This window comes from uncultured Faecalicoccus sp., from assembly GCF_944325745.1.
Taxonomy (GTDB): domain Bacteria; phylum Bacillota_I; class Bacilli_A; order Erysipelotrichales; family Erysipelotrichaceae; genus Faecalicoccus.
Window position 1 is genome coordinate 1 of the sequence record NZ_CALVBG010000002.1, and the last position, 51,170, is coordinate 51,170.

Annotated in this window: 56 protein-coding genes, 7 tRNA genes and 1 pseudogene; 26 read left to right on the forward strand and 38 right to left on the reverse strand. The window is 41.8% G+C overall.

All coding sequences use genetic code 11. From position 1 onward, the window contains the following. From Q0J48_RS00460 to secA, 3 genes and pseudogenes are all read right to left on the reverse strand, one after another. Positions 1-179 (reverse strand): annotated as a pseudogene (locus tag Q0J48_RS00460) (transketolase); the annotation flags it as partial. A 91-nt stretch (positions 180-270) separates the two neighbouring features. Beyond that, positions 271-1,372 (reverse strand): peptide chain release factor 2 gene (gene prfB / locus Q0J48_RS00465; protein ID WP_296240616.1). Its coding sequence is split into 2 segments (ribosomal slippage): positions 271-1,299 and positions 1,301-1,372, totalling 1,101 coding nucleotides; the frame shifts between segments, so codons are not numbered across the junction. Beyond that, on the reverse strand, positions 1,372-3,765 hold the full coding sequence (secA, locus tag Q0J48_RS00470; RefSeq protein ID WP_296240618.1) for a preprotein translocase subunit SecA: 2,394 nt from the start codon (positions 3,763-3,765) through the stop codon (positions 1,372-1,374). The genes prfB and secA overlap by 1 nt, the downstream gene beginning before the upstream one ends. 232 nt (positions 3,766-3,997) lie before the next feature. On the opposite strand from secA, the gene Q0J48_RS00475 reads away from it, so the two are divergent. The 3 genes from Q0J48_RS00475 (at position 3,998) to Q0J48_RS00485 (ending at position 5,223) form a co-directional block, all read left to right on the forward strand. Beyond that, the gene (locus Q0J48_RS00475) at positions 3,998-4,495 is read left to right on the forward strand and encodes a hypothetical protein (protein ID WP_296240619.1); all 498 of its coding nucleotides are present in this window, start codon (positions 3,998-4,000) and stop codon (positions 4,493-4,495) included. A gap of 8 nt (positions 4,496-4,503) precedes the next feature. Next, positions 4,504-4,722 carry a helix-turn-helix transcriptional regulator gene (locus Q0J48_RS00480; protein ID WP_296240620.1) on the forward strand — a complete coding sequence of 73 codons (219 nt, stop codon included), beginning with the start codon at positions 4,504-4,506 and terminating at the stop codon, positions 4,720-4,722. A gap of 90 nt (positions 4,723-4,812) precedes the next feature. Next, complete coding sequence (locus Q0J48_RS00485) at positions 4,813-5,223, forward strand: helix-turn-helix transcriptional regulator (protein ID WP_296240621.1); 411 nt, start codon at positions 4,813-4,815, stop codon at positions 5,221-5,223. A gap of 18 nt (positions 5,224-5,241) precedes the next feature. Here Q0J48_RS00485 and crcB read toward each other — a convergent pair whose 3' ends face one another. Genes crcB through Q0J48_RS00510 form a run of 5 tightly spaced genes read right to left on the reverse strand, consistent with a single transcriptional unit; the run spans position 5,242 to position 8,877 of the window. Beyond that, on the reverse strand, positions 5,242-5,604 hold the full coding sequence (gene crcB, locus Q0J48_RS00490) for a fluoride efflux transporter CrcB (protein WP_296240622.1): 363 nt from the start codon (positions 5,602-5,604) through the stop codon (positions 5,242-5,244). Then, the gene (locus Q0J48_RS00495; RefSeq protein ID WP_296240623.1) at positions 5,601-6,437 is read right to left on the reverse strand and encodes a PfkB family carbohydrate kinase; all 837 of its coding nucleotides are present in this window, start codon (positions 6,435-6,437) and stop codon (positions 5,601-5,603) included. The genes crcB and Q0J48_RS00495 overlap by 4 nt, the downstream gene beginning before the upstream one ends. Beyond that, positions 6,434-6,910 carry an S-ribosylhomocysteine lyase gene (locus tag Q0J48_RS00500; protein WP_296240624.1) on the reverse strand — a complete coding sequence of 159 codons (477 nt, stop codon included), beginning with the start codon at positions 6,908-6,910 and terminating at the stop codon, positions 6,434-6,436. The genes Q0J48_RS00495 and Q0J48_RS00500 overlap by 4 nt, the downstream gene beginning before the upstream one ends. Further along, positions 6,892-7,896, reverse strand: coding sequence for an A/G-specific adenine glycosylase (gene mutY / locus Q0J48_RS00505; protein ID WP_296240625.1), 1,005 nt, complete (start codon positions 7,894-7,896; stop codon positions 6,892-6,894). The genes Q0J48_RS00500 and mutY overlap by 19 nt, the downstream gene beginning before the upstream one ends. A gap of 18 nt (positions 7,897-7,914) precedes the next feature. Beyond that, the gene (locus Q0J48_RS00510) at positions 7,915-8,877 is read right to left on the reverse strand and encodes a type I phosphomannose isomerase catalytic subunit (RefSeq protein WP_296240626.1); all 963 of its coding nucleotides are present in this window, start codon (positions 8,875-8,877) and stop codon (positions 7,915-7,917) included. A 66-nt stretch (positions 8,878-8,943) separates the two neighbouring features. Here Q0J48_RS00510 and Q0J48_RS00515 point away from each other — a divergent pair, with 66 nt between their 5' ends. After that, positions 8,944-9,735, forward strand: a complete 792-nt coding sequence (locus tag Q0J48_RS00515) for a nitrilase-related carbon-nitrogen hydrolase (protein ID WP_296240628.1) — start codon at positions 8,944-8,946, stop codon at positions 9,733-9,735. A gap of 17 nt (positions 9,736-9,752) precedes the next feature. After that, positions 9,753-10,724, forward strand: coding sequence for a P1 family peptidase (locus Q0J48_RS00520; protein ID WP_296240630.1), 972 nt, complete (start codon positions 9,753-9,755; stop codon positions 10,722-10,724). On the opposite strand, the gene Q0J48_RS00525 is transcribed toward Q0J48_RS00520, so the two are convergent. The 15 genes from Q0J48_RS00525 to murF form a co-directional block, all read right to left on the reverse strand. Continuing rightward, positions 10,721-11,545, reverse strand: a complete 825-nt coding sequence (locus Q0J48_RS00525) for a histidinol-phosphatase (protein WP_296240632.1) — start codon at positions 11,543-11,545, stop codon at positions 10,721-10,723. The genes Q0J48_RS00520 and Q0J48_RS00525 overlap by 4 nt on opposite strands. Next, positions 11,517-11,981, reverse strand: coding sequence for a low molecular weight protein-tyrosine-phosphatase (locus Q0J48_RS00530; protein ID WP_296240633.1), 465 nt, complete (start codon positions 11,979-11,981; stop codon positions 11,517-11,519). Before Q0J48_RS00530 ends, Q0J48_RS00525 begins: the two co-directional genes overlap by 29 nt. A 77-nt stretch (positions 11,982-12,058) precedes the next feature. Then, a complete protein-coding gene (locus Q0J48_RS00535) occupies positions 12,059-13,390 on the reverse strand; it encodes an MATE family efflux transporter (RefSeq protein WP_296240635.1) in 1,332 nt (443 codons plus the stop codon). A gap of 91 nt (positions 13,391-13,481) precedes the next feature. Beyond that, positions 13,482-14,174, reverse strand: a complete 693-nt coding sequence (locus tag Q0J48_RS00540) for a 5'-methylthioadenosine/adenosylhomocysteine nucleosidase (protein ID WP_296240636.1) — start codon at positions 14,172-14,174, stop codon at positions 13,482-13,484. Position 14,175: 1 nt separating this feature from the next. Beyond that, complete coding sequence (locus Q0J48_RS00545) at positions 14,176-14,877, reverse strand: class I SAM-dependent methyltransferase (RefSeq protein ID WP_296240638.1); 702 nt, start codon at positions 14,875-14,877, stop codon at positions 14,176-14,178. Beyond that, positions 14,867-15,205 carry a ribosome silencing factor gene (rsfS, locus tag Q0J48_RS00550; RefSeq protein ID WP_296240639.1) on the reverse strand — a complete coding sequence of 113 codons (339 nt, stop codon included), beginning with the start codon at positions 15,203-15,205 and terminating at the stop codon, positions 14,867-14,869. The genes Q0J48_RS00545 and rsfS overlap by 11 nt, the downstream gene beginning before the upstream one ends. Positions 15,206-15,209: 4 nt before the next feature. After that, complete coding sequence (gene nadD, locus Q0J48_RS00555; RefSeq protein ID WP_296240641.1) at positions 15,210-16,229, reverse strand: nicotinate (nicotinamide) nucleotide adenylyltransferase; 1,020 nt, start codon at positions 16,227-16,229, stop codon at positions 15,210-15,212. Then, positions 16,226-16,516, reverse strand: coding sequence for a YhbY family RNA-binding protein (locus tag Q0J48_RS00560; protein ID WP_296240643.1), 291 nt, complete (start codon positions 16,514-16,516; stop codon positions 16,226-16,228). The genes nadD and Q0J48_RS00560 overlap by 4 nt, the downstream gene beginning before the upstream one ends. Beyond that, complete coding sequence (locus tag Q0J48_RS00565) at positions 16,516-17,595, reverse strand: GTPase (RefSeq protein WP_296240645.1); 1,080 nt, start codon at positions 17,593-17,595, stop codon at positions 16,516-16,518. The genes Q0J48_RS00560 and Q0J48_RS00565 overlap by 1 nt, the downstream gene beginning before the upstream one ends. Next, entirely contained in the window at positions 17,588-18,109 is a 522-nt protein-coding gene (locus Q0J48_RS00570) for a YqeG family HAD IIIA-type phosphatase (RefSeq protein WP_296240647.1), read from the reverse strand. Before Q0J48_RS00570 ends, Q0J48_RS00565 begins: the two co-directional genes overlap by 8 nt. A 25-nt stretch (positions 18,110-18,134) precedes the next feature. Beyond that, the gene (locus Q0J48_RS00575; protein WP_296240649.1) at positions 18,135-19,700 is read right to left on the reverse strand and encodes an NAD(P)/FAD-dependent oxidoreductase; all 1,566 of its coding nucleotides are present in this window, start codon (positions 19,698-19,700) and stop codon (positions 18,135-18,137) included. Continuing rightward, entirely contained in the window at positions 19,697-20,710 is a 1,014-nt protein-coding gene (locus tag Q0J48_RS00580; RefSeq protein WP_296240651.1) for an acyltransferase, read from the reverse strand. The genes Q0J48_RS00575 and Q0J48_RS00580 overlap by 4 nt, the downstream gene beginning before the upstream one ends. A 4-nt stretch (positions 20,711-20,714) precedes the next feature. Continuing rightward, positions 20,715-21,866, reverse strand: a complete 1,152-nt coding sequence (gene alr / locus Q0J48_RS00585) for an alanine racemase (RefSeq protein ID WP_296240653.1) — start codon at positions 21,864-21,866, stop codon at positions 20,715-20,717. Continuing rightward, positions 21,860-22,915 (reverse strand): D-alanine--D-alanine ligase family protein, encoded by a 1,056-nt coding sequence (locus tag Q0J48_RS00590; protein ID WP_296240656.1) that lies wholly within the window; start codon positions 22,913-22,915, stop codon positions 21,860-21,862. Before Q0J48_RS00590 ends, alr begins: the two co-directional genes overlap by 7 nt. Next, positions 22,912-24,273: a UDP-N-acetylmuramoyl-tripeptide--D-alanyl-D-alanine ligase gene (gene murF, locus Q0J48_RS00595; RefSeq protein ID WP_296240659.1), complete on the reverse strand. Its 1,362-nt coding sequence runs from the start codon at positions 24,271-24,273 to the stop codon at positions 22,912-22,914. The genes Q0J48_RS00590 and murF overlap by 4 nt, the downstream gene beginning before the upstream one ends. A 393-nt stretch (positions 24,274-24,666) precedes the next feature. Here murF and Q0J48_RS00600 point away from each other — a divergent pair, with 393 nt between their 5' ends. Continuing rightward, positions 24,667-25,056 carry an HIT family protein gene (locus Q0J48_RS00600; protein WP_296240662.1) on the forward strand — a complete coding sequence of 130 codons (390 nt, stop codon included), beginning with the start codon at positions 24,667-24,669 and terminating at the stop codon, positions 25,054-25,056. Continuing rightward, entirely contained in the window at positions 25,057-25,659 is a 603-nt protein-coding gene (locus tag Q0J48_RS00605; RefSeq protein ID WP_296240665.1) for a hypothetical protein, read from the forward strand. Here Q0J48_RS00605 and Q0J48_RS00610 read toward each other — a convergent pair. The 8 genes from Q0J48_RS00610 to Q0J48_RS00645 form a co-directional block, all read right to left on the reverse strand. Further along, positions 25,654-26,196 carry a class I SAM-dependent methyltransferase gene (locus Q0J48_RS00610; protein WP_296240666.1) on the reverse strand — a complete coding sequence of 181 codons (543 nt, stop codon included), beginning with the start codon at positions 26,194-26,196 and terminating at the stop codon, positions 25,654-25,656. The genes Q0J48_RS00605 and Q0J48_RS00610 overlap by 6 nt on opposite strands. Continuing rightward, positions 26,193-26,717, reverse strand: coding sequence for a macro domain-containing protein (locus Q0J48_RS00615; RefSeq protein WP_296240667.1), 525 nt, complete (start codon positions 26,715-26,717; stop codon positions 26,193-26,195). The genes Q0J48_RS00610 and Q0J48_RS00615 overlap by 4 nt, the downstream gene beginning before the upstream one ends. After that, on the reverse strand, positions 26,714-27,655 hold the full coding sequence (locus Q0J48_RS00620; protein ID WP_296240668.1) for a DNA recombination protein RmuC: 942 nt from the start codon (positions 27,653-27,655) through the stop codon (positions 26,714-26,716). Before Q0J48_RS00620 ends, Q0J48_RS00615 begins: the two co-directional genes overlap by 4 nt. Next, entirely contained in the window at positions 27,652-28,965 is a 1,314-nt protein-coding gene (locus tag Q0J48_RS00625; RefSeq protein WP_296240669.1) for a tRNA nucleotidyltransferase, read from the reverse strand. The genes Q0J48_RS00620 and Q0J48_RS00625 overlap by 4 nt, the downstream gene beginning before the upstream one ends. 30 nt (positions 28,966-28,995) lie before the next feature. Next, positions 28,996-29,766 carry an enhanced serine sensitivity protein SseB C-terminal domain-containing protein gene (locus Q0J48_RS00630; protein WP_296240670.1) on the reverse strand — a complete coding sequence of 257 codons (771 nt, stop codon included), beginning with the start codon at positions 29,764-29,766 and terminating at the stop codon, positions 28,996-28,998. Between the two features lie 5 nt (positions 29,767-29,771). Beyond that, positions 29,772-31,097 (reverse strand): metallopeptidase TldD-related protein, encoded by a 1,326-nt coding sequence (locus tag Q0J48_RS00635; RefSeq protein WP_296240671.1) that lies wholly within the window; start codon positions 31,095-31,097, stop codon positions 29,772-29,774. Beyond that, entirely contained in the window at positions 31,090-32,478 is a 1,389-nt protein-coding gene (locus Q0J48_RS00640) for a TldD/PmbA family protein (RefSeq protein WP_296240672.1), read from the reverse strand. The genes Q0J48_RS00635 and Q0J48_RS00640 overlap by 8 nt, the downstream gene beginning before the upstream one ends. A 65-nt stretch (positions 32,479-32,543) precedes the next feature. Next, positions 32,544-33,227 (reverse strand): N-acetylmannosamine-6-phosphate 2-epimerase, encoded by a 684-nt coding sequence (locus tag Q0J48_RS00645; protein ID WP_296240673.1) that lies wholly within the window; start codon positions 33,225-33,227, stop codon positions 32,544-32,546. Positions 33,228-33,393: 166 nt separating this feature from the next. Here Q0J48_RS00645 and Q0J48_RS00650 point away from each other — a divergent pair. The 9 genes from Q0J48_RS00650 to Q0J48_RS00690 all read left to right on the forward strand — a co-directional run bounded on the left by Q0J48_RS00650 (position 33,394) and on the right by Q0J48_RS00690 (position 34,979). After that, positions 33,394-33,470: transfer RNA gene (locus Q0J48_RS00650), tRNA-Arg, on the forward strand. Between the two features lie 12 nt (positions 33,471-33,482). Further along, positions 33,483-33,559 (forward strand) — tRNA-Pro (locus Q0J48_RS00655). Positions 33,560-33,571: 12 nt separating this feature from the next. Beyond that, positions 33,572-33,648 (forward strand) — tRNA-Met (locus Q0J48_RS00660). A 9-nt stretch (positions 33,649-33,657) separates the two neighbouring features. Further along, positions 33,658-33,734: transfer RNA gene (locus Q0J48_RS00665), tRNA-Ile, on the forward strand. A gap of 15 nt (positions 33,735-33,749) precedes the next feature. After that, positions 33,750-33,840, forward strand: a tRNA-Ser gene (locus Q0J48_RS00670). 18 nt (positions 33,841-33,858) lie between these two features. Then, positions 33,859-33,935: transfer RNA gene (locus tag Q0J48_RS00675), tRNA-Met, on the forward strand. A 1-nt stretch (position 33,936) separates the two neighbouring features. Then, positions 33,937-34,012, forward strand: a tRNA-Phe gene (locus Q0J48_RS00680). 120 nt (positions 34,013-34,132) lie between these two features. Next, positions 34,133-34,609, forward strand: a complete 477-nt coding sequence (locus Q0J48_RS00685; RefSeq protein ID WP_296240674.1) for a helix-turn-helix transcriptional regulator — start codon at positions 34,133-34,135, stop codon at positions 34,607-34,609. Positions 34,610-34,622: 13 nt separating this feature from the next. After that, entirely contained in the window at positions 34,623-34,979 is a 357-nt protein-coding gene (locus Q0J48_RS00690) for a hypothetical protein (protein ID WP_183376460.1), read from the forward strand. 5 nt (positions 34,980-34,984) lie between these two features. Here Q0J48_RS00690 and Q0J48_RS00695 read toward each other — a convergent pair whose 3' ends face one another. Continuing rightward, complete coding sequence (locus tag Q0J48_RS00695) at positions 34,985-35,587, reverse strand: hypothetical protein (RefSeq protein ID WP_296240676.1); 603 nt, start codon at positions 35,585-35,587, stop codon at positions 34,985-34,987. 1,059 nt (positions 35,588-36,646) lie between these two features. Between Q0J48_RS00695 and Q0J48_RS00700 the strand changes: the two genes are divergently transcribed. From Q0J48_RS00700 to Q0J48_RS00730, 7 genes are all read left to right on the forward strand, one after another. Further along, entirely contained in the window at positions 36,647-37,180 is a 534-nt protein-coding gene (locus Q0J48_RS00700; protein WP_289570462.1) for an RNA polymerase sigma factor, read from the forward strand. Continuing rightward, complete coding sequence (locus tag Q0J48_RS00705) at positions 37,177-37,857, forward strand: hypothetical protein (RefSeq protein WP_296240681.1); 681 nt, start codon at positions 37,177-37,179, stop codon at positions 37,855-37,857. The genes Q0J48_RS00700 and Q0J48_RS00705 overlap by 4 nt, the downstream gene beginning before the upstream one ends. After that, entirely contained in the window at positions 37,854-38,738 is an 885-nt protein-coding gene (locus Q0J48_RS00710) for an ATP-binding cassette domain-containing protein (protein WP_289570460.1), read from the forward strand. The genes Q0J48_RS00705 and Q0J48_RS00710 overlap by 4 nt, the downstream gene beginning before the upstream one ends. Beyond that, entirely contained in the window at positions 38,725-39,960 is a 1,236-nt protein-coding gene (locus Q0J48_RS00715) for a hypothetical protein (RefSeq protein WP_296240682.1), read from the forward strand. Before Q0J48_RS00710 ends, Q0J48_RS00715 begins: the two co-directional genes overlap by 14 nt. 195 nt (positions 39,961-40,155) lie before the next feature. Continuing rightward, positions 40,156-41,151: a helix-turn-helix transcriptional regulator gene (locus Q0J48_RS00720; RefSeq protein WP_183376691.1), complete on the forward strand. Its 996-nt coding sequence runs from the start codon at positions 40,156-40,158 to the stop codon at positions 41,149-41,151. Between the two features lie 76 nt (positions 41,152-41,227). Continuing rightward, positions 41,228-41,815 (forward strand): helix-turn-helix transcriptional regulator, encoded by a 588-nt coding sequence (locus Q0J48_RS00725; RefSeq protein ID WP_204686329.1) that lies wholly within the window; start codon positions 41,228-41,230, stop codon positions 41,813-41,815. A 166-nt stretch (positions 41,816-41,981) separates the two neighbouring features. Further along, positions 41,982-42,347, forward strand: a complete 366-nt coding sequence (locus Q0J48_RS00730) for a hypothetical protein (protein WP_296240687.1) — start codon at positions 41,982-41,984, stop codon at positions 42,345-42,347. 29 nt (positions 42,348-42,376) lie between these two features. Here the strand turns inward: Q0J48_RS00730 and Q0J48_RS00735 are convergent, their stop codons facing one another. The 5 genes from Q0J48_RS00735 to Q0J48_RS00755 are packed head-to-tail and all read right to left on the reverse strand — an operon-like array spanning position 42,377 to position 46,951. Next, a complete protein-coding gene (locus Q0J48_RS00735; RefSeq protein ID WP_296240689.1) occupies positions 42,377-43,396 on the reverse strand; it encodes an ABC transporter ATP-binding protein in 1,020 nt (339 codons plus the stop codon). After that, positions 43,396-44,202 (reverse strand): ABC transporter permease, encoded by an 807-nt coding sequence (locus Q0J48_RS00740; RefSeq protein WP_296240690.1) that lies wholly within the window; start codon positions 44,200-44,202, stop codon positions 43,396-43,398. Before Q0J48_RS00740 ends, Q0J48_RS00735 begins: the two co-directional genes overlap by 1 nt. Then, positions 44,199-45,050 carry an ABC transporter permease subunit gene (locus Q0J48_RS00745; RefSeq protein ID WP_296240692.1) on the reverse strand — a complete coding sequence of 284 codons (852 nt, stop codon included), beginning with the start codon at positions 45,048-45,050 and terminating at the stop codon, positions 44,199-44,201. Before Q0J48_RS00745 ends, Q0J48_RS00740 begins: the two co-directional genes overlap by 4 nt. Continuing rightward, a complete protein-coding gene (locus Q0J48_RS00750; protein ID WP_296240693.1) occupies positions 45,043-45,861 on the reverse strand; it encodes an alkaline phosphatase family protein in 819 nt (272 codons plus the stop codon). The genes Q0J48_RS00745 and Q0J48_RS00750 overlap by 8 nt, the downstream gene beginning before the upstream one ends. Then, positions 45,851-46,951: an extracellular solute-binding protein gene (locus tag Q0J48_RS00755; protein WP_296240695.1), complete on the reverse strand. Its 1,101-nt coding sequence runs from the start codon at positions 46,949-46,951 to the stop codon at positions 45,851-45,853. The genes Q0J48_RS00750 and Q0J48_RS00755 overlap by 11 nt, the downstream gene beginning before the upstream one ends. A gap of 147 nt (positions 46,952-47,098) precedes the next feature. Between Q0J48_RS00755 and Q0J48_RS00760 the strand changes: the two genes are divergently transcribed. Further along, positions 47,099-47,608 carry a pyridoxamine 5'-phosphate oxidase family protein gene (locus Q0J48_RS00760; protein ID WP_296240697.1) on the forward strand — a complete coding sequence of 170 codons (510 nt, stop codon included), beginning with the start codon at positions 47,099-47,101 and terminating at the stop codon, positions 47,606-47,608. 173 nt (positions 47,609-47,781) lie between these two features. Here the strand turns inward: Q0J48_RS00760 and Q0J48_RS00765 are convergent, their stop codons facing one another. After that, a complete protein-coding gene (locus Q0J48_RS00765; RefSeq protein ID WP_296240699.1) occupies positions 47,782-48,345 on the reverse strand; it encodes a TetR/AcrR family transcriptional regulator in 564 nt (187 codons plus the stop codon). Positions 48,346-48,540: 195 nt separating this feature from the next. Between Q0J48_RS00765 and Q0J48_RS00770 the strand changes: the two genes are divergently transcribed. Next, entirely contained in the window at positions 48,541-50,436 is a 1,896-nt protein-coding gene (locus Q0J48_RS00770; RefSeq protein ID WP_296240700.1) for a cation-translocating P-type ATPase, read from the forward strand. Between the two features lie 194 nt (positions 50,437-50,630). Then, positions 50,631-51,044 carry an Hsp20/alpha crystallin family protein gene (locus tag Q0J48_RS00775; RefSeq protein WP_296240703.1) on the forward strand — a complete coding sequence of 138 codons (414 nt, stop codon included), beginning with the start codon at positions 50,631-50,633 and terminating at the stop codon, positions 51,042-51,044. Positions 51,045-51,170: the final 126 nt, after the last annotated feature.

A 51,170-nucleotide genomic window follows, 5' to 3' on the forward strand; every position in this document is an offset into this window, starting at 1 on the left:
AAACGGTCGCGGTCTTTACTGGATACATTGTCTTCGTTGATATCCATCTCCTGGAAATAGAGAGATGTCAGGATATCGGCTGCCGACAAGGATCCGCCCGGATGTCCGCTTTGTGCCGTATAGACCATCGTCAGGATATTTTTTCGTATGTTCAATGCATGTTGTTCTAATTCTGTCATAAACGACCTCCACGAATCTAAGTATACAAAAAAAGAAAGTTCATTCCAAGAATATGTGAACAAACTTTCTTAATTTAATTCTTTGTTTAAATTATTGAACTTGACTCTTTAAGTACGCAAATATGAATTCATCCAGATCCCCATCCAAAACCGCTTGGACTTGACTGGTCTCATAACCGGTTCGAACATCCTTGATCAAAGAATAAGGATGCAGAACATAACTGCGGATCTGGGATCCCCATTCATTGGCACTTTGTTCTCCCTTGATCTCGCGTAATTTCTTTTCTTTTTCTTCAATTTCCAGCTGATAAAGACGAGACTTCAAGATGCGCAGCGCTTCTTCACGGTTTTCATGCTGGCTTCGTCCATTTTGACAAGTCGCAACGATGCCGGTCGGTTTATGGACCATACGAACAGCACTGTCCGTCTTGTTGATGTGCTGGCCTCCGGCCCCGCTGGCACGCTTGGTCTCAACGATCAAATCCTCCGGTTTGATCTCGATCTCAATTTCATCGTTGAATTGCGGCATAACTTCCAAAGACGCAAAGCTGGTATGACGTCTGGCACCGGAGTCAAACGGTGAAATTCGCACAAGACGATGAACTCCTTTTTCCCCTTTTAAATATCCGTAAGCTTTATCGCCTTCCACTAAGAAGGTCACACTCTTGATTCCTGCTTCTTCTCCGGCAAGATAGTCTAATACTGTCACTTTCCAGCCTTTTTTCTCGGCATAGCGCGTATACATCCGATACAACATGCTGGCCCAGTCACAAGACTCTGTTCCACCGGCCCCGGGATGCAGCTCCAGGATCGCATTGTTTTGATCATACTCATGCGATAAAAGAACCTGGATCTCAAAAGCCGAAAATTGTTTTTCAACTTCCTGATATTCTTCCCCAGCCATCTCTAAAAGTTCCGGATCCATCTCTTCTTTTAAAACATCGGCGGTCTCATTCAGCGATTCCATCTGTTCTAAAAGCGATTGATAGTTATCTACGATTTCTTTTAAAGAGTTTCGGGTGCGGATGATCGCTTGGGCCTTGCGCTGATCATTCCAAAATCCTTCTTCTAAGGTCTGTTGATCGTACTCTTCGATCTGTTGTTCTTTTTGAGGTAAGTCAAAGTGACTCACCTAGAGAGCGAAGCTTCTCCAGGTGAGTACTGACTCCTTGTTTCAATTCATACAGTTCCATTACGCTTTTGTCTCCCTGCGGATCCTTACTTTACATAAGAAGAACGTGATCTCACGGTCGATACGGCGATTCATTTCTTCAAACATATCGAATCCTTCTTGTACATATTGTTGAAGCGGGTTGTTTTGCGCATAGCTTCGCAAATAAATACCACTTCTCAACTTATCCATACGGTCAATGTGGTTGATCCAGTTGCGGTCGATGTTGCGCAACACAACAGTTCTTTCAAAAGGCAAGAATTGTTTTTTGACAGGCTGGATCTCTTTTTCATATTCGCCCCAGATCTTATCGATCGCATAATTTTTGATCTCTTCATAAGATTTTCCTTCGATCTCACTGACTTTGATCTGTTTTTCTTCCTGCATTCCCATAACTTCAAAAGATTTGCAGACACCGGCCGGATCCACTTCGCCTTTTTTCGTATCCAACAAATTGGCTTGCAGCGTCTGTTCAATGGCTTTTTCAAAGATCGTACGTACCATTTCATGGACTTCTTCGCTTTCCAGGATGCGATTTCTTTGCGCATAGATGATCTCACGCTGACGGCGCAAAACATCATCATAATCCAACAGCTGTTTACGAGTATCAAAGTTGAATCCTTCTACACGTTTTTGTGCCATCGTGATCGAACGAGTGACCGCTTTGGACTGCACTTGCTCATCGCCTAATTTTTCAAACATCTTCTGCAGCTTATCGCCACCAAAACGAACCATCAAACTGTCTTCCAACGAAACATAGAAACGCGAGAATCCAGGATCTCCCTGACGTCCGCTACGTCCGCGCAGCTGATTATCGATACGGCGAGATTCATGGCGTTCCGAGCCCAGAACGGCCAATCCGCCCAGCTCACGAGTTTCATTGGTCAACTTGATATCGGTACCACGCCCCGCCATGTTTGTCGCAATCGTAACCGATTTTAAACGTCCTGCCTTGGCAATGATCTCCGCTTCACGAGCATGGTTCTTCGCATTCAACACTTCATGCGGGATGCCTTCTTTTTTAAGCATCTGACTAATCAATTCACTGGTTTCTACCGCAATCGTACCCACTAAGACCGGCTGTCCTTTTTCATACAGACGTTTAACTTCCTCCACTAAAGCACGATATTTTCGATCTTTATGTGCATAGATCTCATCATCTTCATCGACACGAATGACCGGCTTATTGGTAGGGATCACGACAACTTTCATATTGTATGTCGATAAGAATTCCTCTTCTTCCGTTTTGGCCGTACCGGTCATACCGGCCAGCTTTTCATACAGACGGAAGAAGTTCTGATATGTGATCGTTGCCAAAGTAGAAGTCTCTTCCTTGATCGGAACGCCTTCTTTGGCTTCGATTGCCTGATGCAGACCGTCACTATAGGCACGTCCTGGCATCAAACGTCCCGTAAACTGATCGACGATCACGATCTCTTGTTCTTCGCTGACAACATATTCTACTTCATTGGTAAAGATATAGTTCGCCTTCAACGCCTGATTGATATGATGCACCAGCTGGGTATGTTCAATATCGTATAGATTCTTGATCTTAAAATATTTTTCGGCTTTGTGAACGCCTTCTTCACTCAACATGACCTGACGAGTCTTTTCATCGATATCATAATCCCCCGAGATCAATGTTTTTTCATGGGTGAAACGATCCGTTTCATATTCAGGGGCCGTTAAGGTTTTGGCAAATTTGTCGGCCTGAATATACAGATTGGCGGTCTGTTTCTTGCCCCCGGAAATGATCAGCGGTGTACGGCTTTCATCGATCAACACCGAGTCAACCTCGTCGATAATCGCCATATGAAGGCCACGCATCACACGGTCTTCGACACGAGTGACCATATTATCACGCAAATAATCGAACCCTAATTCCGAGTTGGTCGTATAAGTGATATCGCATGCATAAGCTTCGCGTTTTTCATTCGGTCGCAGTTCCCGTTTATTGACACCGACACTCATGCCCAAGAAACGATAGATCTCACCCATCCAAGCGGCATCACGTCCGGCCAAGTATTCATTGACGGTGATCACATGGACCCCTTTGCCTTCCAAGGCATTCAGATAAACGGCCATCGTAGCAGTCAACGTTTTTCCTTCACCGGTCTTCATCTCTGCGATGTCGCCTTTGTGCATCGCCACGGCACCCATGACCTGTACGCGGTATGGCTTTTCATTGATCACACGATATGCGGCTTCGCGAGCTGTCGCAAAAGCTTCCGGCAACAGATCCTCTACTGTTTCGCCATTGGCCAGACGATTTCTATATTCTGTTGTTTTTTCTCTAAGTTCTTCATCCGATAAAGCTTCCATCTCTTTTTCATGAGAGAGCACTTGATCTGCGATCTTTTCCAATGTGCTGATCTCACGCTTTTCTTCGGAGAATAAATTCGAAAACAATCCCATAGGTATTCCTCCTGAATCTCATTTCTTACAAATTTAGACGCTATAGTATTGTATCATAGATTTCAATGGAAAACTAGAATTCCACCATTTCTTGATAAACTTTAGATATTTTATTTATTTCATTTATTATTTAATGTTTATCGATAATATTTTATTGATTTTTATAAAAAATGATGTTATAAAGTAAGCAGAAAGAGTTTTTGTAAGGTTCTTAAGAAGGAGTGATCAGAACATGAACAAGACCAACGACTTTATTTGTAATACAAAATTCCAGGAAGTAAAATCAAAAAATCTAAAAAGAACCATGTTGGCATGCCTCGTGATCACCGGAGCATTTGCGGTGCAAGCCGTTGTCAACATCACTCAATGGACCTTGTGGAATGTATGGACCGCGATCGGTTTTTCCAATTTTCTTTATCATCTGACGTGGAATATCGCCATCTTGGTCTTCTTTTTCACCATTCTATTTCTCTATTGGAGCCACGAAGCGTTTCATCAGATCCTTGCCAAAGGAATGAATATCATAGGGATCCTTTTTCTTGTCGTAGCTTTTATCGTACCGCGGATCAGTGATTCTGTTTCAGTCCCTAGCGGGATGTCATTTATCCGATATCATGATTTTATTCTGGCGGATGGCGTCTATATCATCTTAGGTGTGATCTGCCTGTTGCTTGGGGTATTGTTCTTAAACGGCTATCGTCTACAAAATGAAGTCGATGCGATCCTGTAGGTGAAGTTATGGCAATCATATTACGTTTAGATCGCATGATGGCCGATCGGAAGATCTCTCTTAATGAATTATCGGAAAAAGTCGGCATCTCCAATGTGAATCTATCCAATCTGAAAACCGGAAAAGTCAAGGCGATCCGCTTTTCCACCCTGAATGCGATATGCGAAGTGTTGGAATGTCAGCCTGGGGATATCTTGGAATACAAAAATGACGAAGAAATCGAGTAAACCAACAGACGAGCAAACTCAACTGACAGTCGGTTGAGTCCATCCTAACGATCGTGATAGGATGCATACAAGAAGAAAGAGGTAGTCATCATGAAAAAACAAACTTTTGGACAAATGATATCTTCCTTGCGTAAAGAAAAAGGAATGACCCAGCTTGAGCTGGCGGAAAAGATGGGTGTCACCGATAAGGCCGTATCCAAATGGGAACGAGATCTCTCTTTTCCCGATGTGAATTCGATCCCAAAACTTGCCGAGATCTTTGAGATATCCATTGATGAGCTCATGCAAACAAAGGACAGCACAAAGAAAAAAGATAGTACTGAGATATCTGAGATCCTTGATATCACTCTAAAAGGAATTGCCTTAGCGATGGGCATTGCCGTTGTCGTACTTTCATTTTTAAATCAAATCGAAATCAAGAACGCCATGAGTATGTTAGGAATCGGACTGGTATGCCTGGCTCTTTCTCAATTTCCCAACAAAAATAAAGATCAGGGATAAATAAACTCCCTGATCTTTTCATTTTATGAGAAGCTGCGGCACAAACACCGCAATCACGCCAAATACGATACTGCATCCCACATAGAGGATTGCCATTCCGGTTTGACCAGATTGGATCAGCTGACTCGATTCCAAAGAAAAGGTGGAAAAAGTCGTAAAACCGCCACAAACCCCAACCTTAAAAAACAAGATCCAGCGCGGATCGATGTTGGGATTTTTGGAGACAAGACAGGCAATACACCCGATCACAAAAGAGCCGATCACATTGATCCAAAGTGTATGGAGGGGAAACCCATGCGTTTCCAATGGGATCTTGCCCCCTAAATATCGCAGGATCGATCCTAGAAACCCGCCTAATCCTACCGCTATACAATCGATCATCGTATTCCTTCTTTCTTGACGATCTTTTCTTTCGCCTTTTGATTTGCTTTTTCCAACATGGTCTCCAGATCCATCCCTTGGGATAAGCTGTCTAAACAACTGCCCGCATGCGTATCGCCGGCTCCGGTCACGTTTTCCGATCGCACAGGCTGCACAGCGACGTGAACCAGTTTTTGATCATATGCATAGGATCCGCGAGAAGCATCAGTCACGATGACCGGCTGCCCTGTCTTTTGCCAAAGCATTTCCATCCCTTTTTTGAATTCCTGCCCCGTCCAAGCTTCGCATTCTTCTTTATTCATGTGCAAAACAGGATGTAAGGTCAACATTTCTTCTAAAACTGCCGGGATCTGATCCACGCGAGGTCCAGGAGAAAAGAAAACTTTTTGTTTTTTATTTTTCAGATAGTCGATCACGCAATGATTCTGTTTTTCTTCCAGATCGATCCCCGATACATAGACCCATTCGGTCTCGGGAAGATCTTCCAAGATCTCTGGCGAAAAATGATACTCAGCTCCATGATTGGCCATAAAAGTACGTTCCCCATTGGGTTCGATCAGACAAAAACAAACGCCATTTTCTTCCAAGACTTGAGGACAGTAAAAAGAAATATCTTCCTGTATAAGCGCTTGTTTGACAAAGTCTCCATAGATGCCCGTGCCGCAAGGGCAAGCCAAGATACTCTGTTCGCAAGCCTTGGCCACATGATAGCCGCAGCCTCCGATCTTGGTTTCGCGTTTCTTGACTTTGACATCCTGGCACGAAAGCGGCAAATGATCCACATAAAGGATCACATCACACGTACAGGATGCCAGGATCAGCTTTTCACTCATACGATCTTTCTTTCATAAGGATCATAGGAGATCCCTTTTGCCAAGATTTTCTTGGCCCATTCCTGCGCCCCAAACAAAGAATGGTCGCGATAATTTCCGCATTCTTTTTCTTTTGTTCCCGGAACTTGTTCCCAGGAGGTCTCTACGATTGCCTGCAAGCTCTCTTTTAAGGCTACAGCTATTTCTTGCGGGTCATGTTCTTTCCAACATAACAAGTGGAATCCGGTGCGGCACCCAAACGGAGAACAATCGATGTAGCCGGGGACCTGCGGGCGCAAGTATAGTGCTAAAAGATGTTCCAATGTATGCATGGCCCCCGTCGGGATTTCTTCTTGGTTCGGCTGACAAAGGCGCACGTCATAATTGGAAATGACATCTCCCTGTTCCCCGGTCTCAGTATCGATCAACCGCACGTAGGGCGCTTGTACTTTTGTGTGATCCAAAGTAAAACTCTCTATAATGATTTCTGGCATTTTTCTCTCTCCTCTATAATTTTTTCTGCTTGTTTTAAAAAAGGCTGAAAAGCACTGGGAATCGATATTTTCTCATGGATCTCGTCCAAAGAATAAAAGTCTTCGTTTCCCTCTTTGACAAAACAAACCATCCCCTTCATATGCCACTCGACATGGGAAAAGATGTGGGTATAGGGTTCCAATACTCTTTTTTCTTCTACCTGTTGAGGCATGTTCTCATCAAATCCAAACAAGCCCGCCAACAAGCCTTGAGAAGGCCGCTTTTTCAAGTGGATCTTATCTTGATAGATCCAAATATAAAACATCGGCTCTTCGATTCGCCGCGGTTTCTTTTTTGCCGACACCGGAAGCGCATGGGCATCACCGCAGAGTAAGGATTGGCAATCCTTTCGGATCGGACAGATATCGCATCTTGGATTTTTAGGAATACAGACCAAAGCTCCCAGCTCCATCAACGCCTGGTTGTAATCGCTGATGGGATCTGCCAAAGAGGCATCGACCAATTCCGTGATCTGCTTTTTGATTTTTGTCTGTGATACATCTTCCGTGATATGGTAAAGACGAGAAAAAACACGGATCACATTACCATCCACCGCACTGACTTTTTCATCAAAGGCGATCGAAGCGATTGCCCCGGCCGTATAGTCGCCAATGCCCGGCAGTTTAGATAGTTCCTTTTTGGTCTGCGGGAACTGTCCATGATAATTTTCGACACAGTAAGCCGCACATTTCTTCATATTTTTGACCCGATTATAATATCCCAAGCCTTGCCAGATCTTGACCAGGTCGTCTTCGTGGGCTTGTGCCAAACTGTTAAGATCCGGATATCGAGCCATAAAGCGCTCGTAATAAGGAAGCATCGCTTCAATCCGGGTTTGCTGCGCCATGATCTCAGAGACCCAAATCGAATACGCCTCTTTCTTTTGTCGAAAGACCAGCTTCCGGGCATTTTCCTGATACCAGCGCAATAGATCTTCTTGAAACATAAAACCAAAAAAGCAGGATCAAACCCTGCTATAGATCCACTGACAATCGCCAGTGACCTTGACTTCTCCACTACCCGCGGTAATAAAGATCGTATCGCCTTTTTGAAGTTCCAGTTTTGTATCCTGGTTTTCCACCACGGCACTGCCTTCCACCAACACCAGGGCTCCAAAACTTTCTTCATCCACTGGGATCGATGTGGATCCTTTTAATGTCGTTTCAAAGCTTGTAAAGTAATCGCATGTCCCGAGCATGACCGTAGAAGTGGTTTCATCGCTGACAGGTTCTCCCACCGGTTTGAAATCCGATTCGATCGGATCCAGATTGGAAACATCGATGGCCTTATCGATATGCAGTTCACGTGGTTTCCCGTCTTTTCCCACACGCCCAAAATCATACACACGATAGGTCGAATTGGAATTCTGCTGGATCTCACAAAGTGTCGTTCCTGCTCCGATCGCATGGATCGTACCTGCCTGGATAAAGAAGACATCGCCTTTGTGTACCGGTACTTCTTTGAGGACTTCTAAGATCGTATTATCTTCGATGCGCTGACGGAATTCTTCTTTCGTGATCGAACGATTGACCCCGAAATATAAAGTAGCTCCTGGTTCGCAATCCAAGATATACCACATTTCTGTTTTTCCGTATTCTTTTTCAACCCGCAATGCATATTCATTATCAGGATGCACCTGGATCGACAGCGGCTGCTTTGAATCGATGAATTTGATCAACATCGGGAAGAATTCAAACTCTTTTCCTTTTGTTCCCAAACAGTCCTTTCCTAAAGCATCAATGTATTCTGTCAAGGTTTTTCCGGCATACTCACCCGTTAAAACGATGCTGGGTCCATCCGGATGCGTAGAGACTTCCCAACTTTCGGCTACAATATCCAGATCGCTTTTCTTTCCGTATTTTTCCTTTAAATTTGTACCGCCCCAAATATAATCTTTATAAGCAGGGCCTAGTTTTACAATTGGCATGATTTCACTCCTGTTCTCATCGGCTTTATTATAAATCATTTTTCTAAATCGTGGTATGATAAAACTATGAAAATCGGCATGATCCAGGTCCGTGTCCGTGATGACCTCAGCGAAAATCTAGATCAGGTAAAAACCTTGGCCAAAAAGTGTATAGAAAACCATGCGGACATCCTGGTTTTCCCAGAAATATGGAATTGCCCGTATACGAATGAAAAGATCTGCCAGAGTGTTCCCTCTTATGATCCGTGTGCCCATTTGATGCGCTCAATCTCACAAACGGGACAATGTCTGGTCGTTGCCGGCACTTTGGCCCATAAGATCGATCAAAAGATCTATAACGAGTGTCTGATCTTTGATCATGGAGAACAGATTGGGGCTTATCAAAAAACACATCTGTTTGAGATCCATACCAATCATACGGATTATCAGGAAAAAGATGTGTTTACGCCCGGGAATTCTCTTTGTACATTTCCTACTTTATGGGGAACCATGGGTGTCTTGATCTGTTACGACATCCGCTTTCCAGAAATGACGCGGCGGTTGGCCCAGGCAGGGGCCCAGATCATCTTTTGCCCGGCCGCCTTTAATAAACAAGTCACGCAAGCCCACTGGACCCCGCTTTTTCAAACGCGGGCCATGGAAAACCAAGTGTTTATGGTCGGGGTCAATCCGGCCCAATATCAATTTGACAATTTTGAAAGTTTTGGTCACTCAATCATCACCGATCCCTTTGGAAAGATCGTTTATCAAATGGATGAAAAAGAACCTGTGGCCATCGTCGATATTGACTTAAACCGAATCCAGCAGATTCGAGACCGCATGCCGTTTTGGAAGATTCGCAGAACGGATCTGTATTAAACAAGGAGAAGAAACAAATGAAAGAGATCGCAATTCAGGAATTAGAAGATTTTAAGATCGGCCACGCTCAAGATCTGGAAAAAGGCACCGGCTGTACCGTGATCATCTGTGAACAAGGTGCCACCGCCGGCGTAGATGTCCGCGGTGGAGGTCCTGCCACCCGTGAAACCGACCTTTTGAATCCCAAAAATATGGTCCAGCAGATCCATGCCGTAACTTTGGCGGGTGGAAGTGCTTTTGGCTTAGAGGCCAGCTGCGGGGTCATGGACTATTTGAGTGAACATCAGATTGGTTTTGATATGAAAGGCATTACGATCCCCATCGTATCTGGCGCTTGTTTATTTGACTGCAGCGTTTCCGATCCTAAGGCATACCCTTCCAAAAAAATGGGGTACCAGGCTTGTGAAAATGCTCAAACCCATCAGCCCCAACAAGGATGTGTCGGCGCCGGCACAGGGGCAAGTGTAGGTAAATTTATCGGTTTTGACAAAGCCATGAAATCCGGCTTAGGAATCGCCGCTTATCAAGTTGGCGATCTAAAATTAGCGGCAATCGTGGCTGTCAATGCGTGCGGCGATGTCTACTTTGAAAATTCCAATCGACCCATCGCCGGAATCTATGACTATCAAAAACAATGCCGGATCTCGACAACGGACTGGATATTGGAAAACGAACCTATTGTAGAGTCTTGCGGCATGAATACGACGATCGGCTGCATCATCACAAATGCCAATCTTTCTAAAGCCCAAATCAATAAAGTGGCTTCCATGGCTCATAACGGATATGCACGAACGATTCGACCGGTCCACACCTCCAGTGACGGGGATACGATCTTTGCGATGGCTTCCGGAAAAGTAGAAGCAGAACCCGATATCGTCGGTGTTCTGGCTGCCAAAGCCATGGCAAAAGCCATCGAAAATGCCTGCGTCAAGGCTACCCCTCTCTACGGCCTTACAACGTATTCCGAAATCCAAGAAAAAAGCGTCTAGAGACCAAACTGGTCAATAGGCGCTTCTTTAAATCCTTCCGGTGTCAAAACCATCATCGAAGTAAAACCAATATCGCGAATCTGTTTCAGTGACTCCGCATAGTGGCAATCTAACATGTGGCAATCATGACAATCGCTGTTCAATATAATTTTTCCTCCCTTTTGGAAGAGATATTCCAGCAAGCTTTTGTGCGGATACGGATGTTTGCGATAGCCTCGCGAGATTGCCCCGGTATTGATCTCAAAGATCTTTCCGGCCTGAACCAAAACATCGATGCATGCTTGGGCATAGCTCAAATAAGCTGGATCCGTAAATGAAAGATAGTGTTCATCTTCATTGAATTTCATCAACAGATCCAAATGTCCTACAATATCCACTTCTTCAAATTGTGCTAGTTTTTGAAGATCTTCATAGTAATCCTTGGCATAGGAAAGAAAATCTCCACCGTACAAATCTGTGATCTCATCGGTCATCGCTTGTGAATAATCTACATTTTTAACTTGGTTTTTTACCTGGATAAAATGCTTGCTGCCAATCACAAAATCATAAGGATCTTTCGAAGGAATCCGCTGCGTCATATCTTCTTCGATACCGACATAGATCTGGATCTGATCTTTATACTTCTCTTTTGCCGCTAAGATCTCCTTTCGATAAGAAACCAGATCTTCTTCTTTCATCGCAACCTCATCGTATCGACAAGGTCCATGTCCGGAGAATCCTAAAATCGTAAATCCTTTCTGGATCGCCGTTTGCACCATTTGGTCGATCGTGTCTTTGCCGTCACAATAAACACTATGCGTGTGTAGATTCTGTTTGATCATTTGTGATCCTTTCTAACCATTCTTGACAACCTTGAACGATATCTTGGTAAGCTGTTTCAAAATCATCTGTATACCAGGGATCTGCCACATCCCGATCCGCCAACAAAGAATAGACTTTCTGTTGCGGATCCATCTTAAACAATCGTTTTAGATTCTGATGATTCCAGCGATCCATCCCGATGATATAATCCCATTTCCCATATTCGTCAAAACGAACCTGACGGGCCTGGCGGCAAGAAAAAGGAATTCCCTTTTCTTTCAATTTCCGTTGAGCAGGAGGATAGATATCCCGTCCAATCTCTTCGGTACTCGTTGCCGCCGAAGCAATCAAGAATTGATCTTGGATTCCTTTTTGGGCAATCAAGTCTTTAAAAATATATTCCGCCATCGGCGAACGGCAGATATTGCCGTGGCAGACAAACAATATTTTGATCATAGTTTATTCCTCTTTTTGTTCATTATATTTCTTTTTTGTGATTTTCAAAAGAAGGAGTCCGTTTTTTTACCAACACTTTACACTTTTTTCAAAGCATGCCGATAGAGCCAGAAAGAAAGGCCGGCGCTGATCACTTCCGTGATCCAGAAGGCATGCCAAACTCCGGTCGCTCCCAAAAGGCGGGACAAAACAAACGCAATCGGCAAGATCAAAACCACATACCGCAATAAAGAGATCATCAAAGAAGGTACCCCTTTGCCTAATCCTTCCAAAGAACCGCAGGAGATCACCGATAAAGATGAAATCACAAAACCAAGACTGATCAAGCGTAAGGCCAAACTGCCCACCTGGATCGTTTGCGGATTTGACGAAAACAATCCAATCAATTTTTCCGGGATTCCCCAGCACAGAATCGTTCCCAGCACCATGATGCCTACCGACAACAAAAAAGCGGTTCGATAAATGGCATGCACTCGCTGCATCTCTTGCGCCCCATAGTTATAACCAATGATCGGCCGCATGCCCTGAACGATCCCGTTCACCGGCAAATACAGAAAGGTCTGCAGTTTATAATACACGCCAAGCACCAAGATATAGACCGAAGAGAAAGCCGCTAAAATGATATTGAGACAAGAGATCAATAATGATGGAAGAGCAAGATTCAAAGTGGCAGGGATCCCCACGGCATACATTTTTTTGACCAGACTCCAGCCCATCCCCTTTTGAGGAATCCGGATATGAACGGGAAAGTTTCCAAACTTGTAACAGATCAGATAGATCAATACGCCGATCGTCTGTCCAATTCCCGTAGCCCAGGCCGCTCCCTCGATTCCCATTTGCGGAAATGGTCCCCAACCAAAAATCAAAATCGGATCCAAAACAATGTTGATGATGCATCCCGACAACATACAGATCATCGTAATCATCATCTTTCCCGAAGCTTGAAAGATCTTTTCCATCGCCATGGATACGGCAATAAATACCGAAAAGCCAAAAGCGATCCGTGCATAGCGAACGCCCAGATCGATCACCAAAGCCTGACTAGTGAAACAACTCAAAAACCAGGGAATGATCCCTATGCATACGATCATCAACAAGATCCCGTGCATCCCATTACAGATCAAGCTCCAGGAAGCAGCCGTATCGGCTTTCAGTTTGTTCTGGGCTCCCAAATGATACGCAATGACCGCATTGGCACCCACTGAAAAGCCAATCGTCACCGCATTGATCAGATTCTGAATAGGAAAGACAAGGGACAGAGCCGTCATCGCATCTTCACTGATCTGAGCCACATAGTAACTATCCACGATATTATAAAGAGCCGAGACCATCATGGAAATGACCATGGGCAGCGACATCGAAAGAACAAGCGGCAATACCGGTCTTGTCTTCATAAACGATTGATTCATAAGATTTCCCCTTTCAAGCCAAAAAAAGAGCTATATCCTTCTTGAATTTCAAGAAAATATAGCTGTTGCGCATCTTATTTTTTCACAGTGTTCAGCGATTGTCAATTACAGTTTTTTTCAGAAAACTTTCTACTAGATGACTGGACTGCTGACTCGCATGTTGAACGTATGTCGAAAATTCCATGGGATTGTCATGATGAACGGCTACATCGCTGAGGGAGCGGATGATCACAAAAGGAACTTGAAAGGCATCTGCCACCTGCGCCAAGGCCCCGGCCTCCATTTCTGAACAGATAGAGTCCGGAAAATTCTTCATCAGTTTTTGAAAATCTTCTTCTTTGGCCATAAACAGATCTTGTGAGGCAATCGCTCCTACATGATAGCGAATCTGGTTTTCTTGGGCGGCTTCGATTGCCTTTTGAATCAAATCCCGATGGGCATGATAACGCAAGCCCAATCCTTTTGGCCCATCCAGACTTGTCGTATCAAAATCCGCCTGGATCACATCGTCACTAATGACGATATCTAAGACTTCTTGCTCTTCTTTGAGCCCTCCGGCCGTTCCAATATTGATCAAAGCTTCCAGATCATGCGTCAAACAAAGAGCTGTGGTGACCATGGCAGCCCCGACCTTGCCAACTCCGCTCTTGCATAAGACCACTTCGACTCCGCCGCATGTCCCGTAGACAAAATCAAACAAGCCGATTTTCTTGGTGCTTTGGATCTGACATAATTTTTCGATGGCCTGGACTTCCACATCCATGGCGGCAATGATTCCTATCATCTTATTTCCTCCTGCATACAAAGAAGTATTTTTCTCCTTCCTGGATGCCTTCCTGATCAAAATCCGTCGTGATCTTTTCTATCGTAAAGTATGGTTTTAAAGTTTCGATCAGCCAGGCCGGATCATACACGCGCTGCATATGATGTTCCTGGATCACGGTTCCGTCTTCTTTATAAAAGGCAAAATCTTGATAGATCACATCTTCTTCACTGGTGATCGACCACTGATAATCCACATCGAGAATATGGCCGGTTTCATTGAATTCTTCTTGAAACTCCTGCAGCCGATCCAGCGAGTGGGTATCAAAAAAGAAGAATCCCTGGTCGGTTAAATGGTCATAGACTTCCCGAAAAAAATCTTTGACTTCTTGCGGATCCAATAAATAGTTAAAGCTGTCACAAAGACAAAGGATGGCTTCATAATGCCCCAATCCGTGTAGATTGCGCATATCCTGGCAAAGATATTGGATCGATGAATTCTTATCTTTTTCCCTGGCTTGTTGGATCATCGACTCACTTTGATCCAAAGCCGTCATTTGATATCCTTTTTGCGATAGAACTTGTGTGATCTCGGCACTGCCGCAAGCCAATTCTAAGACTGAACAAGGAGCCGATGAGGCCATGATCCAATCGACCCACGCCAAAGTTGCCTGATCATCTTTGACCAAAGCATCATAATAATAGGCCAATGTATCATAGATCATAGATTTCGACCGGAACATCCGCATACAGACGGTCCAATCGATACACCTCTCTTTCCTGCTGGACAAACAGATGAACGACAACATCTTGCAGATCGATCAAGATCCAACGGGAATCCGCATCGCCTTCGATCCGCATCGGCGTTTGGATACCGGCTTCCTTCAAACGATCTTTGATGTTTTGACAAATCGCATTGTTTTGCCTTGTATTTGCCGTAGATGCGACGATCATGTGATCCATGAAAGGCGTTAACGTGCGCGTATCATAATCGCGAATATCATATCCTTTTTTTTCGCTGATTGCCTTACAAACTATTTCACGAACTTCCAATTCTCTATTCCTTTCCTTCCAAATATTTTTGGTTTTCTTCTTTGACCATCCAGAACCCTTGTAGAAGGTCTTGTTTGACCAAATCGATCTGCTTCTGTACCGGATATCCTCGCAAAGGGTCCAACTTGTCCGCACAGAAAATGATCATCGCATAGGGGTCGGTACTGGTCCCTAATACATGATGATAGATCGCTTGTCGAATCTGGAAATCATGGATCCCAAAGATTCGATCCACGATCTCGCTGGCGACAAAACCATGCCAGACAGGACACGGATAGTGCATATTTTCCGGGCAAAGGATCTCCATCCATGGTTTCATTTCCGCTTCGGTCATATTCTTGGCAATATCATGAAAACAGCCAATCAAATAAGCACGATTGGGATCCAGATCATGAGCGCAGGCAAACTCTTCACAAAGCTTTGCCACGGAAAATGAATGAGCCACTCGTTTCGGTTTTAAGCGTTCCTCTAAAAAGCCCTTCAAATACAAACGATGTTGATAGATATAATCCAGCACTTGCGGCGCCAGATAATTCAGTTTTTTTCCTCTTCGGATCTCGCTGCTGGAAACAGGCATGGGCACCATATGGATCCGCCGGATCGGATACGCCGTGTTGCCAAGTTTCCCATCCCGGTCAAAGCACACAAACTGCGCCAGACAAACCAAGGTATCCGGCTCTTTCCAGCGGTCGAACTGTTCTAACTGGTCATTGCCGATCAGCCAAAAAAACTCATGGTCGGGATATCGTGCATGAAGTTCTTTTAAAGTATCGACCGTATAGCTTGTCCCTTCCCGCTCTAATTCGATCGTACAGACTTTATAATCCGGATAGGGTTCTAAAGCCATTTTCAACATGGCCAGACGATCTTGATCGTCGGTCAGCTGGCGATCTTTTAAAGGTGTTTTTTTTGTCGGCAGAAACCAAACTTGAGAAACCCCCAATTGTTCTTTGGCCTGATGAGCCATTTGAAGATGTCCCAAATGGACCGGGTCAAAAGAACCGCCTACGATTGCGACCTTCATTTCTTTAATCCCAACTTGTTTTCTTTACTGCGGCGATAGAGAAGGAAGGTTCGCCCTACAATATGGACGATCTCGCTATGAGTCTGCGAAGAACACTCAATGGCCGCTTCCCGAACATCGATCGGGCTTGTTTTCAACAGTGTGCATTTTACTAGTTCATGCGCTTCTAATGAATCGTCTAAGGAACGAATCAAATTATAACTCAGCCCTTCCTTGCCGATCTGAAATAAAGGGCGCAAAGATTGTCCCATCTTTCGTAACAATTTTTTATTTTGTGCCGTAAGCATTAGATCATCGCCTTTCTAAATGATACTTGGATCCCTTTATGGACCCGAACATAAACATCCTGGATCGCTCCGCTGATACAAAACCATCCCAGCCCATGGATCACGACATCCATCTTGTCTTCCGAGATCATCGGAGCATGGTAGGTATGCATCGTCAATAAAGAGGTGTCAACACAAGGCACCAGCATTTCATTGAGATGTTTTTGCCAAAGGGCGTCGGCAGTGGAAAGTTTCCCCCGATGGATCGGCAGCGACCGCGAGAAATACCCAACGACACTCGCCTTTCCATTCACGACAACATCCAAGCGGGCCAAACCGCCCACCGCATAACTTTGATCTTCAAATGCCTGAGACACAAAAGGTCGGATCGGTTTTGTGGGAATCACCGTCTTTAGATCCCGCGGATTTAAGATCGAGAGCATGCTGTGGCGATTCTCGATTCCCGGAGAATCAAAGATCGTATATCCGTCTTGTTCAATCGGCACCAGGTCCAGTGTCGTTCCCGGATGCCGGGAGATCGTCAAATCTTTGGATGCCATCAGCCGATTCAAGATTGTCGATTTTCCCGCATTGGCTACCCCCATAAAGATCACATCCTGGCCTTGACGGTAAGTATGGATCGCTTGCACGATCTTCATCAAATTCTGTGTGCTTTGTTCATCGTGCTTGAGAAGGTGACCGCAAATCAAGATATCTTTGACTTCAATATTCTCTTCTGCCAATCGCTGGCGCACAAACCGCAAGATCTTTTCATCTTGTAAAGTTTTGGGCAACACATCGCGTTTGGTCAAGATCATGATGATCTCTTTGCCCGGCAGTTTTTGATTCAGGCGAGAGATCATGCTGGCTTCAAAAGTAAATAGATCTACGACCCAGAATACGATGCCGTCGATCTTATTGATCTTTTCTAAAGTTTGATTGGATTCGATGCCCTGCTGCATCGAGATCGTCACCTGATCATAATGACGAATTTTGTAGCATCGCTGACAATAACTGGCATCTAAAGCCGGTACATAGCCTAATCCTTGCGGATCATCGTTTTGTAACGCGATCCCGCAGCCTTTACAATACTTAGTCATCGTATACTCCTTTCTGGAATCCTTTTTTCGCTAGTCTTCGAAAAACAAAATTCTCAAACTTTCGCGTAAACTTCGTCGTAGAACGATCCACCTTGGAGATCGGTGCCGTTAAGATCACATAGATCCCGGCCAGGTTTCCTCCCAAGACATCGGTAAAAAGCTGATCCCCTAAGATCGCTACTTCCTTTTTATGGCAATGGTGATCTTTGACTGCCTTCCAAAACCGAAACGGCATCGGCTTACAAGACAGAGAATAGACTTGTGAAACGTGCAGCTCTTTTCCAAAACGATAGGCCCTTTTTTTCGTCGCGTTAGAACACAGGGCCACAGTGATCCCGGAAGCTTTGACTTTTTCAATAAAGTCGATCACTTCCTGGTTAGGGACCTTTTCATTGTAAGCCATCAAAGTATTATCTATATCACACAAAAGCAATCGGATCCCCGCTTGTTTTAAGCGGTCGATATCGATCTTTTGATAACTGGAAACATAATAATCCGGTTTGAAAAGTGACATGGTTCCTCCTTACTTTTTCCTCATTTTATAGTGGTTTCGCAAAAGATTCAATGATCTTTTCCGCACACCGCAAGCCATCGATCGCACTGGTCATGATTCCGCCGGCATAACCGGAACCTTCACCACAAGGGTAGATTCCTTTGATATTGGATTGAAGATCTTCATCCCGAACGATGCGAACCGCTGCGCTGCTTCGAGATTCAACCGCTGTCAACACTGCATCCTCCAAGCTAAAGCCCGGAATCCGTTTTTCAAATTGGATCAGTCCTTCATGCAGTGCCTGATTCACAGAATCGGAAAACAATTCATTGAGATCCACAAAGGTCGTCTTTCGGCAATAGGTGCTGGAAACTTTGCCAAATTCCTTGGAGCAGATCCCCTGCAGATAATCTTTGCTCAGCTGAACACAGGCCCGGTAATCCTTCCCTAATGAAAAAGCTTTTTTCTCAAGCACTTCCTGATATTCCAAGCCCGCAAAAAGCTGGGTTCCATAATCTTTTTCATTGACTTGCACCAACAAGGCACTGTTGGCATTTTCTCCATCCCGGGCCGCATAACTCATGCCGTTGACAACCAATTTCCCTTCGGAAGAAGAACAAGGAATCACCAGTCCGCCTGGACACATACAAAAGGTATAGACCCCTTTGTCGTTGGAGGCCGTCATGGATAACTGGTAGCGGGCTGGCCGGAAGCGATCATCCTGGGCCATCTCATGTAAAATGGCCTGATCGATAAAAGCTTGTTGATGTTCGATGCGAACCCCGACGGCAAAAGGTTTATTTTCCATATGCAGTCCTTTTTGCGCACACATTCGAATCGTATCCGAAGCACTATGTCCAATGCTTAAGATCATCTGTTCACACAAGATCTTGCCTTGCGAGGTATGGATTGCTTTGAGCTGCCCCGCTTCGATCTCCAGATCCAGTAAGCACGTATCGTAATAGATATCGGCTCCCCATGCCCGTAACCGCTGGTCCAAATGTTCCAGGATCGGTACAAAACCATCGGTTCCTATATGCGGGTGCGCATCGATCAAAATATCCGGATCGGCTCCCAGTTCCACAAACTCCTGGAGAACTTTGCGGCTGCGCGGATCTTTGGAACGCGTCGTCAATTTGCCGTCACTGAAAGCGCCCGCACCTCCTTGGCCAAACTGGACATTGCATTCCGGATCTAAGGGGCCGCCTTCCCAAAATGTCTTGACCTTTCGCTGTCGCGCCAAAATATCGCTTCCTCTTTCAATCACGATTGGACGATAGCCTTGCTTGGCCAACTGCAGAGCCGCAAACATCCCAGCCGGTCCAAAACCGACCACCACCGGGCGATGGTGTAAGATCTGTGATCCTGGGCAAACCTCGTGATACGTTTCATCGGGGCACAAATGAACGTCCCGCAATTTTAAAAATCGCTTTTCATTGCGAACCTTGGCATCCACAGTATACGAAAAAAGGATCTTTTGGTGGCGGGCATCCACGCTTCTGCGATGAATGTGCCATGCGAAAAGATCTTTTTTGGAGATATGCAGTTTCTTTAAGAGCTGGCCTTCGATCTGGTCTTCACGAAGGCACTTGATCTGTGAAATTCGTATCATAATAATTGTTTTAAAATCGGAAATTGTTCTTTATATCTGACCACTAAAGAGGCAAAGCCTTGCGATAAAGCAATCGTTAAGAAATAAACGACGATATGCGCATTCGGTAAAAGCGCCAACAGCGGGACCGCAAACAAAATATGGACCGTATAGATCAACAGCGAATCTTCACGCATACTGCGGTACACCGGTTTATAAGGAATCTTTGTCGTCAATAAAGTATTGACCAGGAAATAAGTCGTTGGGATCAGACTCAGATACATACTGGTCAGATCACGCATCATTCCTAATATAATATACAGTGTTACTTCAATGACCAGCAGGGCAAAGCTGATGATCAAGGCAATCTGTGAAAAGCGTCCCGATAACCGTTTGGTCTTCGCCAACAAGCAGCCGATCCCAATAAAGATCGGGGCAAAGAAGAAGCCGTTTCGACTTGTCGTGATCGTGACGGTAAAAAAACGGAACAAGAAACTGATCACCGGGATCGTTTCCCATAAAGGCGCAAAAACATTCAACAGATAACCTACAAAGTAAAGGATCAGTGACGTCTTCAACATAAAGATCATGCCTTTTTTCTGATACAGAAAATATGCGATGATCATCCCGGTCATCAAGGCCGGTAAAAACCATAAGTGATAGTAAGATCCATTCAACAAAAAGTTTCGAAGATACGATACGATCCCGATCCAGCCAGTTCCGGCACTGATATAGTTATAGATCGTGTAGGGCAAATACACTACGGTCCAGATCAAATAGATCTTCAATAAACGAAAAAGGTATCGCTTCAACAATTCTTTGTTTTCTTCTTCATCGTTTGTCAATTTACGAAAGAAGAAGTATCCGCTGATCGTAAAGAAAAACGGAACCGCCATTCGACAGATCGTCTGAATGAAATAAGTATTGAATGTTTCGTTGAGTTCAATAAACGGAAATGTATGAATACAGACGACCAAAAGAGCACTGACATATTTGGCAATGTCAATGGCCGCCAGTTGTTTTCTAGCCATGTTTCTAATCTCTCTTTCTTAAACGCGGCACACGAGCGGCGATGGCAGATAAAGTTTCATTGTTGATGGTATGTGATTTTCGGGAAATCTCATCGATCGTGACTTTCTGATCTCCCTGCTGTCCCACGATCACCACAACATCTCCTTCTTGCACCTCTTCCACGTTTGTCACATCGATCATGCATTGATCCATGCAGATATTTCCAATGATCGGACAACGCTGCCCATGCACTAATACTTCTAAACCTTGATTGGATACAAGACGATGCAGCCCATCCGCATACCCTACCGAGACGGTAGCTACTTTGGTATCTTTAGCGGCGGTAAAATGGCGCCCGTAGCTGACTGTCTGTCCTTTATGGATCCATTTGACCAAGCTGATATTGGCATACCAGCTTAAGATCGGAATAAAATCAGGCTGTGAAACGATAGGGATCTCATCATCGCTGGTCACACCCATATACAAAAGACCCGGACGACAATAATCCATGCCCAGATCTTGATAGTTCAAGATCCCATAACTGTTTTGAATATGTTTTAAACCGGGATCGATCCCTTCCGCTTTTAAATTCTCACAGACTTCCTGAAATAATTCGATCTGATGTTGCGTAAAGGACTTGCTTTCTAATCCAAGATCATCGCTGACCGGAAAATGCGAAAAGATCCCTTCCACTTTCAATCCGGGAAGGCGATATTCCTCTAAGATCGCATCCATGTTCTTTTCCTGATCTTGATAAACGATCCCTGTACGATTCATGCCGGTATCCACTTTACAATGACAATGGATCTGGCATTGTACACTTTGGGCATACGCATTTAATTTCTTGGCATACTCCAAAGACACCAAAGACTGTATGATCTGATTCTCAACTAAGTAATGAAAATGTTCCGGTGGTGTATAGCCCAAGATCAAGATCGATTCCTGGATCCCGCCTTGGCGCAGCCGCAATGCTTCATCCACACTGCTGACCCCAAAAAAGTCAATACCGCACGCTGCCAGAGCTCGAGCGCATTCAACATCGCCATGGCCATAGGCATTCGCTTTGACAATCCCCATGATCTTGGTTTTTCCCACTAACTTCTGGATCTCTTTGACATTATGCGCGATGGCCGGATAGTTGATCTCTGTCCAACTTCGGCTATAGCTTTCTAACATACGCCGACCTTCCTTTGCATGGCCAGCTCGATCAAGCGATCGATCAAATCAGAAAAACCGATGCCCGCTTCCTTCATCATCGAAGGATAACGGCTCGTATCCGTAAAGCCCGGGATCGTATTCAATTCATTCAAGATGATCTGTCCATCGCTTGTTAAGAACATATCGACACGCGCTAAACCAGTACAATTCATCGCCTTATAAGTGCGGTAAGCCAATTCTTGGGCTTGTTTGAATTGTTTTGGTTCAATACGGGCCGGACAGATGATCTCAGCCCCTTTATCTTCATACTTTCCTTCAAAATCAAAGATGCTGCCATGGATCTGGATCTCGTCGATACTGCCGGTAAAGACGGTCTCGTTTCCCATGACCGCACAGCCGATCTCAAAGCCGTCAATCGCTTTTTCAACTAAGATCTTGCCGCGTCCGTCATAATAAAACGCATCATCCACAGCCGGTTCAAAATCTTCTTTAGATTCCACTTTGTGGACTCCATAGCTGCTTCCCGCATTGCATGGTTTGATGATCCATGGCAGCGGGATCTGTTTTTCAATTTCTTCAAAAGTCGGATTCGCTTCAAATTTTTTCAGACAAATATAAGGAGCACAAGGAATATCGGCTTCCTTACAGAGAATATGCATGATCTCTTTATCCATACTGATCGAAGAGCTCATCACATCGCAGCCGACATAATGAATGTTCATCAATTCTAAAAGTCCTTGGATACATCCGTCTTCTCCATTTTTCCCGTGAAGAACCGGAAAAGCCACATCTAAATCCATCTTTTCTTCCGGCCGGTCTAAACGGATGACTCCCTTATGCACAAAGGCGCAAGGAGTACAAGAGGGATCTTGTCTCCAAGTATCGTGTTCGATCGCATCGATGCTTCCATCATAATAATAGAAGATCCCGTTTGGATCGATCCCAATCATGATAATATTGTATTTATCCGCATGGATCTGGCGTAAAAAAGATGCTGTTGAATGTAAAGAAACAGAATATTCTGAACTTTGCCCTCCAAATAAAACTGCTAAATTATATCGATTCATTTCAATTCCCCTTTCAAAATATCAATAAGCGTATCCATTCCCATGCTTCGGGAACCTTTCACTAAGATGGCACAATCTTTTTGAAGATAGGGACGAAGGAACTCCCCCATTTCTTCCTTGGTTTCAAACCAATACGCTTTTTTATCCTTACAATGTTCTACCATTTTTAAAGACAATGGTCCATAGCCGCAGACGATATCGACTTGGTGATCAAAGGCATAATCTCCGATTTCTTCATGCAGGCAGATTTCATTCGGACCGAGATCCAACATATCGCCCAGGCAGGCAATATGTAAAGGGGCATCCAAAGTCATCAAAGCATCGATGGCAGCTTTGGCGCTTTCCGGATTTGACTTATAGGCATCATTTAAGATCTTTGCCTTGGCAATCTGATCTAACTGCATGCGCATACCGGTCATTTCTAAATGCGAAAGACCTTCTTTGATTGATTTCATAGAGATTCCTAAATAGGACGCGATATAGATGCAAGGCAATGCGTTATGCGCCTGGATCTTTCCTAAACTGTTGACCTTCACGTCCGAACACAAAGAACAAGAAAAACAAATCTGATCCTGGATCACTTTCACATCGGATGTCAAAGCGATATCTCCGTGGGTTCCAAAGGATATGATTTTTTTCGAAGGATCCTGATCCATCGCTTTTAAACATTCGTCAATTTCCGGACTATCCTTATCATATAAGAAAAGACCTCCCGGCTTTAAATGCTCCAAAATCTCTAATTTGGCCTGTGCAATTTGTTTCTTTCCACCCAAATTTTCCATATGAGCCGATCCGATCGTGGTGATCACAGAAATATCCGGAGGAGCAATCGAGCATAAAAAAGCAATCTCTCCTCGATTCTCCATCCCCATCTCCAGAATGATGATCTCAACATCTGAATCTAAGGATAAGATCGTCAGCGGCAAACCAATCTCATTGTTCTGATTTCCTTGTGTCTTCTGTGTCTTTTTTTCTAAAGAACAGATCGAATAAAGCATATCTTTACAACTGGTTTTTCCATTGGATCCGGTAATGGCGACCACCGTCCCCGAAAGTTTTTGAAGATAGGCTTTGGCAAGATCTTGTAACGCTTGTAAAGTATCGTCGACCAAGACCAACGCTACATCTTCCGGATAAGGCGTATGATCTTTTTGCCACAAAGCCGCCTTACATCCTTTTTCTTTTACTTGTTCTATAAAAGTATGTCCATCTGCTCTTTGACCCATCAATGGAACATACAAATGACTGTCTTCAATTTTTCTAGAATCGATGCAGACACCATGGATCATGACTTTCTCTGATCCTAAAACCGGCGCATGCAGCATCGATGCGATCTCACGAATAGTAGTCTCTATCATGATGAACCCCCATTTGATGTTTATTATAACATAATCCTTAAGGCCAAAAATGGAAAGGAAGTGGTTTTATTTGATTTTTTCACTTTTTCAGATTCATTTTGGGGTAGCTCTATGAAAAAAAGGCTTAAAACGGGTTCAAAATCCCCACAAAGTGATCATTTCGATTCTATTTCACATATTTTCCCATAATATTCACACATTTTTTGTTTTTGGCTGTGCTATACTTAGTGCAAGCAAGGAATAGAAGACCTTGCCGGTATGAAGTCATTTTGATATTCATACTATTTTCTATCCCCTTAATTTTTTGAAAAGTCAGGCACCCCCTTAGCCTGGCTTTTCACTTTTTATGGGCATTTGTTGTATAATGAAGAAAATAATCAGGAGGATCTCATCATGTGTATTTTTTGTTCCATTGCGAAAAAAGAAATTCCCAGCCATTGCATCTATGAAGATGATACTGTATTGGCATTTCTAGATATTAATCCTACCGCCAAAGGCCATACGCTGGTCATTCCCAAAGAACATTGTGCTTCTTTTTTGGATTGTCCTGCTTCTTTGCGGGATCATGTTTTTGAGGTTGCGCAAATGCTTGCCCATCGTTTAGAAAAAGAACTCGGCTGTGATGGTATCAATGTTCTTTCTAATATTCATGAAGCGGCCGGACAAAGTGTTGAACACTTTCATGTTCATCTGATCCCTCGCTATCAAAATGATACGGAAATCATTCATTTTCACGAAACAAACGACATTGATTTTGAGGAATTAAAAAGGAAGTTAAAATAAATGGAAGATCATTCTGCCTGGAGTTTTGGGATCTTAGTTGGCCTAGCCATCTTCTATCTGGCAGGGGCCCAGTTTTACCGCAGCCATCATCAAAAACGATGGATAGCGCAGCTTCAATCTCTTGACTTCGAACAATTTGATAAAGAGATCCGTTCCCCCTTGGTTCGGTTGTTTTTCCCGCTTTATCAAATTGAATTCCTAAAATTAAACCGATATCTGTTATCGGATGATCAAGAAAGTATCCAAAAGCAGTTCCAAATCGTCGAAAAACTGGCCAAAAAGAAAGAACAGCGACTGGAAATTTGTTCGATGGCTTTTGAGCACTATGTCTATGAAGAAAACAAAGAAAAGAGCAAGCTCTACCTCAAAGAGATCGACAGTTTTGACGAACCTTCTTTGCAGGCGCATGCGCATCAGCTTTATGATATCCTGATTGCGCACAAGACCGATGCCCTGCCCGGCATGGAAAAAGCTTTTCAGAAAGCTTCTCCCAGCGAGAAAACTATTTTGGCCTACCTTCTGGCAAAACAATATCGGACCCTTCACCAAGAAGAAAGAGCCCGATACTATGAGTCTTATATTCATCAAGAAACTTCATCATGAGGTTTCTTTTCTTTTTTCCACTCCCACCAAATAAGGAGACGTGCTTTGATTCAAGGGATGAAAGGCAATCACCCAATAATCATGCGGATCCAATGTCCTTAAAAACGCTTCAATGCGCTCAGCCTCGATCTGCCCTTGCTCGTGCGGATAAAACACTAAAGCCATACGGCCTTTTTTTCGTAAGAGCTGCAGTCCTTTTTGAACCGCTTCCAAACTGGTTGGCCAGGAAGTTTGCACACAAGACTCAACTTGCGGACAATACCCGAAATTGAAGATCATCGCATCCGCTTTTTGTGAAAGAATCGCATCCATTGTCTCATGCCCTTGACAATAGGCTTCTAAACGAGGATCGGCAATTCTTTGAACCGTATCCGTTAAAACATCTTCCTGGATCTCAAACGCGATCACTTGTCTGCATCCTTGCTCCAAGAAAAACTGAGCATCTTTGCCATGCCCTAACGTAGCATCCACACAGATGGCCTGCGGATGGAGTGCTTCTCGCAAAAAAAGATGGCTCATCTCTACGGCCGATCTCATCGCAGCTTCAGCTCCTTTTTATACAGCAGATAATCTTCTTCCAAGTAACAAACGAAAGTGACATGGATCCGTTTCGCATCCGGGTATTGGCGCATCAGCTTCTGAACAGTCGACACGGCAATCGCGCAGGCTTCTTCGTGCGGATACCCAAAGATCCCTGTCGAAATGCAGGGGAATGCCAAATTCAAACGATTCAAGTTTTGATCGATCAAATAATCATACGCCAAAGAAAGCGTATTCCAGTAACAAGCCTGCAGATCCAGAGCATCTTGTTCCGTCCCATGATAAACCGGACCTACCGTATGGATCACCGCTTTGGCAGGAAGTCCGTATCCTTGGGTCAAGACCGCTTGCCCTGTTGGACAATAACCAATTTTTTGACATTCTTCAATCAGGCCTTGTCCGGCTTTCGCAAAGATCGCTCCGCAGACACCGCCGCCTGGTAAAAGCTGGTTGTTGGCGGCATTGACGATGATGTCAAAATCTAAGCGGGTAATATCTCCTTTGATTGTCTGGATCATTGTACATCTTTTCCTTTCACGATTTCATCCATCTTTTTTGAAATTTTCTGCGTGCTCGTTGTGACCAAGCCCACTTGATTGTTCAGGGTTTCTAATGTGCGCACGACTTTTTCATTTCTATCCTTTAACCGGTCGATATCTTCCTGAAGACGTACGATGTTTTTCTCGATTTCCTGGATGTGAGAGGATCGATAAAAATCGCGCGTGCTGGCAAGCAATGTAAAGATCACGCCCACCAAAGTCGTCGGCGAGGTCAAAAGAACATGTTGTGTCAAAGCGTAATCTAACATATCATCCATAGAGCCGCACACATATTGATAAATGGCTTCGCTGGGGATAAACAAGATCGCCTGGTCGACTGTTTGTTCGGTGATATATTTAGCTGCCACATCATCAATGTGTTTTTTCATGTTCATCCGAAACAGTTTCGAATAGCTGTCCGGATCTTCATCGATCTTCAAAAAGTTCTCCACTGGGAATTTAGAATCGATACACAATACTTTTTCTGTTCTCGGAAGGTGCAGGATCGCATCCGCAATCTTATGATTGTTCAACATAAACTGCATCGAAAAGATGCGGGGATTTTCGCCCGCATAGATCTTCAGCAAGGATTCCAGCTGGTATTCGCCCCAATTTCCTCTTCTCTTGGTATTGGTCATGATCTTGTTCATGGACTGAATATGCTCATGCATCCAGGATAAAGACTGTTGACTCAATGCCGATTCTTTAGCCAGGGTTTGAAGCTGACCATTGAGTTGGTGAAATGTTTCCTGTATTTGTTTTTGTTCTAAAATGCTTCTTGTCTCTTCTTCTTTTTTCTGAAGCTTCATTTGAACTAGGGAATCTTCTTGTTTCTGATTTTGTGATTTGATCTGGATTGCCAAAAACAATACACAAAGGATCAAGATCACCAAGCAAGCTACGATCAAGATCGTCATACAAACCTTCCTTCCTTTAACAACGAGATCAAAATCTCTTTTTGATTCTTTTCGGGGTAATAAAATACATATTGCAGCAGTTGTTTTAAAGTGTCGTGGATCGCTTTTCCCCTTTGTGTAGTATGTTCTAAAACTTCCTTGCCGCCGATGGCCAAATCTTCGAAACTCATAGGCCGATCCCTTTGAGAATCATAATATTCTATAAAAGCATTGAGATCTTCCAGAGACTTTTGTCCATAAGCCGAATGGGCCATGATATCGCACTGACGAAGGCGAAAGAAAAGCCGCATTCTTTGATCGCTCCACCCTCTTTCGATCCGATAGCGATAGATCGTCTTTAATTTGCAGGCCAGTTTTTCATCATGAAATTCGATCAATGCCGGGATCTCTTTTTGAAAGCGGGATGGAAGCTTTAGATCATGGACGATCCTTTTGGCCATATTCGAACTTACAGGCGGATGCCCGTAGAAATGATCGATCCCTTCTTTGGTTGTTTTTACGGATGGCTTCCCGATATCATGAAACAACAGCGCATAGGCTAATATTTCGTCAAAGGGTTTCAAAAAGGAAATGGCCCGCAAAGAATGATGAAGCACATTGGTATCGTGCCATAAGGAATGTTGTTCGCACAAAAGACAATCTTTTAATTCCGGGATCCAGGGAGATAATAAGTCGATCATCTGTTCGATTTGATAAGGATCGTATTCTAAGATCTGGATCAGTTCTTTGCGGATCCGTTCTACCGCAATATAGCGAATCAAAGAAGTGTTCCGCATCCGTGCCGCCTTGGTGTTTTCTTCCATGGTAAATTGCAGTTTCGCACAAAAGCGATGAGCTCTTAACAGGCGCAAAGCGTCTTCCTGAAAGCGTGTATCCGGATCGCCTACACAGCGGATCTTACGGTCTTGAAGATCTTGCCGGCCGCCGAAAGGATCGATCAAGCCGGTATCGGGATGATAAGCCATGGCATTGATCGTAAAATCTCGTCTGGAAAGATCTTCTTCGATCGTAGAAACAAAAGTGATCGCAGAAGGATGGCGATGATCCCGGTAATCGGATTCTTTACGAAATGTCGTGATCTCCACAGGTTCCGGCATCAATACTGTGATTGTCCCATGGCGGATCCCCGTGGGGATCGTATGTTCAAACAAAGACTGGACAACTTCCGGAAGCGCATCCGTACAGATGTCGACATCTGTATATTCTTTTCCCAACAAGGCATCGCGAACACACCCGCCTACAACATAAGCCTGATAGCCGTTATGATTCAAAGTTTGCAGGATCGACTGAATAGACTGAGAAATAAACATACTCTTATTATACATGAAAAAAGACAGAAGCTAAGCCTCTGCCTTGGTATAGAGCGGTGTATTCTTGGATAAAATATCTTGTGCTAAACGCAAGCTGGCAAAAATGAATTCAAATTGTTTGCCGTGACTGCAGCGAGCACACGCTCTGGCCATATCTTGAAGAAAATGCGGATCCTCTGGTTCCATATCCACCACTAAAAACCAGTGGCTGGGCTGATCGGTCACGATTCTTTCTTTCAAGATGATGGAACGGATGTTAGGATGTTCTTTCCCGTACTGGATCAGTGCTTCTTTAAGGTCCGTGACATCGAAGGAAGGATCTCGCAAGCTTACTTTTTCTCCTTTTTCGATCTTGGTCTCGCGTAAAGCCGTATGTCGCGGATGTTTTTTCAAGTTCATCAACAAAGCGGTCGTAAACGGAATATTGGATCCATAAGGATCTAACACGATCCCGGAGATATCCTTTTGCGCCATTTCCACGATGGGAATATATTGATCGTATTTCAACAACAACATCTTGGCGCCTTGTGATCCGCTCCATTTTTCACTTTCCTCTTTGGAGGTAAACATCGGGAAGAATCGCTGTTTCTCGGTTGTTTGGATCGTCAACAATGAGAAGTGCGTATCCGGCGGAAATGTCATATTTCCTTTTTCATCCCGGATGGGTTCCTTATCCCAGGTGGCAGCTACGTAAAGCGGGCTGGTAAATAAGAGTTCAATGATCACATTTCGAATTTGCGGTGTATCTTGTTGTTTTAATTCCTTTAAAGCGGCTTGCATGCCGGTATTCACATATGCCATATTTTTCACTCTCCACTAATTGCACATTTTTCAAAATAAATACTTGGACTTTTGATTGTATGATAGCTCCAGTCCAGATCGTTACCGACCTCCATCACAGAACGCATCAATTCCATGAAATTGGCTGCCACTGTGATCAAGGTAACGCTTTGGCTGCGTTTTCCCTCTTTGACCAGATAGCCGGAAGCCTGTAAAGAGAAATTGGTCGACACAAAATCAATGCCGGCATGAAGGCCTTGCAGGTCGGTAATGACCAAGCCATCGTTCATGATTTGGCATAACTCTTCTAAAGAATGGTTTCCCGGTATGATCTGACAATTCATCGGCGAAACACCGACCGTAGATGCATAACCGGATTTGAAGCCGTTCCCGGTACTTTGCGTATGCATACAGTTTGCGGTCTTGGTTGAATGTAAGGCCTGCACAAAAACGCCCTGTTCGACAAGCGTCTTTCTATAGGTCGGGCAGCCTTCGTCGTCAAAATTAGCGATCGATAAGGCATCGGTATTGCGAGGATCATCGACGATCGTGATCTTGTCAGAAAAGATCTTTTCATTCATCTTATCCTTCAAACAAGAGATCCCTTTATAGAGGAGTTCTCCATTGAACAGTCCCACAAAGGATTCAAACAGTGAAGTCATGGCCTCGGATTCAAAAATGACGGGCATGCTCTGGGAAGGAATGGAAGAAGCCTGCAGTTTTTCAAGAGCCTTGTCGCACACTTTTTTCACAAAAGCATCCAAATCAAAACGAGCTAAGTCTTCTACGATCTCCACTTCATAATTGACTTGGACATCTTCGCCTTGCCCGGCCACAACATACGCCATCAGGATCTGCATTTGATCTTCGTCCTGTACATCCAACCCTAAAGAATTGGTGATGCATCGGGATCCGAAAGCTTCTTCGTATCCTAATTCATTGACTTGAAGGATCCTTGAATCATACGCTTTGAGTTTCTGTTCCAAGTCTTGTAGAGTCTGTTGAACGAGTTCGTTAGAAGGGCGTACCCATTTTGTCTCTTTTTTTACGATTTCAAACGATTCCGGTTCCCGGATCTGATCGGGTTCTTTGGTTGACAGCAGTTTCGCTTGTTCGATCAATTGATCGATGACTTTTTCTTTATCTTCGTCCGCAATTTTTTCAAAAGCCATATTGGCCATTTTATCTTGATAGACCCCGCGAATGGAGGTTCCCATCACACGACTGTTGGTCAAGGTATCTAGTTTTCCTTCATACCAGGTCATCGAACGGCGGGAAGACAAAGACTGATAGATCTCTAAACTGTCCATGCCTTTTTCCAGGGCACATTGGATCCATGCTTGCTTATTCATGAGCGGTACCTCCTACCGTGATCTTCGATACGCGGATCGCCGGCTGTCCCACATCCACCGGGATGCTTCCTGAACTGGACCCGCACATTCCTTGTGCCCTCGACAAATTATCACTGACGCGATCGATATCCATCAGGATCTCTTTCCCGTTTCCGATCAAGCTGGCTCCCTTGACGGGTTTGGTGATCTTTCCGTTTTCGATCAAATAGCCTTCATTGACCGCAAAATTAAATTCGCCCGTCTGCGGGTTGACACTGCCGCCGCCCATCTTTCGGGCATATAATCCTTTTTCGATTCCTTCAAATAAATCTTCAAATTTATCTTTTCCCGGAGCGATATATGTATTTGTCATACGGGAGGTCGGTTCAAATTTATACGATTGGCGTCGGGCCGATCCTGTGGATGGCTGATTCATCCTTCTGCCATTCAAACGATCCACCATATAATTTTCTAAGATTCCATTGCGGATCAACACACGTTTTTGTTGCGGGAAACCTTCATCATCTACATTTTCGCTTCCCCATGCGTTAGGAATCGTTCCGTCATCGATGGCCGTCACGCAAGAATTGGCAATCGCCTGGCCTAATTTCCCGGTAAACACACTTTGATTTTTGGCAACGGAAGTCGCCTCCAAGGAATGACCGCACGCTTCGTGAAAGATCACGCCGCCAAAGCCATTATCGATGATGACCGGCATTTTGCCGGATGGACAATCTTGGGCTTCTAATAAAACCAAAGCACTGCGGGCCGCTTCTTTTCCAATCGATTCTGGTGTACGGGTTTCATAAAACTCCAAGCCTTGGCTGGCTCCCGGGCTGTCGCTTCCCGACTGCATATTCTCGCCTTCCTGGGCATAAGCACTGATCGCCAGACGAGTGCGCACACGAGTATCTTGTACAAGACGTCCTTGAGTATTGGCAATCTGAACATTTTGATGCACGTTGCTCAACGAACCCGTTACTTTGACGATTCGTTTGTCTTGTTTCTTGGCGGCCTGGTAGCCTTCCATCAACAACTGTGTCTTCTGTGATAAAGGCGCTTCGATAGGATCGATCACAACCGGATGGCGGTTTTCGATCTCGACTCTTTCTAAATGGATTTCTTTATCATGATCAGCTTGTCCAAAAGCATCCCGCAATCCATCGATCAGGGCATTTAAACTGTTCATATCCAATTCGTTGGTATATCCATAGACCGATTGAACATCCTTATATAGGCGGATCCCCACGCCGGCCCGAACGATTCGATTGACTTCTTCAATCTCGCCTTCGACCATGGAGATCCCTTCGCTGACAGTATCTTCTTCAAAAATTTCCGCGAAGTCGGCATTTCCTTTTAAGCATCGTTGTAATAAAACTTCGCATTCTTCTTTTGAGAGCATAATTGGCTTTCACCTCCAATGTTCCTATTATATCAATAAGTGAAAAAAAAGACCACGATTGTGGCCTATCCGATTGCATCTGCAAATCGTTTAGTGATCACTTGTGGTCTAGTGATGATCGATCCGACAACGACGCTGTATGAACCAAGTTCCAATACGCGTTTTGCCTTGGCCGGTGTATCGATATTTCCTTCGGCAATCACCGGTTTGTCGATCTTAGATAACAGTTCGCGAATGATTTCGAAATCATTAGATTCAATATGCAGTCCTTTAGATTCTTCGGTATAGCCAACCAAGGTCGTACCGACAAAATCAAATCCCAGCTCAGCTGCATGGAGCATTTCATCTAAAGTCGAACAGTCGGCCATCAGCAGTTGGGAAGGATATTTCGCACGGATATCCTGATAGAATTCATCCAGGCTCTTTCCGTCCGGGCGCTGTCGACATGTCGCATCGACGGCAATCACTTCCGGAGCAACAGTCATCAGTTCATCGATTTCTTTCATCGTTGGAGTGATATAGACCGGATTGTCTCCGTATTGTCTTTTGATGATCCCGATCACCGGCAAATCGACTTGTTTCTTGATTTCTTCAATATCGCTTACACTGTTAGCACGGATGCCTTGGGCACCACCTTGTTTGGCTGCAATCGCCATACGTCCCATGATAAAGGAAGAATGCAATGGTTCTTCCGGCAAAGCCTGACACGAAACGATCAGCTTGCCCTTTACTTGTTTCATCTTTTCCATGATTTTATTATACCACTCCGTTGACAAAATAACGATAAATATCAAAATCATCTAGAAAAGAGCGTGTCATTTTCGATCATTTACAACTTTTTCCGGATTCAGATTAAAAAACGTTTGCAAAAGCGAAAACGCTGTGCTATATTAAGTAGGCACGAATCGTGCATGTGCGCCCATAGCTCAATTGGATAGAGCGTTTGACTACGGATCAAAAGGTTGTGGGTTCGACTCCTGCTGGGCGCGCCATCCTTTTAGAATCGGGACGTAGCACAGCTTGGTAGTGCACTTGATTTGGGATCAAGGGGTCGCAGGTTCAAATCCTGTCGTCCCGACCATTTTTATATTTCGGCTGGGTAGCTTAGTTGGCTAGAGCATCCGGTTCATACCCGGAAGGTCGTGAGTTCGAGTCTCACCTCAGCCACCAACGAGTTTTGGACCCTTAGCTCAGTTGGTCAGAGCATCCGGCTCATAACCGGCGGGTCGTAGGTTCGAGTCCTACAGGGTCCACCATTCTCAGAAACGTTTGGAGAAGTACCCAAGTGGCTGAAGGGTCCGGTCTTGAAAACCGGTAGGTCGTTAGCGCGGCGCCTGGGTTCGAATCCCAGCTTCTCCGCCATTCAATTTAATCTCACATCGCGGGGTAGAGCAGTCTGGTAGCTCGTCGGGCTCATAACCCGGAGGTCGTTGGTTCAAATCCTTCCCCCGCAACCATGGTCTCATAGCTCAGTTGGTAGAGCAAAGGACTGAAAATCCTTGTGTCGTTGGTTCGATTCCGACTGAGACCACCATCTCTAAAATATGCCTTTATCGCTTTAGATAAAGGCTTTTTTATGTTAATCATCTTTTTCTCATTTTCTGTCCTGTTCTTTTTAACAAGCTATACTAGAATATAATCAGAGGAAAAATTTATGAACCAGAAAGATATAGGACAATTCATTTATAAATGTCGAAAAGAAAAAGGTCTTACACAAGCGCAATTAGCAGAAACACTAAATGTTAGTGACAAATCCATTTCCAGATGGGAAAATGGAAAAACTATGCCGGACCTTTCTTTATATGAACCTTTATGCAACGCCCTTGATATTCAAATTTCTGAACTTCTCTATGGCAAAAAAATGAACGAAAAAGAGAAATTAATACAAGGCGATCAATCCGCAATGGAAATTTTCAAGACAAAATCGGAATTGTTGACATTTGGAATATTGACAGAACTTTTGATTCTTGTTGGAATTATTATCACCATTACCCTGACAAAACTTTTCGCAAAAACAATTTTTCAGGCAATGCTTATCATGGTTTGCGGCGGTTTTGTATGGGGATTTGGAATCATACTGCGAATAAAGATCAAAAAGGCAATTTCTTTTCTAGAAAAAGATTTGCTTTGAAAGGAGCCATTTTATGAAAAAATACCTGATATTTAAATCTTTAACAGTTTTCATTACCAGCATAGCAGGAATAATGGTCATATTTACAAACCAAGAGAACCCTGAACTGAGCACGATTTATTGTCTATCTATCTCCGTATTTATGTTAGGAATCTTGTTGGTCGTAGAATGGAATATCCGCAAAAAGAACCCTTTTGAAAACCGAACCAAGCTCGATTCATTTCTTTCATTTGGTATGATGGCCGCACTATTTGGCGGGATCGTGGAATTTAACCAAATTGTTCAAATCTCACTTTTTTCGCTTGGAATATTGATTGCGATTATTTCACTCATTATCGTTGTTTTGAAAAATAAAGACTTCAAAGTTTGAAATTACTATTCGGATGTTTCGCGTTTTTTATAACGATACTTACTATAGTATTTATAAATTAAGATAAATGCTAAAGCGAATACTCCGAGAAGAATAAGTTCATAAAGTGAAATTGTAAAAACCACATCCGGGATAAAGATTTTAAATAAAATGATACTAAATAAAGCATACATACCCCAAAGGATCCATCGATAAAAGTTAAATTCGAAAGTATTCCAAGAAATAACAAGGTTCATCCAAAATATAAGGAAGAATAGATTAATTCCATAGATGATGTCCAATAAAGAAATACAGATCTCATTATATGGTAAATTATTTCCAAGCCATAAGAAATCTGACAGCATTTCGATAAATAAAATGAGTAATGTGCCTGCCGTTATCAGGAAGAACCATTCTAAAAAGTTTTTACGTAAAGTTTTTTCGGCTATCTTTTGACAATAATTTTCATAATCGGATAGTTCAGAAAACTGATTTTGAACATCCATAAATACTGTATTTAGAAGATCGTTATACGCAGCATTATTAATACCCATCCCTCGCATGCGATTTCTTATTTTTGAAAAAACTTGTTTTTTTTCTCTGCTTAATTGTTTCCATTCTTTTTGCATAATAGCAACCTCGTATTAGTATTGTTTTATACTAATATTATAATCAGTAAAAAAGTTTTAAAACTGGATAAGCTTATGAAATATATTACAAGGAATAACTATTTGAATTGGCCTATTGATTTACAGGGTACACCAGATATAAAAATAATTACTGGAATCCGTCGGTCCGGGAAAAGCGAGTTAAGGAAAACTTATATTGAGCAAATTAAAAAAATGATAATCACGTAAATATCATTTATATTATTTTTACAGATTTATCGTTCTATGCTATCAAAGATTATCATAAACTCCATGAATTGATAGAAGATCATTGCAGGGAGAACCGAAACAATTATTTGTTTGCAGATGAAATTCAATTTCCTCTGCAATTGCTGATCAAAGATAAATAGACCAAACTTATTATTACAGAGCTGCCACAGGATGCCCTCTATATAGATGGTATGATAGATATGGATACAGAAATCAGAGTGGAAAATTATTAAGGACCGTTACGTTAAATCGAAAATCATTTATTGGAGTTCCTAATTCACCACAAAGCCCACCAGCATGCAGAATGTATGGCTTCTAGAAAATTGCAGATAGGTAAAATCAAACTAAACAGCTTACTCATCCTCTTCTTTTAAAAACGAGATTTGATTCTCGCTTTTTTTTGTGGCTGCAGGTAGAAAAGAGATGGAAAACGAATTATGACGATCTATATAATAATTGGTCTCTTTGAAACAAATGCCATTCACTAAAAAGGATAGTTTGATACATATCATTGGTGAATTCCCAAATGCTCTTGCGTTTTACAAATTACATTTTGTAGATTCAAAACAGATTCAGAAGATGACAGAATTGGATATCAATGATACGACGGCCTAAACTATCTGAAACACAGCCAAATTGAAATTTATGCAGAAGTTAAAAACATATATTATAGCAATTGTTCTCCACTTTTTTGGATCAACTGACCAATGAAACGACATACCAAGAACAATGTTTATTTATCTTTTTTTATTAAGTCTCCTATCTTTTTGAATTTTAATTTGTTTAATATAATGAAAAAGGTTTTATCTTATGAATTTTACGCTCAGTAAATCGGATGAAGATTCTCTTCTAATCCAAAAAATAAAATGTGGAGATTCTTCAGCTATTGAAGATTTTATTCGAAAATACTATCCGGATATATTGAAATATTGTGAACGTCGTACTTCTTCCAAAGAAGATGCCATGGATCTTACACAAGAAGTTTTTATGCGCTTTTTTTCTAACTTTTCATCTTATAAACATTATGGGAAAGCCAGAAACTATTTATATGTAATAGCTGGTAATTTATGCATCAATCACTATAAAGCAAAAAAAGATACCGTGACTTTTGATGATAACATCCATGTTAAATTTGAATCCATCTCTATAGAAGAGCGCATAAGTCTAAGAGATTCTATACAAAATCTGCCTGTATCACTACAGATGGTCATAGAGTTGTATTACTACCAAGGCTTAAAAATCAAAGAGATCTCAAAAATATTAAATATCAGTATTCCTTTAGTTAAATATAGATTGTCCCAAGCAAAAAAATATATCAGAACGACAATGGAGGAACAAATATGACTCAAGAAGAACATGTTCAACAAACCATAGAAAAATCCATCGAAGCCTTTTGGAATCATGAAAAAGAGGAAAAACCTTCAATTTTTGAGTTTCTTTACTTTCAATATTTATTTATTCGAAAAAGATGGTGGGCCCTGCAGTTTATGTGTTTGATCATATTATGGACCCTATTGAATTTGGGCTTTTCACAAGCTATAGAAAGAAAAGCTATAGCGGTGATCATCCCTATTTTCACATTGTTGATTTTACCTGAATTATGGAAATCACGAAAAAACAATATGGAAGATATAGAAAACAGTTCAGTCCATACGATTAGAGATATTTACTTGGCTCGATTGATCCTATTTGGCGCAATTGATTTATTTGGCCTCACCACATTATGGCTCTTTACATTTCCTCAAGGAATTGAAAACATGATTTTTGAATTGTTGATCCCGTTTAACGGCATCTGTATCTTGATGCTCGGGTGTCTGGCATTTTATCCCGGACGAGAACCCTATTTACCCATCAGTCTTTGTTTCTTATTTACAATAGGATGGTTGCTTGTTATTTCAAATGAAAATCTCTACCGATCCTTATCGTATCCCTTATGGCTATTACTATTCTTGTTTTCATGCATTTTATTGATTTTCATGGTTTGTCATTTAATACAAAAATGTAAGGAGGTACAAGCGTGAAATTAAACCTTATAAACTTAACAAAAGAATATTCCGATATAAAAGCGGTTGATCACATTTCCATCAGTTTGCGCCCTGGAATTATAGGACTGCTGGGAGAGAATGGAGCTGGTAAAACGACATTGATTCGAATGTTAACTTCATTAATGAAACCTAGCGCAGGAAAAATACTTTTAGATGATAAAGACATTTTTAAATTAAATGATGATTATAGAAATATACTTGGGTACCTTCCCCAAGATTTTGGATACTATCCGGATCTAAATCCTTTAGATTATTTGAGATATATAGCTTCAATAAAAGCCATCAAACCTTCTGTTGCCAGAAAAAGAATCAAAGATCTTCTGCAAGTCATGTCCTTATGGGAAGTTAGAAATAAAAAAATTAAAAAGTTTTCCGGCGGTATGATTCAAAGAATAGGCATAGCGCAAGCTTTATTGAATGACCCAAAAATATTAGTTTTAGATGAGCCAACTTCAGGATTGGATCCAGAGGAACGATATCGATTCCGTCAATTACTAAGTTCACTGTCATCTGATAAAATCATTCTTTTATCAACTCATATCGTTTCAGACATAGAACATATTGCAGATCAAATCATCCTTATGCAGAAAGGAAAAATATTAGACTCAGGATCTGTGGATCAGTTGATTCAAAACACTCCGATTCGAGCATGGAAAATCAAAACTGATTTGACTAACGCGTCTTTATATAAACAAAACAGACTCATTACAAGCTTTAATAAATCGAATGACAAAGAAATCATCCGCATGCTTTGTAAAGACTCTCCTGATCCAGCAGCCATTCCTGATGAATGCACATTGGAAGACGTATTCCTTTTTTATAACAGAAAGAAGGCTGAATCACATGTTGTTTTATGAGCTTAACAAAATATTCACTCGAACAGGATACAAACTTCTTTTAGGGTTATTAGGAGCCATCTTGATTTTTACTGCATTTTATCATATTCAAAGTACACAATATGTATACCCAGACGGAACTTCCATTTCAGGATTAAACGCTATCCAAAAATTGAAGGAAGAAAAATCTCAATGGAATGGTATTTTAACAGAAGAACAGATTAAGAAAGTCTTACAAACCAATCAGGACATATTAGAGGCACACCCGGATTATTATCCAGGAACAACCGATATGACTCTTTCAAATCAAGTTTATTCTCTTCAACAAAGTTATGATGATATTCGAGACATGATCAATCAGTCTTATCGATTATTTGGTGAGTTAGATTATTACTTGATTGATCGATTATCTCCCGATCAAAGCTCTTCTTTCTATAAAAATCGAATCGAAGGTTTAGAAAACTATTTAAACTCAAACAAAGAACTTACTGAGAATCAAAAGAATTACTATAGAAAACAGTATCAGGAGAATAAAACTCCTTGGCAATATGCATACCAGGAAGGATGGAAGGTTTTAACAAATTCATTGCCGATTCTACAGATTTTTTCTGCCATAATTATCAGTTTATTGCTTGCTCCAATATTCTCGTATGAAGATAAAACAAAAGCAAAAGCCATACTCATGAGTTCTTATAAAGGAAAATCAAAAGGGACCTTGTCAAAAATATCTGCCGGACTGTGGTTGACAATAGGAATTTATACAATTGTCATGAGTGTATATATCTTAATCATTTTAGGTGCATTCGGATTTGATGGAGCTTTCAATCCAGCACAAACAAACTTTTTTATTGGATGGAAATCTCCTTGGAATATTTCAAACATTCAAGCTTTAGGTATTATGCTGATTAGCGGTTTAGTGGGATCTTTATTTTTTTCTAGTATTACTATGTTTATATCCTATAAATCAAGGTCCACTGTAATTGCTTCAACTGTCGTGTTCTTATTGATTTTACTGCCAGACTGGTTAACGAATTATATATCGAATTCAAATCTAATTACATTCGTAAAACTGTTCCCCGACCAATTATTAAATTCAAGAGCACATTTATCAGGTTTTACATTTCTAGATGTCCAAGGCATGGTGATTTCACCACTAACAATCATGAATATCTTATATTTTATTTTATCAATCGTATTGTTATATTTGATTTATATATTTGCGAAAAAAGAATATTTAAGATGATCCTGTTCCGTCTAAAATTAAGTCAATTTATTGAAAAAAGCGAGATTTGATTCTCGTTTTTTTAGTGAAATGGCAAATATATTCTGAATTTCATTTTCAATTGTCTTCTTATAGACCTTTTTAGATTTGCAAAGTTTCTTTGCGAGACAACTTTTCTTGCGGTGCTATATAATGTAATTGAAGGAGGTGTACAACATGAAACATCTAGCATCGAACCTTTATTATCTACGGACCAGAAATGGTTACACGCAAGAAGAATTGGCAAACCATTTGTTTCTAACACATCAAACTATTTCGAATCATGAAACTGGAAAAACAGAACCTGATTTTTCCATAATTCAAAAATATGCTGACTTTTATCATATTTCTGCAGAAGACCTCCTTCTAAATGACTTGTCAAAAAAAGAAAAGAATTCGCGAATCATATTTGACAGTGTCATTTTTGATAAACGAGACAAAGTTTTTATCATTATCAGCGGAACTAAAGGAACATATTCCTATAAAAATATCAAAAAGTGTGAAATACTAAACGAGAAAGCCCGTTATAAAGGAAAAGAAGAGCCTTTTACTCACCAAGTTGTCACTGGAGTTGATTGGCTGGTTCAAGCGAACATTCTTGAGCAACCATTTTATGTAGGACTTAGATTAACAATGAAAGACGGAACACATCTTGCGATTTACACTTCCAAACAGCCCACCAGGACACAAACTGATTTTCATATTAGAGATGTTAAGGAAGCAGAGAAAATAAAAAAATTGATTGATAAAATCATTATGAAATACAAAAATGATGAGTCTTATAAAATGGACAACGTCAATTCAAAAAACATTCTTTTCGACAAGGACCGACAAACCTTTCAAATCCTTTCTGGATCCAAAGGCATCTACCCGATGAAAGATGTCTATAAATGCCAAATCGTTTTTGAGGATGCCAAGTATTACGGTAAAACCAAACCTTTTTCGCACAGACTATTGATTAGTTCCTTTGAATCCTTTTTTGTCACACTGCGCGACACCTATGTCGGGCTTGAAATCGAACTTAAGAATAAAGAAAAGCTATATGTTTACGTTTCAAACATCAAACAAAAACATTACTCAGATGCGTTCAAAGCCGATGTAAAAGTGGCAGAAACTTTAAAAAAGTATTTTAAAACGATCATAACTGGAAATAAGACCATGAAAGATGAATAATTAAATGATTCTAATATTCTTTGCATGACACTTCTCTTTCTATATTTTATGATGATATTGAAAGGAGGGATCGATCATGACATACCTTCAATCCAATTTACATTTTCTGAGAACAAAAAATAAATTGTCTCAAAAAGAGCTTGCTGAGAAATTGTTTATGACTCATCAAACGATTTCAAATCATGAAACAGGAAAATCTCAACCAGATCTAGAGATGATGCAAAAATATGCCGACTTCTATGAAATACCTTTATCCGATCTTCTTCATCTAGATCTTTCAACAAAGAAACCAGTAAAAGATATAGGCAATATTATTTTCGACAAGGACCGACAAACCTTTCAAATCCTTTCCGGATCCAAAGGCATCTACCCGATGAAAGATGTCTGTAAATGCCAAATCATTTTTGAGGATGCCAAATTTCATAATGAAGAAATTCCTTTCCCTTTGGATCATCGAATCTTGGTCACTTCATATGATTTTTGGTGGGTGAATCGAAAAGTATATGTCGGTTTAGAAATCGAACTCAAAAACTCAGATAAACTATATGTCTATGTTTCCAATGATGCTAAGATTCAAAATTCAGATTCCTTCAAAAAAACTATGCAGTATGCGCAACAAATCAAAGAACAATTTAAAACATCTTCAAAAAATCCCGTTCTTTGAAGATGGATTCTGACTTTAACACCAAGTTATTTTTTAGAAGAATACTCTAAAAAAATTGAAAAGTGATATTCTGAAAATTTTCAAGAATTTCATCATAAATAAAACCTTTCTTGTGCTATAATAACGCCAAGAAAGGTTTTATTGATTTAAGGGGATCAATCACATAATGAAGGGGAAGAAAATGGTTTTGCGGTTGCCGGTTTTTTTCATCATGCTGGCATTATTTTTTGGCTTGAGTTCATGCTCACAAAACGCTTCAAAATTACAAGTACGAAATAATCTGGTTTTTCAAGAAGGAGAATGTATCAATCTCAGTGCGGAAACATTCCTGGATTCAAACACTCCTAAACAGATACTTCAAAATGCGATCTTATACTCTCCACTATTAGACGAAGATCAATATTCTGTCGATTCAGCATGCAACGTTGCTTCCAAAGGCAAATCGTACTTGGATTGTGGAGAATATACAGTGACGATCGTTTATCAAGATGAAGTCAAAAAAGTTACATTTCAAGTTGTTCCGGCAAAATAAAACTGCAGTCACACAAGCTGCAGTTTTTTTTAATCATTCAACATCAAGAGATTATGCTCTTCAATTCCTACATGAACGACAGAGCCGACGTCAAACAAGGCAAAACTTCTAAACAGTACTTCAGAAGTAAAAGTAACATTTTTACATTTTAAAGTGTATCGAAGTACATTTCCTCGAGAAATAAAATCCATGACTTCAGCCTCAAATGTCATAAACTCTGGGTCTTGGATCGGCTCCGAAGACAACAAGAATGTTTCAGGACGAATCGCATAGAAGTTTCCGGGAAAACGTTTTTCCGGAAAGAAATTTGTCAACTGTTCAGGAGTCAAAATGTTGTAATGTCCAATAAATTCGGCCGAAAATTTCGAAACCGGATGCGTATACAATTGTACCGGCTGTCCGCTTTGTTCAATGATCCCCTGATTCATCAAATGAATTCGATCTGACATGATCATTGCCTCATCTTGATCATGAGTTACGAAGATCGTCGTGATCTTTAATTCCTTTTGAACTTTTTTGATCTTTTCCTGAAGTTCTCTTCGCAGCTTCGCATCAATCGCACTTAATGGTTCATCCAATAATAAGACTTTCGGTTCCATCACGATGGCACGGGCAATGGCTACGCGCTGTTGTTGTCCCCCGGAAAGTTGACTTGGGTAACTCTTTTCTTTTCCGGCTAGGTCTACCATCTCAATAGCGGCCTTTACTTTTTGTTCGATCTGCGCTTTGTCCATCTTTGCGATTTTCAAACCAAATGCGATATTGTCTTCCACGTTCATATTTTGAAACAAAGAATACTGTTGAAACACCATGCCGATCCCTCTTTTTTGCACAGGCGTATGGGTGATATCTTCTCCATCTAAAATAATCTGTCCCGAATTGATATCTTCTAATCCTGCCAAAGAGCGAAGAAGTGTCGATTTTCCACAACCGCTGGGTCCCAACAAAGTGACCAATTCTCCCTTTTCAATATCTAAATCTATATTTTTAAGCACCTGGTTGATGCCATCATAGCTTTTACAAATTCCTCGAAACTCAATATAAGCCATTACGCTTCCCTCCTTTTCGTCGATTTCACCGCTTTATTTTGAATCATCAATGTGAGTGTTGAAATAATCAATGTCGTAATAAACAAGATCACAATAATGGCACTGGAGATCTGTCCGGATTTTGACATGGTCTGATATAAGTAAATTCCCGCTGTTCGGAAAGCACTTCCTGCAATCATATTGACAACCACAAAATCCGCAAACAACATCGTAAAAGCAAGCATCATTGTAGAGATGATCCCTCGTTTCATCTGCGGGATCACGATCGTAAAGAAGGCGTGCAATTTAGAACACCCCAATACTTGAGCCGCCTCAATCACACAGCGCACATTCAATGCCCCAATCGTATTTTTCAACCCTCGGAAAATATAAGGCAACACAATAATGCAGTAAGAACCCACCAATAAAAAGATTCGATTTGATAAAAAGCCCGGCTTTCCTGAATATAGAGAAATCACACCCGCTGCCAAGATGACTCCTTGGATCGCGTAAGGAATATTACAGAGAATCTCGACATATTTTTCCAGTCTTGGAACATATAGCGTGATCACATACAGCACCAGTAAAATGGAAATTGTACAGATCACAACAGGAATGATCGAAATAATAATCGATCGAAGCAAAGAATTGATAAAAGCTCCATCCGAGAAAATTTCGACATAAAAATTTAACGTAAACCCTGTCGGTAAAATATCCATCCATTCCGTAAAAACGGAATAAAAGAAAGTTAGAACGAGAGGAACTACAAGAAATGCCGCAACAAGAAACAAGATCAAGGCATCCCCAAAATGCGTTTTTATTTTCATGAAGCACCTCCGGTACGTTTCTGAAATTTATTTGTGATCAAGATAGAAATGACCATCAAACTCATCATCACTAAGGAAAGAGCACAGCCAAATTCCTGATTTTGAACAACTTCTCCAATATATTGTTGAGAGATACGGATCGGCAATAAGGCAATGTTGTTGCTCAACAAAGCATACGCCGTTCCATAGGCTGCTAAAGAATTGGCAAACAAAACCGAAAAGGTCCCTAATATACTTGGTAAAAGACTCGGAATCGCCACTTTGAACCAATAATGGAAACTGTTTCCGCCTAAGAGTCCAACCGCTTCCCGCCATTCTTTCTTTAATCCGGAAAAAATGGGCAACATCAATAAAGTCGCTAAAGGAATTTGAAAATATACATATGTCAACAACAACCCGTTGATTGTATATAAGTCAAAATCTGCCAAAAAAGAGATCCCGTAATTCTTTCCGATCAATGTCAAGATCCCTACATTTCCCAAAAGGATCATAAACGCAAACGCCAGCGGAACTCCGGCAAAATTACTGGTAATATTCAAAACACTTGTAAAGATATTACGCACTTTTGCACTCGCAGCGTTCGCCGCCTTCGCTCCTAAAAAAGCAATCAAGATCCCGGCCAATGCGGATACAACTGAGATCCAAATACTATTAAAGATCGATTGCTGGTAAAGCCGCGTGGAAAAGATCTTGATGAAATGTTCGAAGGTAAAACCGCCTCCCCCGGTCTTTGTAAAACTTTCAATCACAACATTGATTAAAGGAAGGATCTCAAATAAAAATGTGATCACAAAGAAAGGAACTAAAGCTAACAAATAAAGCTTCGTATTCTTTTTTGTCTTAGTCATCAAATTTCACCTCCAAATCTTTCATTTTCTCAGACGGGTTGATTCCCAACAAACGACATAACAAAGGAGCCAGATCCAATGTGGTCAACGCTTGTGTCTGTACACCTTTTTGTACATGTTCATCAATAATGTAAAGAGCCGTTCTGCGCTGCTCATCAGAGTTTCCTCCATGATAGCCATTGACACTCATACCGTGATCCGCTCCTACGACCACACTGTATCCTTGTTTGAGCCATTGCGGAATATAGGTCGAAAGTTGGTGATCATTTTGCATGACGGCTCGACTGTATTCTTTCGAACCCGCTCCAAAATGATGCCCTGCATCATCAATATTCATCGGATGAATCAATACAAAGTCATAATCTTCTTTGCCCATCAAGCTGGAAGCCAACGAGTAAAGATGATTATCCGGATAACTGTCTTCGTAGTAAAAAAAGCCTCGGTCGATCATCGAATTTGGATCCTCATGCCAGATATCTTTCCCTTTATCAAAGGGAGCACTCAGATAAAGCTCGCTGATCCAATAATACGCACAAGCAAGGCTCTTTTTATTTTCCTGCTTTAACAATTCAAACAGGTGCTTCTGATTTGAAAGACGACAGATCCCGTTATTGGTCACTCCATGTTCACAAGCTTCAACCCCGGTAAAGATCGTCTCATACATCGGACGCGAAGAGCTGGGAAGATTCCCCAGCACTTCATATTTTGTCGCCCGATTTGTTTCGGATAAATGTTCCAGATATCCTAAATGCTCTTTGGCATATTGACTTTGTAATCCATCCAATAAAACGAAAACCGCTTTATTGGGCATAGGCAACGACCTGTTCTTGCCAGGAACTAGCTAGATCGGCAACGGCTTCATCCCAAGCTTCCTGATCTTCAATGAAACGGGCATTGGTATATTGTTCATCTGGCAGCAAGTTTGCTTGTACTTCTTCTGGCAATTCTACATCGTCGCGAATCGGACGTGCATATCCTTTGGCAAGATTGATCTGTCCTTCATCCGACAAAATGTATTCACGCGCTACAGCCGCTGCATAAGGACGTTTTGTATAAGCGTTGATGATCGTACAATATCCACTTTGGATCGCTCCATCCGTTGGTACGGAAACCTCAAAGTTGGCATCCGGATTATTTTCCAAGATTTGAGAACGATATCCTAATGAGTTATAGTCCCACAGTACCGCTACTTCAATTTCACCTTTTTCCAAACGAGCTACACTGGCATCTCCCATGTCTAAACGACCTTCTTCAGCCAATGTTTTAAAGAAATCCAATCCTGGCTGAATGTTTGATTCATCTCCGCCAAACGCAATGGCAGCACTCAACAGACCGCTTTGTGCCTGTGTGGCAACCGAAACATCTCCAATCGTTAAGGTATAGTCACCATCTAAAATATCTTGCCAGCTTGTTGGTGCTTCATCAACCAAATTTTTATTTGTGATAAATGTGATCGTACCATAATATCCGATGATCCAATCGCCGTCATCATCTTTTGCCCATTCTGGAACTGAGTCCCAATAAGAAGTTTTATATGGTAAAGTCACTCCCTGTTCTTCGGCAACAGGACCAAACGATTGTCCTACGTCCCCGATATCTTTGGTCGCATCATTGGCTTCGTTGGCGAAAAGTGCCAATTCTTCCGCACTTGACATATCCGTATCCGTATGGGTAATCCCATATGTTTCTTCAATTTCGGTCCAAGTTTCTCCCCAGTTTGCCCAAGTATCTGGCATTCCCACTGAGTTTACTTCTCCATCTTCTTTCGCAAGTTCTGTAATTTCATCAAAGCTCATAGAATTCAAATCTACAGCTTCTTCCTGTGTCCCTTCGGAGCATCCTGCCAACAGGGAACACGCCAAGGCAGCACACATTCCGCCTTTTAACCATCTTAAGTTCATAAGTCTCCTCCTTGTTTCCATGTATTAAATTAAACCATTTGTATTAACTCCCAATCATGACTCGGTAAAATTCAAGAAAGAAAAACATTTGTAATATTAATAAATGGTAAATTATCATTATAATTAGAGAAAAAGGAGATGAGCTGTATGCGAAGAAAAGATCGAGAAATACATGATTTTGAAGAAATCATCCGCATCATCGAGAAATGCGACGTATGCCGATTGGCAATCCACGATGACCCCTATCCTTATATTGTCCCTTTGAATTTTGGCGTAGAGATCAAAAATAAACAAATCACCCTCTACTTTCATTGCGCAAACGAAGGAACAAAACTCGAACTTCTGAAAAAGAACAATAAAGTGACTTTTGAGATGGATACCGACCATCGATTTATTCTCTATGAAGATCGCATGAGCTGTACGATGGGATATGCCAGTGTAATTGGGCATGGCTTCATAGATCAAATCACAGATCCACACAAAAAATACGAAGCTTTAAAAATATTGATGCGTCACTATCACAGTGAAGATTTTAAATTCAACGAAAAAATGATTCCGGCCACCACTGTATTACGCCTTACGGTCTTGGACCTGACTGGAAAGAGACGGAACAATGATCATCCGGAAGAAAAAAAGAAAAAGATGTTAACGTTCTAGGCTGCTTATACGTGATAAAAAGATCTTCTCGATCATGAAGCCTAAGAATCGACTGACTCGAAGAAGAACTTGCGGGCCGTTACACTTTATTATGAATGATCAGCTAATTCGAACCATGCCGATACACCATAAGAAAACACCTGGTTTTTGACGAATCAGGTGTTTTTCATTCTTTATAAGATTGGCTCAATGACCGCTCGAAAATATCGGTCTAATTCCTCTGGTGTTTGTTTCATTCGACTCTTTATCCACCACAGCACCATTTCCACAAAACTTCCGGAAATATGATTAAGTAAAAAGTCTTGTGGAATATCCGTATTGTTTTTCCGGTTCTGATTCACAAACTGATTTTCTATCAGCTTGTTCAAGCTGTCTTTGAAATACCGTAGGAAAAGTTCACTGCTTTCGCTAGAAAGTAGCTCGATTATATTGTTTTCATTTTCTTGTAAATGCTGCAACAAATGACAAAAAACAGACTCCGGAGCATTTCCGCTCGAATACAGTCCATGAGTATGGGTGCAATCTAAGGTACTGCTGATAATATGCCCGAATAGTTCTTCACATAAAGCTTTTAGTAAATCATCTTTCGTTTCAAAATGTGCATAAAATGTTGTCCGACCAACATTTGCAGTATCAATGATCTCTTGTACTGTAATTTTGTTATAACTCTTTTCTGCTAAGAGCTTGCTAAAGGCATTAAAAATTGCCGATCGTGTTTTCTTCTGTCGTCTGTCCATAAACATTCCTTCCGTACAAATTTTCCAAAGTGTTCCATAGGAAACACAAAACCAATATTGTCCATTGCGTGTTAGTTGTTTATTATTTACAATATTTACAGAACATATTGTTTGCTATTGAACTTATTGTACGTTAATGAAAATCGACCGTCAAGAAGAAAGTTTTACACTATTCCAAAGATTGGAGGAAACAGGATGCTAAAGAAAACCAATGATTTTCTGGCTGGTCTTCCCATGACGATTGTAGCCGGTATATTTCTGCTTTTGGATTTGGTTCCGCACCTGATGGAGGAGTTTGGGAATGCACCGGTGCAGCTTTTGTTTTTGCCCTTTGATCCAGCGTGGGTAACTATCGTAATCAGTGGTATTCCCCTTTTGTATTTAGCGATATGGCGGATCATTCATAATTCCGGCATCAGCAAAATATCGTCTGCTCTTTTGATTTGTATTGCCATGTTTGCCGCCATTGCAATCGGAGATTTGTTTGCAGCAGGAGAAGTTGTGTTCATCATGGCAATCGGGGCATTGCTAGAAGAAGCTACGACAAACCGGGCAAAAAAAGGTCTCAAAAAGCTGATCAGTCTTGCCCCAACAAAGGGACGCAGATTAAAGAACGGAAAAGAAGAAATGATACCGGCAGAGGAAATCCGGCAAGGAGATACTCTACGTATTCTGCCTGGTGAAACGATCCCGGTCGACGGAACAATCGTAAATGGAGAAACCTCAGTGGATCAATCTATTATGACAGGAGAGTCTCTTCCCATTGACAAAGGCATAGGAGAAGAAGTTTTTTGTGGAACGATCAACCGTTTTGGTTCGATAGATATTTCTGCAACAAAAGTAGGCGAAAACAGTTCTTTGCAAAAGCTGATCCGTATGGTACAGGATGCGGAGAATAAGCAAGCTCCTATGCAAAGAATTGCCGACAGAGTGGCAAGCTGGCTAGTTCCCGTTGCCCTGCTTATCGCAATTCTGGCCTATGTATTTACCGGAAATATCGTCACCGCAGTCACCGTACTCGTTGTGTTCTGTCCGTGTGCTCTTGTACTGGCAACACCGACCGCAATTATGGCGGCAATCGGACAAGCAACAAAACATGGTGTAATTATTAAATCTGGGGAAGCTCTTGAGAAAATGGGAAAAGTGGACACGATTGCATTTGATAAAACCGGTACTTTGACCTATGGGCGCTTAGATGTCAGCGATATGATTTCCTTTGATCAAACAATCAGCGAAACAGACTTGCTTTCCCTGGCCGCTTCGGCTGAAGCCAAGAGCGAACACCCTTTAGGCAAGGCAATCGTGACGTATGCAAAGGAAAAAAAAGTTCTGTTGACAGAATCAACCGCATTTAAAATGACTGCTGGAAAAGGAATTATTGCAGAGGTGAATAAGCAAATATTGATTTGCGGGAATGAAAAATTCCTCACTGACAATGGTGTTTGTGTTGACGATATGGAGCAATCTGCTTTAGAGCGGCTGCGTACACAAGGAAAAGCTTCTATTCTCGTAGCAAAAGATCACAAATGTATTGGAATTATCGCACTTTCTGATGTACTGCGCCCAGAAGTAAAAGAAATGGTATCCCGTCTTTCGGATATGCACACCCGTACTGTTCTGCTTACAGGTGATCATCAAAAAACGGCTGATTATTTTGCCCGGCAAGTCGGTATTTCTGAAGTTCGAGCAGAGCTTCTGCCCGAACAAAAAGTGTCAAGCATCGAAGAATTACAAGCTGAAAACCGTAAAGTTTGTATGATTGGTGATGGTGTCAATGATGCACCAGCCTTAAAAACAGCCGATGTAAGCGTCGCAATGGGAAGTATGGGCAGTGACATTGCCATAGATGCGGCAGAAATTGCTCTAATGAGTGATGATATTTCTAAAATTCCATATTTGAAACGCCTTTCGAACGCAACCGTTAAAACTATCAAAGCCAGTATTACCCTGTCTATGTGTATCAACTTTGCCGCAATCGTTCTATCGCTTATGGAAGTGTTGACTCCTACTACCGGAGCCTTAGTACACAATGCCGGTTCCTGTTTTGTTGTTTTGATTGCTGCATTGCTTTATGATAGAAAATTCGAATGAGTTATATAAAAAAATCAGCAGGAAATCAAACGCAAAACCTTCAAAAATTAGAAGCGTTTAGCACTCTGTGCTTGACAGTGCTAAATATTTGAGTATAATATGAATTGTAATCAAGGAAAGCTCCTTGATGGGAAGTTATTTCATGATCAACGGCTGCGTTTTAACAACCGCATAAGAAAATGGAGGCGATGTATATGAAGTACTACCCAGGATTTAGAGGATTTGATTTGTTTGACGATTTCTTTGATAACGATTTTGATTTAGTTCCATCCCGCTGCATGAAAACAGACATCACAGAAAAAGATGGAAACTATCATCTGGATATTGAAGTTCCTGGCATCAAAAAAGAAAATATCCAGTTGGAACTGAAAAACGGTTATTTGAAAATTACCGCAAACCGTAACACAAACAACGAAGAAAAAGATGACAGCGGAAAGATTATTCGCCAAGAACGAATGACGGGTTCTTATTCTCGTAGCTTCTATGTAGGCGATCAGCTTCAACAAGAAGACATCAAAGCAAGTTTCGATAATGGAGAATTGCATATTGTGATCCCTACAAAAGAACATAAAGAAATCGAAACAAACACAACCATTCCAATTGAATGATGAGATCGGAATTTTCCGATCTTTTTTTGTGGGAAACAAAAAAAGGGACGATGATCGTCCCATGAACAAATGATAAGGAAACTACTCTTCTGTTTCTAAAATTCCACTTTTTTGATAGAGAACCCA

What these genes read in the sequence shown, in the direction of transcription:
- Q0J48_RS00600 (WP_296240662.1), top strand. Translation starts at nt 24,667, where the DNA reads ATGTGTATTTTTTGTTCCATTGCGAAAAAAGAAATTCCCAGCCATTGC.
- Q0J48_RS00610 (WP_296240666.1), bottom strand. Translation starts at nt 26,196, where the DNA reads ATGAGATCGGCCGTAGAGATGAGCCATCTTTTTTTGCGAGAAGCACTC.
- Q0J48_RS00535 (WP_296240635.1), bottom strand. Translation starts at nt 13,390, where the DNA reads ATGAATCAATCGTTTATGAAGACAAGACCGGTATTGCCGCTTGTTCTT.
- Q0J48_RS00615 (WP_296240667.1), bottom strand. Translation starts at nt 26,717, where the DNA reads ATGATCCAGACAATCAAAGGAGATATTACCCGCTTAGATTTTGACATC.
- Q0J48_RS00775 (WP_296240703.1), top strand. Translation starts at nt 50,631, where the DNA reads ATGAAGTACTACCCAGGATTTAGAGGATTTGATTTGTTTGACGATTTC.
- Q0J48_RS00630 (WP_296240670.1), bottom strand. Translation starts at nt 29,766, where the DNA reads ATGGCATATGTGAATACCGGCATGCAAGCCGCTTTAAAGGAATTAAAA.
- Q0J48_RS00690 (WP_183376460.1), top strand. Translation starts at nt 34,623, where the DNA reads ATGAAAAAATACCTGATATTTAAATCTTTAACAGTTTTCATTACCAGC.
- alr (WP_296240653.1), bottom strand. Translation starts at nt 21,866, where the DNA reads ATGTTAGAAAGCTATAGCCGAAGTTGGACAGAGATCAACTATCCGGCC.
- Q0J48_RS00705 (WP_296240681.1), top strand. Translation starts at nt 37,177, where the DNA reads ATGACTCAAGAAGAACATGTTCAACAAACCATAGAAAAATCCATCGAA.
- Q0J48_RS00745 (WP_296240692.1), bottom strand. Translation starts at nt 45,050, where the DNA reads ATGACTAAGACAAAAAAGAATACGAAGCTTTATTTGTTAGCTTTAGTT.
- Q0J48_RS00580 (WP_296240651.1), bottom strand. Translation starts at nt 20,710, where the DNA reads ATGGCTAGAAAACAACTGGCGGCCATTGACATTGCCAAATATGTCAGT.
- Q0J48_RS00625 (WP_296240669.1), bottom strand. Translation starts at nt 28,965, where the DNA reads ATGTTTATTTCTCAGTCTATTCAGTCGATCCTGCAAACTTTGAATCAT.
- Q0J48_RS00760 (WP_296240697.1), top strand. Translation starts at nt 47,099, where the DNA reads ATGCGAAGAAAAGATCGAGAAATACATGATTTTGAAGAAATCATCCGC.
- Q0J48_RS00530 (WP_296240633.1), bottom strand. Translation starts at nt 11,981, where the DNA reads ATGATCAAAATATTGTTTGTCTGCCACGGCAATATCTGCCGTTCGCCG.
- Q0J48_RS00495 (WP_296240623.1), bottom strand. Translation starts at nt 6,437, where the DNA reads ATGAGTGAAAAGCTGATCCTGGCATCCTGTACGTGTGATGTGATCCTT.
- Q0J48_RS00590 (WP_296240656.1), bottom strand. Translation starts at nt 22,915, where the DNA reads ATGAATCGATATAATTTAGCAGTTTTATTTGGAGGGCAAAGTTCAGAA.
- Q0J48_RS00570 (WP_296240647.1), bottom strand. Translation starts at nt 18,109, where the DNA reads ATGTCACTTTTCAAACCGGATTATTATGTTTCCAGTTATCAAAAGATC.
- Q0J48_RS00640 (WP_296240672.1), bottom strand. Translation starts at nt 32,478, where the DNA reads ATGCTCTCAAAAGAAGAATGCGAAGTTTTATTACAACGATGCTTAAAA.
- Q0J48_RS00720 (WP_183376691.1), top strand. Translation starts at nt 40,156, where the DNA reads ATGAAACATCTAGCATCGAACCTTTATTATCTACGGACCAGAAATGGT.
- Q0J48_RS00765 (WP_296240699.1), bottom strand. Translation starts at nt 48,345, where the DNA reads ATGGACAGACGACAGAAGAAAACACGATCGGCAATTTTTAATGCCTTT.
- Q0J48_RS00645 (WP_296240673.1), bottom strand. Translation starts at nt 33,227, where the DNA reads ATGGAAAAGATGAAACAAGTAAAGGGCAAGCTGATCGTTTCGTGTCAG.
- mutY (WP_296240625.1), bottom strand. Translation starts at nt 7,896, where the DNA reads ATGTTTCAAGAAGATCTATTGCGCTGGTATCAGGAAAATGCCCGGAAG.
- Q0J48_RS00605 (WP_296240665.1), top strand. Translation starts at nt 25,057, where the DNA reads ATGGAAGATCATTCTGCCTGGAGTTTTGGGATCTTAGTTGGCCTAGCC.
- secA (WP_296240618.1), bottom strand. Translation starts at nt 3,765, where the DNA reads ATGGGATTGTTTTCGAATTTATTCTCCGAAGAAAAGCGTGAGATCAGC.
- Q0J48_RS00520 (WP_296240630.1), top strand. Translation starts at nt 9,753, where the DNA reads ATGAAAGAGATCGCAATTCAGGAATTAGAAGATTTTAAGATCGGCCAC.
- Q0J48_RS00560 (WP_296240643.1), bottom strand. Translation starts at nt 16,516, where the DNA reads ATGCTTACGGCACAAAATAAAAAATTGTTACGAAAGATGGGACAATCT.
- Q0J48_RS00475 (WP_296240619.1), top strand. Translation starts at nt 3,998, where the DNA reads ATGAACAAGACCAACGACTTTATTTGTAATACAAAATTCCAGGAAGTA.
- Q0J48_RS00575 (WP_296240649.1), bottom strand. Translation starts at nt 19,700, where the DNA reads ATGATACGAATTTCACAGATCAAGTGCCTTCGTGAAGACCAGATCGAA.
- Q0J48_RS00485 (WP_296240621.1), top strand. Translation starts at nt 4,813, where the DNA reads ATGAAAAAACAAACTTTTGGACAAATGATATCTTCCTTGCGTAAAGAA.
- Q0J48_RS00700 (WP_289570462.1), top strand. Translation starts at nt 36,647, where the DNA reads ATGAATTTTACGCTCAGTAAATCGGATGAAGATTCTCTTCTAATCCAA.
- Q0J48_RS00480 (WP_296240620.1), top strand. Translation starts at nt 4,504, where the DNA reads ATGGCAATCATATTACGTTTAGATCGCATGATGGCCGATCGGAAGATC.
- Q0J48_RS00755 (WP_296240695.1), bottom strand. Translation starts at nt 46,951, where the DNA reads ATGAACTTAAGATGGTTAAAAGGCGGAATGTGTGCTGCCTTGGCGTGT.
- Q0J48_RS00750 (WP_296240693.1), bottom strand. Translation starts at nt 45,861, where the DNA reads ATGCCCAATAAAGCGGTTTTCGTTTTATTGGATGGATTACAAAGTCAA.
- Q0J48_RS00565 (WP_296240645.1), bottom strand. Translation starts at nt 17,595, where the DNA reads ATGACTAAGTATTGTAAAGGCTGCGGGATCGCGTTACAAAACGATGAT.
- Q0J48_RS00620 (WP_296240668.1), bottom strand. Translation starts at nt 27,655, where the DNA reads ATGACGATCTTGATCGTAGCTTGCTTGGTGATCTTGATCCTTTGTGTA.
- Q0J48_RS00695 (WP_296240676.1), bottom strand. Translation starts at nt 35,587, where the DNA reads ATGCAAAAAGAATGGAAACAATTAAGCAGAGAAAAAAAACAAGTTTTT.
- Q0J48_RS00515 (WP_296240628.1), top strand. Translation starts at nt 8,944, where the DNA reads ATGAAAATCGGCATGATCCAGGTCCGTGTCCGTGATGACCTCAGCGAA.
- Q0J48_RS00685 (WP_296240674.1), top strand. Translation starts at nt 34,133, where the DNA reads ATGAACCAGAAAGATATAGGACAATTCATTTATAAATGTCGAAAAGAA.
- crcB (WP_296240622.1), bottom strand. Translation starts at nt 5,604, where the DNA reads ATGATCGATTGTATAGCGGTAGGATTAGGCGGGTTTCTAGGATCGATC.
- Q0J48_RS00740 (WP_296240690.1), bottom strand. Translation starts at nt 44,202, where the DNA reads ATGAAAATAAAAACGCATTTTGGGGATGCCTTGATCTTGTTTCTTGTT.
- Q0J48_RS00635 (WP_296240671.1), bottom strand. Translation starts at nt 31,097, where the DNA reads ATGAATAAGCAAGCATGGATCCAATGTGCCCTGGAAAAAGGCATGGAC.
- Q0J48_RS00525 (WP_296240632.1), bottom strand. Translation starts at nt 11,545, where the DNA reads ATGATCAAACAGAATCTACACACGCATAGTGTTTATTGTGACGGCAAA.
- Q0J48_RS00545 (WP_296240638.1), bottom strand. Translation starts at nt 14,877, where the DNA reads ATGATCTATGATACATTGGCCTATTATTATGATGCTTTGGTCAAAGAT.
- Q0J48_RS00725 (WP_204686329.1), top strand. Translation starts at nt 41,228, where the DNA reads ATGACATACCTTCAATCCAATTTACATTTTCTGAGAACAAAAAATAAA.
- Q0J48_RS00770 (WP_296240700.1), top strand. Translation starts at nt 48,541, where the DNA reads ATGCTAAAGAAAACCAATGATTTTCTGGCTGGTCTTCCCATGACGATT.
- nadD (WP_296240641.1), bottom strand. Translation starts at nt 16,229, where the DNA reads ATGAAGGTCGCAATCGTAGGCGGTTCTTTTGACCCGGTCCATTTGGGA.
- Q0J48_RS00730 (WP_296240687.1), top strand. Translation starts at nt 41,982, where the DNA reads ATGAAGGGGAAGAAAATGGTTTTGCGGTTGCCGGTTTTTTTCATCATG.
- Q0J48_RS00715 (WP_296240682.1), top strand. Translation starts at nt 38,725, where the DNA reads ATGTTGTTTTATGAGCTTAACAAAATATTCACTCGAACAGGATACAAA.
- Q0J48_RS00500 (WP_296240624.1), bottom strand. Translation starts at nt 6,910, where the DNA reads ATGCCAGAAATCATTATAGAGAGTTTTACTTTGGATCACACAAAAGTA.
- murF (WP_296240659.1), bottom strand. Translation starts at nt 24,273, where the DNA reads ATGATAGAGACTACTATTCGTGAGATCGCATCGATGCTGCATGCGCCG.
- Q0J48_RS00540 (WP_296240636.1), bottom strand. Translation starts at nt 14,174, where the DNA reads ATGATAGGAATCATTGCCGCCATGGATGTGGAAGTCCAGGCCATCGAA.
- Q0J48_RS00735 (WP_296240689.1), bottom strand. Translation starts at nt 43,396, where the DNA reads ATGGCTTATATTGAGTTTCGAGGAATTTGTAAAAGCTATGATGGCATC.
- Q0J48_RS00510 (WP_296240626.1), bottom strand. Translation starts at nt 8,877, where the DNA reads ATGCCAATTGTAAAACTAGGCCCTGCTTATAAAGATTATATTTGGGGC.